The sequence below is a fragment of the Exiguobacterium sp. s59 genome (genome assembly GCF_018617475.1).
GTDB classification, from domain to species: Bacteria; Bacillota; Bacilli; order Exiguobacteriales; family Exiguobacteriaceae; genus Exiguobacterium; species Exiguobacterium aestuarii.
Window position 1 is genome coordinate 1 of record NZ_JACSKG010000010.1, and the last position, 43,844, is coordinate 43,844.

At 47.3% G+C, this 43,844-nt stretch carries 43 protein-coding genes, 2 tRNA genes and 1 rRNA gene; 1 reads left to right on the plus strand and 45 read right to left on the minus strand.

Annotated elements, in window-relative coordinates; genetic code table 11:
* Positions 1 to 357: 357 nt before the first annotated feature.
* From lysS to metG, 35 genes are all read right to left on the minus strand, one after another.
* Positions 358 to 1,848 carry a lysine--tRNA ligase gene (gene lysS / locus KNO91_RS14590; protein WP_214818623.1) on the minus strand — a complete coding sequence of 497 codons (1,491 nt, stop codon included), beginning with the start codon at positions 1,846 to 1,848 and terminating at the stop codon, positions 358 to 360.
* A gap of 148 nt (positions 1,849 to 1,996) precedes the next feature.
* Positions 1,997 to 2,935, minus strand: a complete 939-nt coding sequence (gene dusB, locus KNO91_RS14595; protein WP_243834802.1) for a tRNA dihydrouridine synthase DusB — start codon at positions 2,933 to 2,935, stop codon at positions 1,997 to 1,999.
* A 70-nt stretch (positions 2,936 to 3,005) separates the two neighbouring features.
* Positions 3,006 to 3,503 (minus strand): 2-amino-4-hydroxy-6-hydroxymethyldihydropteridine diphosphokinase, encoded by a 498-nt coding sequence (folK, locus tag KNO91_RS14600; protein ID WP_214796682.1) that lies wholly within the window; start codon positions 3,501 to 3,503, stop codon positions 3,006 to 3,008.
* Positions 3,500 to 3,865: a dihydroneopterin aldolase gene (folB, locus tag KNO91_RS14605; protein ID WP_214818625.1), complete on the minus strand. Its 366-nt coding sequence runs from the start codon at positions 3,863 to 3,865 to the stop codon at positions 3,500 to 3,502. The genes folK and folB overlap by 4 nt, the downstream gene beginning before the upstream one ends.
* Positions 3,858 to 4,643: a dihydropteroate synthase gene (gene folP, locus KNO91_RS14610; RefSeq protein ID WP_214796677.1), complete on the minus strand. Its 786-nt coding sequence runs from the start codon at positions 4,641 to 4,643 to the stop codon at positions 3,858 to 3,860. Before folP ends, folB begins: the two co-directional genes overlap by 8 nt.
* A gap of 11 nt (positions 4,644 to 4,654) precedes the next feature.
* Positions 4,655 to 5,473 (minus strand): aminotransferase class IV, encoded by an 819-nt coding sequence (locus KNO91_RS14615; protein WP_214818627.1) that lies wholly within the window; start codon positions 5,471 to 5,473, stop codon positions 4,655 to 4,657.
* Entirely contained in the window at positions 5,457 to 6,041 is a 585-nt protein-coding gene (pabA, locus tag KNO91_RS14620; protein WP_214818629.1) for an aminodeoxychorismate/anthranilate synthase component II, read from the minus strand. The genes KNO91_RS14615 and pabA overlap by 17 nt, the downstream gene beginning before the upstream one ends.
* Complete coding sequence (locus KNO91_RS14625) at positions 6,038 to 7,417, minus strand: anthranilate synthase component I family protein (RefSeq protein WP_353047467.1); 1,380 nt, start codon at positions 7,415 to 7,417, stop codon at positions 6,038 to 6,040. Before KNO91_RS14625 ends, pabA begins: the two co-directional genes overlap by 4 nt.
* 94 nt (positions 7,418 to 7,511) lie before the next feature.
* Complete coding sequence (gene cysK, locus KNO91_RS14630) at positions 7,512 to 8,465, minus strand: cysteine synthase A (protein ID WP_214818632.1); 954 nt, start codon at positions 8,463 to 8,465, stop codon at positions 7,512 to 7,514.
* 84 nt (positions 8,466 to 8,549) lie between these two features.
* Entirely contained in the window at positions 8,550 to 9,479 is a 930-nt protein-coding gene (hslO, locus tag KNO91_RS14635) for an Hsp33 family molecular chaperone HslO (protein ID WP_285800819.1), read from the minus strand.
* A gap of 19 nt (positions 9,480 to 9,498) precedes the next feature.
* Positions 9,499 to 10,263 carry a type III pantothenate kinase gene (locus tag KNO91_RS14640; RefSeq protein ID WP_214738347.1) on the minus strand — a complete coding sequence of 255 codons (765 nt, stop codon included), beginning with the start codon at positions 10,261 to 10,263 and terminating at the stop codon, positions 9,499 to 9,501.
* Positions 10,264 to 10,356: 93 nt separating this feature from the next.
* Positions 10,357 to 12,381: an ATP-dependent zinc metalloprotease FtsH gene (ftsH, locus tag KNO91_RS14645; RefSeq protein ID WP_214791134.1), complete on the minus strand. Its 2,025-nt coding sequence runs from the start codon at positions 12,379 to 12,381 to the stop codon at positions 10,357 to 10,359.
* Between the two features lie 105 nt (positions 12,382 to 12,486).
* Complete coding sequence (gene hpt / locus KNO91_RS14650; RefSeq protein ID WP_012727721.1) at positions 12,487 to 13,032, minus strand: hypoxanthine phosphoribosyltransferase; 546 nt, start codon at positions 13,030 to 13,032, stop codon at positions 12,487 to 12,489.
* Between the two features lie 35 nt (positions 13,033 to 13,067).
* On the minus strand, positions 13,068 to 14,294 hold the full coding sequence (gene tilS, locus KNO91_RS14655; protein WP_214818633.1) for a tRNA lysidine(34) synthetase TilS: 1,227 nt from the start codon (positions 14,292 to 14,294) through the stop codon (positions 13,068 to 13,070).
* A gap of 68 nt (positions 14,295 to 14,362) precedes the next feature.
* A tRNA-Glu gene (locus KNO91_RS14660) sits at positions 14,363 to 14,434 on the minus strand.
* A gap of 9 nt (positions 14,435 to 14,443) precedes the next feature.
* A tRNA-Met gene (locus KNO91_RS14665) sits at positions 14,444 to 14,520 on the minus strand.
* Positions 14,521 to 14,662: 142 nt separating this feature from the next.
* Complete coding sequence (locus KNO91_RS14670) at positions 14,663 to 17,275, minus strand: YhgE/Pip domain-containing protein (protein ID WP_214818634.1); 2,613 nt, start codon at positions 17,273 to 17,275, stop codon at positions 14,663 to 14,665.
* 203 nt (positions 17,276 to 17,478) lie between these two features.
* Positions 17,479 to 17,994 (minus strand): S1 domain-containing RNA-binding protein, encoded by a 516-nt coding sequence (locus tag KNO91_RS14675; RefSeq protein ID WP_214791141.1) that lies wholly within the window; start codon positions 17,992 to 17,994, stop codon positions 17,479 to 17,481.
* A 74-nt stretch (positions 17,995 to 18,068) separates the two neighbouring features.
* Positions 18,069 to 18,443: an FtsB family cell division protein gene (locus tag KNO91_RS14680; protein WP_214791143.1), complete on the minus strand. Its 375-nt coding sequence runs from the start codon at positions 18,441 to 18,443 to the stop codon at positions 18,069 to 18,071.
* A gap of 42 nt (positions 18,444 to 18,485) precedes the next feature.
* Positions 18,486 to 18,758 (minus strand): RNA-binding S4 domain-containing protein, encoded by a 273-nt coding sequence (locus tag KNO91_RS14685; RefSeq protein WP_214791145.1) that lies wholly within the window; start codon positions 18,756 to 18,758, stop codon positions 18,486 to 18,488.
* Positions 18,755 to 20,170 carry a bifunctional methyltransferase/pyrophosphohydrolase YabN gene (gene yabN, locus KNO91_RS14690; RefSeq protein WP_214818636.1) on the minus strand — a complete coding sequence of 472 codons (1,416 nt, stop codon included), beginning with the start codon at positions 20,168 to 20,170 and terminating at the stop codon, positions 18,755 to 18,757. Before yabN ends, KNO91_RS14685 begins: the two co-directional genes overlap by 4 nt.
* Before the next feature lies 1 nt (position 20,171).
* Positions 20,172 to 21,719: a polysaccharide biosynthesis protein gene (locus KNO91_RS14695; RefSeq protein ID WP_214818638.1), complete on the minus strand. Its 1,548-nt coding sequence runs from the start codon at positions 21,717 to 21,719 to the stop codon at positions 20,172 to 20,174.
* Positions 21,703 to 25,230 (minus strand): transcription-repair coupling factor, encoded by a 3,528-nt coding sequence (gene mfd, locus KNO91_RS14700; RefSeq protein WP_214818639.1) that lies wholly within the window; start codon positions 25,228 to 25,230, stop codon positions 21,703 to 21,705. The genes KNO91_RS14695 and mfd overlap by 17 nt, the downstream gene beginning before the upstream one ends.
* 45 nt (positions 25,231 to 25,275) lie before the next feature.
* Complete coding sequence (gene pth, locus KNO91_RS14705; protein WP_214796662.1) at positions 25,276 to 25,833, minus strand: aminoacyl-tRNA hydrolase; 558 nt, start codon at positions 25,831 to 25,833, stop codon at positions 25,276 to 25,278.
* Between the two features lie 55 nt (positions 25,834 to 25,888).
* Positions 25,889 to 26,845 carry a ribose-phosphate diphosphokinase gene (locus KNO91_RS14710; RefSeq protein WP_012727731.1) on the minus strand — a complete coding sequence of 319 codons (957 nt, stop codon included), beginning with the start codon at positions 26,843 to 26,845 and terminating at the stop codon, positions 25,889 to 25,891.
* Between the two features lie 45 nt (positions 26,846 to 26,890).
* The gene (glmU, locus tag KNO91_RS14715) at positions 26,891 to 28,246 is read right to left on the minus strand and encodes a bifunctional UDP-N-acetylglucosamine diphosphorylase/glucosamine-1-phosphate N-acetyltransferase GlmU (RefSeq protein WP_214791155.1); all 1,356 of its coding nucleotides are present in this window, start codon (positions 28,244 to 28,246) and stop codon (positions 26,891 to 26,893) included.
* A gap of 184 nt (positions 28,247 to 28,430) precedes the next feature.
* A complete protein-coding gene (gene spoVG, locus KNO91_RS14720; RefSeq protein ID WP_214761672.1) occupies positions 28,431 to 28,730 on the minus strand; it encodes a septation regulator SpoVG in 300 nt (99 codons plus the stop codon).
* A gap of 140 nt (positions 28,731 to 28,870) precedes the next feature.
* Complete coding sequence (purR, locus tag KNO91_RS14725) at positions 28,871 to 29,695, minus strand: pur operon repressor (protein ID WP_214791159.1); 825 nt, start codon at positions 29,693 to 29,695, stop codon at positions 28,871 to 28,873.
* A gap of 73 nt (positions 29,696 to 29,768) precedes the next feature.
* On the minus strand, positions 29,769 to 30,632 hold the full coding sequence (ispE, locus tag KNO91_RS14730) for a 4-(cytidine 5'-diphospho)-2-C-methyl-D-erythritol kinase (RefSeq protein WP_214818641.1): 864 nt from the start codon (positions 30,630 to 30,632) through the stop codon (positions 29,769 to 29,771).
* Positions 30,633 to 30,732: 100 nt separating this feature from the next.
* Complete coding sequence (locus KNO91_RS14735) at positions 30,733 to 30,969, minus strand: Veg family protein (protein ID WP_012727736.1); 237 nt, start codon at positions 30,967 to 30,969, stop codon at positions 30,733 to 30,735.
* 82 nt (positions 30,970 to 31,051) lie between these two features.
* Positions 31,052 to 31,930, minus strand: coding sequence for a 16S rRNA (adenine(1518)-N(6)/adenine(1519)-N(6))-dimethyltransferase RsmA (rsmA, locus tag KNO91_RS14740; RefSeq protein ID WP_214791163.1), 879 nt, complete (start codon positions 31,928 to 31,930; stop codon positions 31,052 to 31,054).
* Complete coding sequence (gene rnmV / locus KNO91_RS14745; protein ID WP_214791164.1) at positions 31,927 to 32,487, minus strand: ribonuclease M5; 561 nt, start codon at positions 32,485 to 32,487, stop codon at positions 31,927 to 31,929. Before rnmV ends, rsmA begins: the two co-directional genes overlap by 4 nt.
* Positions 32,480 to 33,766 carry a 3D domain-containing protein gene (locus KNO91_RS14750; protein WP_214796657.1) on the minus strand — a complete coding sequence of 429 codons (1,287 nt, stop codon included), beginning with the start codon at positions 33,764 to 33,766 and terminating at the stop codon, positions 32,480 to 32,482. Before KNO91_RS14750 ends, rnmV begins: the two co-directional genes overlap by 8 nt.
* Positions 33,763 to 34,530, minus strand: coding sequence for a TatD family hydrolase (locus tag KNO91_RS14755; RefSeq protein WP_214818643.1), 768 nt, complete (start codon positions 34,528 to 34,530; stop codon positions 33,763 to 33,765). The genes KNO91_RS14750 and KNO91_RS14755 overlap by 4 nt, the downstream gene beginning before the upstream one ends.
* A 51-nt stretch (positions 34,531 to 34,581) precedes the next feature.
* A complete protein-coding gene (metG, locus tag KNO91_RS14760) occupies positions 34,582 to 36,540 on the minus strand; it encodes a methionine--tRNA ligase (protein WP_214791170.1) in 1,959 nt (652 codons plus the stop codon).
* 330 nt (positions 36,541 to 36,870) lie between these two features.
* Between metG and KNO91_RS14765 the strand changes: the two genes are divergently transcribed.
* Positions 36,871 to 37,164, plus strand: a complete 294-nt coding sequence (locus KNO91_RS14765; RefSeq protein ID WP_012727742.1) for a transition state genes transcriptional regulator AbrB — start codon at positions 36,871 to 36,873, stop codon at positions 37,162 to 37,164.
* A gap of 16 nt (positions 37,165 to 37,180) precedes the next feature.
* On the opposite strand, the gene rsmI is transcribed toward KNO91_RS14765, so the two are convergent.
* The 10 genes from rsmI to rrf all read right to left on the minus strand — a co-directional run.
* Complete coding sequence (gene rsmI / locus KNO91_RS14770; protein WP_214796655.1) at positions 37,181 to 38,050, minus strand: 16S rRNA (cytidine(1402)-2'-O)-methyltransferase; 870 nt, start codon at positions 38,048 to 38,050, stop codon at positions 37,181 to 37,183.
* Positions 38,022 to 38,300, minus strand: a complete 279-nt coding sequence (locus KNO91_RS14775; RefSeq protein WP_214796653.1) for a GIY-YIG nuclease family protein — start codon at positions 38,298 to 38,300, stop codon at positions 38,022 to 38,024. Before KNO91_RS14775 ends, rsmI begins: the two co-directional genes overlap by 29 nt.
* Positions 38,293 to 39,030 carry a tRNA1(Val) (adenine(37)-N6)-methyltransferase gene (locus tag KNO91_RS14780; protein WP_214791176.1) on the minus strand — a complete coding sequence of 246 codons (738 nt, stop codon included), beginning with the start codon at positions 39,028 to 39,030 and terminating at the stop codon, positions 38,293 to 38,295. The genes KNO91_RS14775 and KNO91_RS14780 overlap by 8 nt, the downstream gene beginning before the upstream one ends.
* A 60-nt stretch (positions 39,031 to 39,090) precedes the next feature.
* Positions 39,091 to 39,426, minus strand: a complete 336-nt coding sequence (gene yabA, locus KNO91_RS14785; RefSeq protein WP_012727746.1) for a DNA replication initiation control protein YabA — start codon at positions 39,424 to 39,426, stop codon at positions 39,091 to 39,093.
* Positions 39,427 to 39,449: 23 nt separating this feature from the next.
* Positions 39,450 to 40,280, minus strand: a complete 831-nt coding sequence (locus KNO91_RS14790) for a PSP1 domain-containing protein (protein ID WP_214791178.1) — start codon at positions 40,278 to 40,280, stop codon at positions 39,450 to 39,452.
* 6 nt (positions 40,281 to 40,286) lie between these two features.
* Positions 40,287 to 41,279, minus strand: coding sequence for a DNA polymerase III subunit delta' (locus KNO91_RS14795; protein ID WP_214818644.1), 993 nt, complete (start codon positions 41,277 to 41,279; stop codon positions 40,287 to 40,289).
* A 14-nt stretch (positions 41,280 to 41,293) separates the two neighbouring features.
* Positions 41,294 to 41,623: a cyclic-di-AMP receptor gene (locus KNO91_RS14800; protein ID WP_031421800.1), complete on the minus strand. Its 330-nt coding sequence runs from the start codon at positions 41,621 to 41,623 to the stop codon at positions 41,294 to 41,296.
* Positions 41,623 to 42,261 carry a dTMP kinase gene (tmk, locus tag KNO91_RS14805; protein WP_214791182.1) on the minus strand — a complete coding sequence of 213 codons (639 nt, stop codon included), beginning with the start codon at positions 42,259 to 42,261 and terminating at the stop codon, positions 41,623 to 41,625. Before tmk ends, KNO91_RS14800 begins: the two co-directional genes overlap by 1 nt.
* A gap of 3 nt (positions 42,262 to 42,264) precedes the next feature.
* Positions 42,265 to 43,683, minus strand: a complete 1,419-nt coding sequence (locus KNO91_RS14810; RefSeq protein WP_214818645.1) for an aminotransferase class I/II-fold pyridoxal phosphate-dependent enzyme — start codon at positions 43,681 to 43,683, stop codon at positions 42,265 to 42,267.
* A 72-nt stretch (positions 43,684 to 43,755) separates the two neighbouring features.
* Positions 43,756 to 43,844: ribosomal RNA gene (gene rrf / locus KNO91_RS14815) — 5S ribosomal RNA — on the minus strand; the annotation flags it as partial.

Genomic DNA, 43,844 nt, shown 5'->3' on the forward strand with positions numbered 1-43,844 from the left:
TATAGCTCTTAAATTGACGAAGCTTGCGCTTCATTCAAAAATTGTAAAACTTATTTTTGCCTCATCGTTCAGTTTTCAAAGTTCGTCTGTCGCTCTTGGCGACTCTTAAAATAATACAAGTCATCGACACAGTTGTCAACCACTTTTTTTATTTCTTTCCGCTGCCATCAGCGGCAACGTTTATTACTTTACCGCACACCTTTCATTAACGCAAGGGTTTTTTATAAAGTTTTTTCAAAAAAGTTTTTAAGTGAGAGGGTTCTTCTGTTTTAATGCCTATTCTATAAGGCTTCATATACAAAAAAGAAAAGAGGAGCCAGTTTGCACATACGTACAAACTGGCTCCTCAACCATCATTTATTGTTGGTGACGCATCGTAGGGAAAAGAAGAACGTCGCGAATCGATGGTGCATTCGTCAATAACATGACAAGCCGGTCGATCCCGATTCCAAGTCCACCTGTTGGCGGCATTCCGTACTCAAGCGCCTCAAGGAAGTCGTTATCGAGTTCATGGGCCTCGTCGTTACCTGCTTCTTTTTCAAGCAATTGCGCTTCGAAGCGTTCACGTTGGTCGATTGGATCGTTCAACTCCGTGAATGCATTCGCGTGCTCGCGACGAACGATGAACAATTCAAAACGATCTGTGAAACGCGGATCGGTTTCATTCTTCTTCGCTAACGGCGATACTTCAACCGGGTGTCCCGTCACAAATGTTGGTTGAAGCAATGTTTCTTCAACTTTTTGCTCAAAGAACTCATTGACGATATGACCGAACGTCATATGATCCTGAACTTCTACGCCATGCTCTTTTGCAAGGGAACGTGCTTCTTCGTCGGACATTTGCTGCCAGAAGTCGACACCTGTTTCTTCTTTAACAAGGTCCACCATGTGTGCACGTTTCCATCCGATCCCGAGATGGATTGTATCTTCACCATATTGGACATCCGTCGTACCGAGTACTTGTTGTGCGACATGAGCTACTAATTCTTCCGTCAAATCCATGATGTCGTTGTAATCTGCATACGCTTCATACAATTCAATCATTGTGAATTCAGGGTTGTGACGTGTCGAGATCCCTTCATTACGGAAGACGCGTCCGATTTCGTATACACGTTCAAGTCCACCAACGATCAAACGTTTTAAGTGAAGTTCAATCGCGATTCGCATGTAGAGTTCCATGTCCAACGCATTATGATGCGTCAAGAACGGACGTGCCGCTGCTCCACCCGCAATCGTGTGCAACATCGGCGTTTCCACTTCTAAATATCCTTTTTGGTTCAAGAAGTTACGGATTTCAGAAATGATACGACTACGCAAAATGAACGTCTGACGTGAATCCTGGTTTGTAATCAAATCAAGATAACGTTGGCGATAGCGCTGTTCCACATCTTTCAATCCATGATATTTATCCGGAAGCGGGCGAAGCGCCTTCGTCAAGAGTTCAAACTCTTCCACATGAATCGAGAGTTCACCCACATTTGTTTTAAAGAGTTTCCCTTTGACACCGACGATATCACCGAGGTCTGAAGATTTGAACAAGTCAAACGGCTCATCCCCGACATCATTTTTCCGAACGTAAATTTGAATCTGACCCGTCACATCTTGAATGTGGGCAAAGAATACTTTCCCTTTCCCACGCTTCGTCATGATCCGACCGGCTAACGTGACTTCTACGTCCTGTTCTGCCAAAGCCTCTTTTTCAATTGATTCATACTGTTCATGTAATTCACCTGCGTGCGCAGAACGATCAAAGCGGTGACCGAATGGGTCAAGACCGCGCTCGCGCATATCGGTCATCTTCTCAAAACGAACCTGCATTTGATCATTCATTTCTAACTCGTGGCTCACTATTCCATTCACTCCTCTATCCATATTGGGTTTATCCCTAACAAAAAACTGTCGACCCGATGGCCAACAGCACAGCCGAAGCCGTTCATTCGTTGTGGTGCACTTTTTCGCCAAACAAGCTTACCATAAATTAGTTCTTTTCTCTAGTTCACACTTCTGACAGTTGTCGTTCGAGTTGATCAACAAATCCATACAGGACCGCTGCGAAAGCCTCGCGTGATTCCGTTTCATTGATTTGTTTACGAATCGGACCACTGCCTTTCAGTCCTTTCAAATACCACGCCGCATGTTGACGCATTTCACGAACAGCCGTCAGCTCACCTTTAATTGCGCTCAATCGGTCGAGGTGCAACATGCAAATATCAATTTTTTCACGAGCTGCTGGTTCCGGTGGAAGTTCTCCTGTTTCGAGGTACTGAACCGTCTGATAGAGCATCCACGGGTTCCCAAGTGCAGCGCGCCCAATCATAACGGCATCCACACCGTATTGGTCAATGACACGCTTCGCGTCTTGTGGTGTGGCGATATCACCGTTCCCGATAATCGGTACGGTTGCTACTTTCTTCGCTTCACCAATCCAGTCCCAGTTCGCAGTTCCTTCATATTGTTGAGCTCGCGTACGTCCATGAATGGCAATGGCTGCCGCCCCACCTGTCTGAGCCGCTTTGACATTGTCCAAAATAAAGATGTGATCATCGTCCCAACCAAGGCGCATTTTCACCGTGACCGGTTTTTCGACTACATTCGTGACGGCATTGACCATCTCATACACTTTATCCGGATCAAGTAACCACTTCGCACCTGCATCACATTTCGTTACTTTTGGCACAGGACAACCCATGTTGATATCGATAATGTCCGCATTCGTATTTTGATCGACGTATTGTGCCGCTTTGACGAGTGTGTCTTTAGAGCCACCAAAAATTTGCAAGCTGAGCGGTTTTTCTCGTTCATCGACATAGAGCATGCGCATCGTCCGAGCATTCTCTAGTAAAATCCCTTTATCACTAACCATTTCGGCACACACAAGCCCCGCACCAAATTCTTTTGCAATCAATCGGAATGCCGGATTGGTCACTCCAGCCATCGGTGCCAGGACCGCACGGTTTTTAATATCTATATTTCCAATCTTAAAGCCTGTCAAGACAACACATCCTTCATTTCACCAAATTCGTGAGCAACTGTAACCGAACGACATCTTGGCGGTCTACCATCGGTAAATCTACTAGCCACGATGCGACTGTTCGTCCTCGGACGACGAGTTCTGGCGCAATCTCAGCTAACGGAGCGAGTACAAACGCACGTTCCTGCATCCGTGGATGTGGAACCGTCAAGTGTTCTGATTGTATATCTTCCCCATTATAAAAGAGGATGTCAAGGTCGATGGTGCGAGGTCCGTTTTTAAAGAGACGCTCTCGACCTAGTCGTCGTTCAATTTGTTGAAGCGTATCTAACAAGTCGGTTGCGGACTGATGAGTCTCTACTTCAACCACCATATTGTAAAAAGACGGTTGATCGGTATAACCGACAGGAGCCGTCTCATACACCGAAGATTGCTTCGTGACTGCAACTCCCATTTTTCCCATTTCATCAATCGCGGCAGACAATTGTGAAGCCCGCTCACCAATATTCGCTCCTAGCGCGATATAAATCATGACATTCGTCTCCTTGTCATCTCGATTGCCACCGAGTCGTAATGTCCTGGGATGGGCGGATCCGGTTTGATGACTTTCACCGTCACGCTTTGAATGAGCACGTGATGTGCCAACACAGCCGTCGTGATTCGTTCTCCAAGTGTTTCGAGTAAATTGACCGGTTCCCCCGTCACGATTTCTTCTGTGACTTGATATAACCCCGCGTAGCTGACCCCATCCTGTAAATCATCTGACTTCCCAGCAGGCGCAAGGTCCAATTCACACATTAAATCCACGTGAAACCGTTGACCGAGACGGTTCTCCTCTTCAAATACACCATGGTATCCATAAAATCGCATGCCGTTCACAAAAATCTTATCCATGTCCATTCCCCCTCATCATCGCATCCATCATCTTCGCTGCACGCATATTCTCTTTCACGTCATGGACGCGTACCCACTCGCACCCTTTCATGATGCCTAGACATGTCGTCGCAATCGTCCCTTCAACGCGTTCTTCGGTTGGTAAGTCGAGCGTTTGGCCGATAAACGATTTACGAGACGTGCCCAGTAACACCGGATAGCCAAGACGCGTGATCACATCGAGGTGATTCATGAGTTCTAGATTTTGCGCCACGTCTTTTGCAAATCCGATTCCTGGGTCTAGCCAAATATCCTCGTCTTTCACGCCCGCTGCGTGAGCAATCGCAATCGATTCCTTCAAATCATTAACCACGTCTTCCATAAAATGATGATAGTCCCGATTTTCTCGGTTATGCATCAAAATAATCGGAGCATGATATTCAGATGCGACACGCGCCATCGACCGATCTCCCCATTTTGAGCCCCACACATCATTAATGATTGCCGCGCCTGCTTGTAATGCCGCTCTCGCCACTGCCGGCTTATATGTGTCAATCGAGATAGGCACATCAATTTCTTGTACTAGTCGTTTGATGATTGGGACGACACGCTCAATTTCTTCTTCCGCAGAAACGAGCACCGCGCCGGGTCGCGTCGATTCACCACCGACATCGATCGCATCCGCACCTTCTCTTACGAGTTGTTTTGCATGGCGCACAGCTTCTTCGATTGCCGTATACCGTCCTCCATCTGAAAACGAGTCCGGTGTCACGTTTAAAATACCCATGATTTTCGTCATGCTTCAGCCTCCTATCCAATTGAACGAACAAGTTCCGCCCACACTTCTTTAAATCGTTCCCCATCTTTACCAGGGTATCGGAGATTTCTGTAATGCGTCACCGGTGCGACTTGTTGAATCGAATTGGTCATCCAAATCTCTTTCGCATCGTTTAATTCATCAAATGTCACCGACCGCTCCACTACAGAGAAACAATCGATCAGCCATTGTCGCGTCACCCCAGCGAGGGCCCCGCTCGAAAGGGGTGTCGTATACAACACATTATCAGACCCGATCCAAAAGATATTCGACACGAGCCCTTCCACAATGCAGCCTTGTTCATCCGCAAATAACCCTTCCGCATCCGGGTCTTGTAAAGCCCGCTTCCCGAGGATATTGTTCATGTAGTGATGCGACTTTAAGCGAAATGCTGCTTCAGGACGACTTCTTGGGAAAGGGATTGGTTCGACTCGCTTCTCCTGTGGCACAACTTCTGAGGAGAGCGGTTTGGCAATCAACGTGACGTTCGGGGTTTCATAACGCCCGGCATACAGACCGAGCGGCGCGACTCCTGCCGATACATTCAATCGGATATACAAGTCAGGAGATTCATTTTGACGGCACAAGTGCTGAATCGCCATCTCGATTTCCTTTTTCGTATAGGGGAAATCTATCCACAACTCGTCTAGACTTCTCATCAATCGTTCCCAATGTGCATCGAACAAGAACGGGATGGCATGATACGTTCGAAACGTCTCGAACAAACCCATCCCATATAAGAATCCGTGATCCTCGACCGAAATGTTCACGTTATCCCGTTCCGTCAGCTGCCCGTTATGCCAATACCACATGACGGTACTCCTCGATAAAGTTTCGAATCATCTCTTTTCCATGCGCGGTCAAAATCGCCTCAGGATGATACTGCACCCCTTCAATCGGGAGCGTCTTATGTCGAAGCGCCATGATTTCCTTCGTTTCTGTCTCCGCCGTGACCACCAAACACTCAGGTAATGTAGAACGTTCCACGGACAACGAATGATAACGGGTCACGATTGTCTGTTGAGGAATATCTTTGAAAATCGATTTCCCGTCGTGTTGAATCTTCGATGTTTTTCCATGCATAAGCCGCTCCGCATGGACGACTTCTCCTCCGAACGCTTGTGCAATCGCTTGATGACCGAGGCAAACACCTAAAATCGGAATACGACCTGCGAACGCTTGAATCGCTTCGACGCTAATGCCCGCCTCGTTCGGTGTACAAGGTCCCGGCGAAATGACAAGGTAACTCGGCGACAATCCCTCAATGTCTTGAATCGTCACTTCATCGTTTCGATAAACGACTAGTTCTTCGCCGAGCTCCCCAAAATACTGCACTAAGTTGTATGTGAATGAGTCATAGTTGTCGATGAGTACAATCATGTTGTTTCCTCCGTCATTTGCTTCGCCGCCCATAGCGCCTTCGCTTTGGACAGGGATTCTTCATATTCCGAGACTGGGTCCGAATCGATGACGATACCAGCTCCCGCTTGGACGTATGCAACGCCATCTTTCACGACCATCGTTCGAATGGTGATGTTGAAGACGAGATCATCGTCCCAACTTAACCAGCCATATGACCCTGTGTATAATCCTCGGCGAACCGGTTCAAGTTCTTCGATGATTTCCATCGTTCGAATTTTCGGTGCACCAGTGATTGTACCACCAGGGAACATCGCCGCGAGCGCATCCGCTCCTGACACATCATCACGAATGGTTCCTCGCACATTCGAAACGATATGTTGTACGTGTGAATACTTTTCAATCACCATCAATTCATCCACATGAACACTACCGTACGCCGCGACTTTACCGAGATCGTTGCGTTCCAAGTCGACGAGCATGACGTGTTCTGCTCGCTCCTTTTCATTTTCAAGGAGTGTGTTCGCCAATTGTAAGTCTTCGACATCGTCTTTTCCACGTGGACGCGTACCCGCGATCGGGCGCGTTGAAATGTCAGATCCATGTTTCTCAAGCAATAGTTCCGGTGAAGCGGAGACCATTGTCAATGCATCGTCTACAAAATACCCCATATACGGAGATGGATTCATTTGACGGAGCGTATCGTATACACGACGTGGGTCGGCGCGTAACGGTTCGGATTGGCGAACGCTCAGGTTCACTTGGAACACGTCACCTTCCACGATATAAGACTGAATTCGTTTGACCGCCTCGACAAATTCGTCCTGAGACATCGAGCGCGATCGCTCGACAGAGAATTGTTCCGTCGGTTTGAATGCGTAGTGTGATTCGACATTCCACATGGCTGCCAATCGATCGGCCTTACGTTCGGCATCGCCTTCTGCTGTGACCATCAAGTAAAGAGTCGAACTTTCTTCGTCGAACACAGCCACTTCGTCAAACAAAAGGAAAGAAACGTCCGGCGTCGATAAATCATCTTCTGCCTGTTCAGGGAGCCGCTCAATCGTCCGGGCTACATCATAACTGACATAGCCGATCATGCCACCGAAAAACGGGGGCGCTCCTTCCGGTCGTTCGGCCTCGAACCGTTGCCGCACTTCACTGACCAAATCGAGCGGCTTTCCATACAACGTTTCAGTCGTTTCTCCTACCTGTAGGAGACCGACACCATCTTTTACATGGAAGCGACCGAACGGTTCGATTCCCGCAATCGTATATCGTCCTGCCCTCCCACTTTCTAGCCATGCATGGTACGGCTGGTCTGCTGTCAACGTCATGTATGCCTCATACATCTTTTCTTTTGTCATCCGCTTCGTTCTGAACGCTGTCGATCTCACTTGTCATTCCTCCGTCTATTCATTCATGCCTTTTATTGTACACAAGAAAAGGCAGCAACCGAAAGAGAATGTCTCTCGATTACTGCCTGAAATGTTATACGCGACTCTCGTTTGATTCTTCATCAAATTGATAGAGTGGTGTGCTCAAATAGCGTTCGCCATTTGACGGGATAATCGCTAAAACGTTTTTCCCTTTGCCGAGGCGCTTCGCCGTATCAAGCGCCGCTGCAATCGCAGCCCCTGAAGAAATCCCACCGAGGACACCGTTCGTGCGCGCCGCTTGGCGAGCGTATTCAAACGCCTGATCTGTCGTGATTTGAAGGACACCCTCATAGATTTCAGTATCAAGAATAGATGGGACGAATCCAGCACCGATGCCTTGAATCTTATGAGGTCCTGGTTTCCCGCCAGACAAAACTGGTGAATCAACCGGTTCAACCGCCAAAATTTTCACGTCTGGATATTTCGCCTTCACAACTTTACCGGCACCAGTGATTGTACCACCTGTACCAACGCCTGCGATGAGAGCATCCACTGAAAGTCCTGATTCCTCAAACGCCTCTACAATCTCAGGTCCCGTCGTCATTTCATGCACGTTCGGGTTTGCTACGTTGTTGAATTGTTGTGGAAGGAAGTAACCATTTTGTTCGGCTTCTTCAGTAGCACGACGAATGGCTCCACCCATCCCTTCAGATCCCGGTGTCAAGATCAGCTCGGCACCATATCCACGAAGAAGGTTGCGACGCTCCATGCTCATCGTCTCAGGCATAACGAGAATGGCTTTATACCCTTTCGCGGCACTGACCATAGCTAAACCAATTCCTGTGTTTCCGCTTGTTGGTTCGATGATTGTATCACCAGGTTTTAAGATTCCGTCTTTTTCAGCGGCTTCGATCATCGCGAGGGCGATCCGGTCTTTGACGCTTGACCCTGGGTTCATATATTCAAGCTTTAGATACACATCGGCATCTTCTGGTCCAGTCATTCCGTTCAACTTCACAATCGGGGTCTTTCCAATCAAGTCTGTCACTGAGTTTACGATTCGCATTACATTTCCTCCTTCATAATTCCGACTATTCCGATATTGTTATCATACCCTATCGAATTGAAAATATGCAATTTGGAACGTTGCTTACGATTGTGCCTGTTCTTTCATTGTTTCTAACTGCTCAGCTGAGAAATGATACTTTTCACCACAGAAGTGGCAAACCGCTTCAGCTCCGCCGTCTTCTTCGATCATTTGGCGAATCTCTTCTTTGCCGAGACCGACGATGGCGCTTTCCATTCGTTCACGGCTGCATGTGCAGTTGAACTGAATCGGATTCGTGTCGAGCACATCAAGGCTATCGCCGAGGAGTAATTGAAGCATTTCTTCTGGCGTTTTTTCTTCACCAATTAATACAGATACCGGCGGGAACGTTTGAAGTGCTTTTTCGAGCGCTTGTACCGTTTCTTCAGAAGCGTTCGGCAGCAATTGAACGATGACTCCACCTGCCGCAAGAATCGATTCATCTTCTGGTAAGACGAGAACACCTGCTCCAACGACTGATGGTACTTGTTCAGACGTTGCGAAGTAGTACGTGAAGTCTTCACTGATTTCACCTGTTTGAATCTCTGAAGAACCGCCGACGTAGTCTTTTAACCCTAAGTCTTTAATGACCGAGACCGTTCCTTTACCGACCGCATCGCCGACTTTCAGCTTCGTCAGTCCTTGCTCGTTGACGAACGTCCCGCCATCGACACGAGGATAAGATACGTATCCACGGACATCTCCTGCTGTATCTGCGTCTACGATGATTTTCCCGATTGGACCATCACCTTCAACTTTAAGCGTGACGCGCGCTGCACCTTTTTGCATCGCTCCGATCATCGAACCGATTGTCATCGTCCGTCCAAGAGCTGCTGAGGCAACCGGTGTCGTCTGATGACGAAGTTGTGTTTCGTACACTGTCTTTGTCGTACGTGCTGCAAATGCGCGCACTTCTCCATTAAAGCCGAGGGCTCGAACGAGATAATCGTCTTTCATTTGATCGAGTAATACTTGTTGTTCTGAATGAATCATATGTGTTAACTCCTTTAGTTTACTTTTGATTGCGCTCGTAAATGAGACGGAGACCTTCGAGTGTCAGGAACGAATCTACATGGTCAATCGTTTCTGCATGTTCACTGATCAATCGTGCCAATCCTCCAGTCGCAATGACGGTCGCTTCACCAACTTCACGCTTCATGCGATTCACGATGCCATCCACTTGGGCCACATATCCATAATATGTTCCCGACTGCATCGCTTGAATCGTATTTTTCCCGATAACCGTTGGCGGGGTTGCCAGTTCAATCCGTGGTAATTTCGCAGCACGCTGATAGAGGGCTTCCACTGAAATCATGATACCCGGTGAGATGATGCCGCCGTGGTAGCGACGCTTCTCATCGATGTAACAATACGTCGTTGCCGTTCCAAAATCAACAATTATGAGCGGACCGTCATACTTGGCGATTCCGGCAACCGCGTTGACAATGCGGTCGGCCCCGACTTCACGTGGGTTCTCGACGTGAATGTCTAACCCCGTCTTCACACCTGGACCCACAACGATTGGACGTACATTGAAGTATCGTTGTGACATTTGTTCAAGTGGGAAAATAACAGGAGGCACGACAGAAGACAAGATGACACCTTCGACTTGATCGAATGAGACGTTCGAATGATCAAACAACGACTTCACTAGCATGCCATATTCATCAGTCGTTTTCGTCCGATCCGTAGAGATTCGCCAATGGTGCACGAGGTTGTCACCATCGTACATCCCGAGAACAATATTTGTATTTCCAACATCAATCACTAAAATCATGATATAGTTCCTCACTTTGTTGTCAATTGCAGTTCGCTCGAATTATAACACGAAAAAAGACGAATGCCTCGTCAAGGGCATTCGTCTCATTCATTAACGTGATTCGTTATTCGGACGTTCCGTTGGAGTCGCCTCTGGCTTATCGCCTTCAGGTACGACATCCGGTTGGCTGTCTTGAACAACTTCAGGTTGATCGACGACTTGTCCGTGTTGAACGGCCGCGTCATCTTTCTTCGCTGCGTCATCCGAGTCCGTTGATGCATCCACGTCTTCTTCCGGCTCATGCGGGAGATATTCGCGTGTCTTAATCAAGTGACGAATCTGTTTCGAATCAAGCGTTTCGACATCAAGTAATGTCTTCGCAACGAGCTCGAGGTCTTCGCGACGTTCCGTCAAGATCTGCTTCGCTTTCGCATAGCAGCGGTTGATGATTTCGCGAATCTCTAAATCAATCTCTTGGGCGATCGCATCCGAGTAGTTTTGCTCCGTCTGGAAATCGCGACCAAGGAATACTTGTCCACCATGGTTTGAACCGAGCTGGAGTGGTCCGAGCTTATCGCTCATCCCGTAATCCATGACCATCTTACGTGCAATACCTGTCGCACGCTGGAAGTCGTTGCTCGCTCCTGTCGACACTTCACCAAAGATGACATCTTCGGCGACACGTCCACCAAGAAGGCCGACAATCTTGTCTTCGAGTTCAGGTTTTGTCATGAAGTAACGATCTTCTTTTGGAAGCATGACGACGTATCCTCCTGCGTTACCGCGTGGGACAATCGTCACTTTGTGTACTTCATCCGCATTCTCGAGCTCGAGACCGATAATCGTGTGACCCGCTTCGTGATAAGCGACAATGTTACGTTCTTTTTCAGAAATGATTCGGCTCTTCTTCGAAGGTCCTGCAATGACACGGTCAATTGCTTCTTCGACATCGACAACCGAGACTGCCGTACGGTTTGAACGTGCCGCAACGAGTGCCGCTTCGTTCAAGAGGTTTTCCAAGTCAGCCCCAGAGAAACCTGGTGTACGTTGCGCGATCGACTTCAAGTCTACAGTTGAATCAAGTGGTTTGTTGCGTGCATGAACTTTCAACACTTCTTCGCGTCCTTTTACATCCGGACGGTCGACCGTGATTTGACGGTCAAAACGACCTGGGCGAAGGAGGGCTGGGTCAAGGATATCCGGACGGTTTGTCGCCGCAACCATGATAATCCCTTCGTTATCACTGAATCCATCCATCTCAACAAGCAATTGGTTCAATGTTTGCTCACGTTCATCGTGACCACCGCCGAGACCGGCACCACGTTGGCGTCCGACCGCATCGATTTCATCGATGAAGATGATACATGGAGCATTCTTTTTCGCGTTTTCGAACAAGTCACGGACACGTGACGCCCCGACCCCGACGAACATCTCAACGAAGTCCGAACCTGAGATCGAGAAGAATGGTACTCCGGCTTCCCCGGCTACTGCACGGGCCAAAAGTGTTTTACCTGTCCCTGGAGGACCAACGAGCAAGACCCCTTTTGGAATACGCGCACCGAGTTTCGAGAACTTACGAGGATCTTTCAAGAATTCAACGACTTCGATGAGTTCTTGTTTCTCTTCGTCTGCTCCGGCCACATCTTGGAATGTGACACGACGTTTTTCTTGGTCGTATAGTTTCGCCTTCGATTTCCCGAAGTTCATCACACGACCACCGCCACCGCCACCTTGCGCCTGGTTCAACAAGAAGAAGAACAAGATGAAGATGATAATGAACGGTAGAATCGCGAAGACGATGCTGAACCAGCTACTGTTCGATTCAGCCTCTTCGATTTGAATATCCGTATTCGCTCGAAGCTGCGTCAATACATCCGCATATTCAGCTTCATTCGCTGGAATGTTTGTTTCGTAACGCTGGTCGTCATCTCCTGTAAGATCGCCTGTAATCGAGATAGCCCCCGGGATTTCTTGTACGGTTGCCGTCTCAATCCGATCATCTTCCACATATTCTAGGAATTTCGAATACGAGAGCGTTTCACTCTGACTATTCGGATTCTGCAAATATTGAAGGAACAAGATCAAGGCTAGGAAAATCACACCAAAAACCAATGTGTTTTTCACTGCACGATTCATTCTCTGCCTCCTATTCCGAGAAACGATGTTCTCGCCCATTCAGTATATGCCTATACTTTGGGGATTTCTTTTATCTTACCACGACACATTTTCAAAAGAAAAACGTTAGCCCCCGTAAACGCTCGGTTTGAGCACACCGACGTAAGGAAGGTTACGATATTTCTCTTCATAATCTAAACCGTAGCCGACAACGAATTCGTGTGGAATCACGAAACCACTATAGTCTGCTGATAAACCATTTTTACGTCCTGTCGGTTTGTCGAGAAGCGTGACAATCTTCACAGATTTCGCTTTACGGTATTTGAGAAGATCGACGAGATAGCCAAGCGTCAACCCACTATCAATAATATCTTCTACAATCAAGATGTCGCGTCCTTCTACAGATGTATTTAAATCTTTTTCGATTTTCACTTCACCTGTTGAAGAAGTACCTCCGTGATACGTCGATACGTCCATGAAATCCATTTCGAGATGGATATCCATTTCTTTGACGAGATCAGACATGAACGGCATTGCGCCTTTCAATACACATACGAGAAGCGGAAACTCTTCTTTATAGTCTTCGCTAAGTGTTCCAGCGAGTTCTTTCACCTTTTCTTGAATCTCTTCACGCGAGATTAAAATTTTCTCCATATCGTTCATTAATGACATCTTGAAATCCTCCTCTTTCTGTTTCGACACAATCATCATTTTACCATTAATCGTAGGCAAATCGCATCCGACTTGTCTAGAAATTCTGAAACTCTTACCCCGACAATCGCGAGAATTCGTCCTGACCCGTCTTCAAGTAGGGGCAACGTCGGGCGAACCATCCGCTCAATCTTTTCGTCGATTAAGATGCGGGCTACTTTTTTTGTCCCTACGGCCAATCGCATCCGATCACCTGGTGCGATCGACCGAATCCTGAGGGGATAGGTGATCTCGTGTAACGGAATGCCTTCCCTTCCCTCTTCGATGGATAAAGAGATTGTCCGTCCTCCAAATTGAACCACGGTCGGCAACGAATCAATCTGAACGGGATGAAGTGAGTCTGGCGCAGAACGCTGTACAAGGTTAAGTACCCCATTCCGCTTCGTCATGAACCACTCTCCTTTCAGGTGATAGGTTCCGGTATCCTTCTGACTCTGAAGTAGCTTCTCCATGGCCTCGCTAACGTTCAACTCGTAACGAGAGGATAATAATCGACCGACCGTATATCGTTCAAGACATGATAAGCGCTCAAAATCCTCGAGTTTCACATGAAACGCTTTCATTTCGAATGCAACATATGCTTCAATCCATTGCTCACACGACTCATAACGCGCATCCCAATCAGCACGGACCTGTTTCGCCACTTTGCTGACCTCTTCCACAATCGACGGCCACATCTGCTTCAGGCGCGGCACAATCTCATGACGGATCCGATTCCTTAAGTAGGTACGCTCTTGATTCGTAGCGTCTTCTCGCCAATCCAGACCATTTTGTTGTGCATACTCAATCAGTTGAGCTTTCGACTCTTGTAACAACGGACGGATGAGTGTGCCGTTACCAAATTGTCGAGTCTCGGGAATACCTTTCACTTCGATCATGTTTCGATGTAGTTGAATGAGCACCGTTTCCAACTCGTCATCTGCATGGTGTGCTGTGGCTAACGTATCATATCCGTATTTGTTCATGATATCTTCGAAAAATTGATAGCGAGCTTCCCGATACCGTGCTTGCGACCCGCCCTCTTGAAAATGGAGACGCGTCCCATGAAACGGAACATGGTAGGTTTCCGCGACACGGGTGACAAATGTGTACTCTTCGTCCGACGCTTCACGTAAGCCGTGATGTACATGTGCCACCGCGACATCCCATCCCCGCTTGACGAGACGATCTAGCAAGACGATGGAATCCACCCCACCAGACACTGCGACGAGCACTTTTTTCATGAATTCCCTCCTTGATATAACAAAAGAAGCCATCTCGTTTGAGATGGCTTCTTTTCGCTTAGGCTAAGTGACCCGTACGGGATTCGAACCCGTGTTACCGCCGTGAAAGGGCGGTGTCTTAACCGCTTGACCAACGGGCCTAAATAAAATGGTAGCGGCGGAGGGAGTCGAACCCACGACCTCACGGGTATGAACCGTACGCTCTAGCCAGCTGAGCTACACCGCCATGTTATTGTTGTGTCCTAAGCACATTTTCTATAATAACCAGTCACCATTCGAGTGTCAATTCTTTTTTGAAATTTTTTTAATAAAAAAATCGTGCATAGTGTCGTCTTCATCACTATACACGATTTCATTACGTTTTTACATCATGCTTCTGATGCAACTTGGCGATATTTTTTCTTCCATGCGATTCGGAAGTACGCCCACAGTAACGCGAAGCATCCAGCAGCCACAAACGCTAAATACATTGTCGCCGTCTGCAAGTATTGCGCACCGTCTGCCGACAAGATTTCTTTATATCCAGCAACTGTATACGTCATTGGAAGAAGCGCATTGAACGGTTGTAACGCGCGTGGAATCAATTCGAGCGGGAACGTTCCAGCAGAAGTCGTCAATTGCAAAATCAACAAGACGATTGCGACGAAACGTCCCGGGTTTCCGAGTGTCGTCACGAGTAACTGTACGATAAAGAGGAAAGTGATACTCGTCAACCAACTGAATCCGAAGAATTTCAATGGTTCGTTCACTTCGAGCCCTAATAGTTGTACCATTGCCACATCCAAAATTAACGCTTGAAGGAATCCGACAACCATGAGCACACCAGACTTCGATAATACCCATGATAGACTACGTTTCGGACGGCCCGCCGGATCGTACAATGGATAGACAATTGATAAGAGGAGCGCCCCTACGAAAAGTCCGAGTGACATGAAGTATGGAGCGAATCCAGTACCGTAGTTCGGCACCTCATGAATCGAGTTGTCGACGAGCGACACCGGACCAGCCATCATCTCGACATTGTCATCTGTCAATCCGATGTCTGCATCTTTCGCACCTTTTACTAAAGCGTCACGAAGTTCATCGCTACCTGATGCGAGATCTTTCATTCCGTCCGCAAGCTCTCCACTACCATCTGAAAGCTCTTGTCCACCGTCCGCGAGCTGATTTGCACCATCCGTCAACTTGCTTGTTCCGGCTCCGGCACTCTTCGCACCATCGGCAAGTTCACGACTCCCGGTTTGAAGTTTCTGTCCACCGTCCGCTAATTGAGTAGCACCACTCGCCAACTCACTTGTTCCAGAGCTCGCACTCTTCGCACCATCAGCAAGTTTCACACTTCCTTCAGAAAGCTGTCCGGTAGCAGCTACAAGTTTGTCACTCCCTGTTGCAAGTTCGGTTGTCCCCGCTTGAAGCTGTGTCGCACCTTGATTGAGTTGCGAACTAGCTGAGACGAGTTCCTGTGAGCGGTCGGCTGCCGTTTGCGTCCCTTGCTCGATTTGACTAGAGCCACTCGCTAACGCTCGAGCCCCTTCCGCCAACTTCGTCTGCCCCGTATTCAATTCAGAAAGTCCTGACGAAAGCTTTCCTGCACCTGCTTCTGCTTGCGAAAGACCTGCAGCTAAAGAAGTTTGTCCATCTTTCACTTGTGTCGCACCAGCAGCTAATTGATCAAATCCAGCCGCTGTCGCTTGTTTACCTTCGCTTAATTGCGCAACGATGGCCTGAAGCATCTCAGGTGACGCGGATTGACCAGATTCGGCGAGCGCCGTCAATTGTCCAATCAACTCATCTTGTTTCGTCGTCAACTCGGATTTCATTTGTCCGATTCCGTTGATCACTTCGGTTTGACCTGCGACAAGTGCCGCATTCCCGTCTTTTGCTTTCGTCAAGGCACCCGCCAGTTGGTTTGCACCGTCAGTTAAGGCAGACGCCCCTTCACTTGAGCGCTCGATGCCTGCAGCGAGGTCTTGAACACCTTGATTCAATGTTTTCGCACCTGTGTGCAATTCATCCAATTTGGACGCGAACGTTCCTGTCCCTTCGACAAGTTGGCTCGTTCCGTCTTGTAAGGCAGATGCGCCGTCATTCACGCGATGCACCCCATCCGACAACTCGGATGACCCATTATATACTTGCTGACTTCCATCCGCAAGTGCCGATGAACCTTCTGCCAACTGAGTCACACCGTCATTCAACTGAACTGCCCCGTTCGCGAGTTCACGCTGTTTCGAGGCGAGGAGTTTTGTTCCGTCCGCAAGCTCAGATGAGCCATCCGCCAACTGGGTTATCCCCTCATTTAACTGGACTGCCCCATCTGCGAGTTCGCGTTGCTTCGAGGCGAGTAGTTCTGTTCCATCTGCCAATTTGACGGCACCGTCTTTCGCTGAAGTTGAGCCGTCTGCAAGTTTCGTCGCACCGTCTGCAGCCTCACCGAGTCCATCTGCCACGTCGTTCAGCCCATCTTTTAACGCGCTGACATACTGTTTCGACACCTCGGTCGACAGTTCGGCTTTCACTTGTTCCATTGCGGAACCACCGATTTGTGCGGCTAAGAAGTTATACGATTCATTTGCGATATACTTCAATTCAAGCTGCTCTGGATTTTCATCTAGCGCAGTCGTCGCCTTCTCTGAGAAGTCTTTCGGAATCTCAATTGCCATGTAGTAGTCATGATCTTTCAATCCGGACTCCGCTTCTTTCTTTGTCGTCTCGACAAATTCAAATGCCTCTGAATCTAGTAACTTGTCAATCAAATCTTCCCCGATTGCAAGTGACTCCCCTTCAAAGGTTGCCCCTTTGTCTTCATTGACGATGGCGACCGGTAAGTCTTTCATCTGTCCGTACGGATCCCAGAAAGCCCACAAGAACATACCGGCATACATTAACGGTACGAGTGCGACTGCGAGAATCGGAACCAACACACGTGGGTTCTTAAAGATACTCCGCCACTCCGCCGTCCATAGTTTCCATCCATTCATTTTTTCTCTCCACCTTCACTTATAAAACATAACTATTTTTTCATGTTCCCTATTTTGCTCTCTTCCTTTAAAAAAATCAACTATATTTAGTTATTTTTTATAAATTTTTTAAAACAAAAAAAAGCCGTGAACAAAAATGTTCACGACTTGTCTTGTTACAAGACCTATATGGTTACGAGTAGAAGCTAATTGGTATCGAAGGATTACCCGCGTTTGGCTCCACGTCCACCGCGTTTCGAATCTGTTTGACGTTTCAACGTCGAAAGACGCTCATCACTATCTTTCAAAAATTTGCTCATCAACGTATCGAATGTTTCTGGTTCACGACGTTGTTCACCACGACGAGCGCCGCCACGTGGGCCGCCACCGCGTGGACCGCCACCACCGCGCGGACCGCCTTGACCTGGGCCACCTGGACGTGGGCCACGAGAGAAACGCTCACCGGCTGGACGCTCTGGACGTTCAGGGCGTTCACTTACAGGACGATCGACTGCTTTCTTGATGGATAACCCGATTTTCCCATCATTTTCGACGTTCAACACTTTTACCGTGACTTCTTGACCGACTGTCAACACTTCGTTAATGTCTTTGACGTAAGAGTCTGCCACTTCACTGATGTGTACTAATCCTGTCTTGCCGTTTGGGAGCTCGACGAACGCTCCGAAATGCGTAATCCCTGTAACCTTACCTTGTACCTTGCTTCCTACTTCAATTGACATAAAATAATGTACTCCTTTTTTGATTGATTCTTTTCAATTATACGAGTCGTTTCCTCAACGGTCAACGAACCGACTTATTCCTCAGGGGAGAAGTAGAAAATAATCTCGCCATCTTTGGAGAAGAGGAGCTCGTTTCGCGCTAAGTTCGCGATATAATCCTCATCCTGCAAACGTTCCACTTGTTCCTTCAACTCATCTTGCTCAGCTTTCTGTTCGCTTAACTCCACTTTCGCTTGCGCATAAGCTTGTTGTTGGTCCGATACATAGCCTACCTTTGAAAAGTAACTTTGTCCAATCAATACCATGACAAATAAAAATAGGAGTGAGGCTGCCGCCAAACGACGTCGAAGATGAACTCTTCGGCGATGTGTGTCTTTTTCCAGCTGTTCTCTACGCTCATCTAGCGCTCGAATGCGCCGTTGTCGATCCATCGGGTTACGTCCGTTCATCGCCTCATCCCCCTCCTCTTAATACATTAAGTATACTTTTTTTTACGAGTCGATACTACCGTCCATCTTCTCTTCTTTAAGTAAACGATACATTTCTTTCGCATCTTCTTTGCGTGCATGTTCCGCAATGGAATCAATAACGATTGTGACTAGTTTGTTTCCGAATCGAATTTGCAACTCATCTCCGACTTTGACATCGGTGCTCGCCTTCGCAACTTGTCCATTGAGCTGAATCCGCCCTTGATCCGCTACTTCCTTTGCCAGTGTACGTCGCTTGATCAAGCGAGATACTTTCAAAAATTTATCTAATCTCATAAACCTTTCTCCTTTGCCTCGTTCCAAAGAGCATCCATCTGTTCGAGTGTCATCTGCTGAAGCTCACCATTCGCTTCTATATACTCGAATCGACGTTTGAACTTTCGGTTCGTCTGTTCTAACGCCTGTTCGGCATTTAGCCCAACATATCGCGCGATATTGACGATGGAGAACAATACATCGCCAAGTTCTGATTCGTCACCAAGTTCCTCATGCCATTCGTTCAGCTCTTCTTCCAATTTTTCGAAGGCGCCCGATACGTCATCCCATTCGAATCCGATTTGGGCAGCTTTCTTTTGAAATTGTTCAGCCCGCATTAATGAGGGTTGGTCGACGAGCACACCATCGAGATGCGATTGTTTCTTTTCCCCTTTTTCGGCTTGTTTAATCGTATTCCAATTTTTCACCACGTCGGAGGCATCTTCGACCGTGACATCTCCGAAGACGTGAGGGTGACGGCGTACCATCTTCTCACTGATTGCCCCGATCACATCACGAATATCAAAATAACCTTCGTCCGCACCGATTTGGGCATGTAACATGACCTGAAGTAACACGTCACCAAGTTCTTCGATGATTGCATCATCATCTTCTGCATTGATCGCTTCGATGAGTTCATACGCTTCTTCTAGTAAGTACTTGCGAAGCGACTCATGCGTTTGCTTGCGGTCCCACGGGCAACCTTCTGGTCCACGTAGTGTAGCGATGATTTGTTTGAGCGTTGCAAAATCTTTTGCCAAATAGGCTTCATCCGTGAGTGGCGGAACATAGAGCGTCGTCAAGTTGTTCACTTCTGCCATACGGTCCATCTCGAACAACGGGATGTGTTCGATTCGCTCTTGAGTTGTCCCTGCAGCTGTCACGAGGGTAACGGGATGCTCATCCGGATAACGTTCCATCAGTTGCACTTTTACATCTCCCGCTACAAATCCATCGTACACTTGTCCAATCAAGACATGCTGTGTCACTTGAAGACGTTCGAGGTCAAGCGCAGTCGCATCCAACAACTGAAATCCATTGATTGGATCGATTTGAAGTGCCTGAAACATCGCGTCTAGAAAACTTTGCCCGCCCAGCACATGAAGATCCGCCCCGCGTTCCACCAAAAGTTCGACAGTCCGTTCGGCGACGAACGGATGACCTGGTACGGCGTACGTGATAGCCATCTCTTCACTTTTGTTCATCAACGTCTCGACAATTCGATCGTACACGTCTTCAAACGTATCACTCGATTCATAAATCGAATCAAATGACTCGAATGCGAGCCCTTCTGACTCCAATTCACTTACGACTGGATGTTCTTTCGTTCGCAACCAAACGAGCGGCTGCTGTTTCAAATGGCGGTACACACCGAGCGGCAATTGATTCAGCTCACCAGACCCAAGACCAACCACTGTGATTGTATAACCCATACTAGTTCTCCTTTTTTTCGAGCACATCGAGTAGGCGTCCTCCGAACGGGATCAATTCCCATTCCGTGAGGGACAGCATTCGAGTGCTCCATAATCTCCATATATAAAGGACGGCTCCGCTACACACCATTCCGATTAACCATCCGAAGGCTGCGATTCGTGAATCGACCCACATCTGTCCCATCCAGTTTAACACGGCAATGAGGAAGAACATGGGGACCAGCGCTTTCGAAAGCGATTTGTAATGCTTCGACCGAAACGAGCCGAGCGGAATCGAACGGTCGAGCGCTCGAAAGTTATAAAACGCCATCGCCAAAAAGCCGAGTGAGGTACCGATGGCCGCCCCTTCAATCCCATAGATGGGAACAAGCCCTACGTTTACGACACCTTTTGCTAAAATCGCGACAATCATACTGCGAGCCGCAATCCATTCTCGGTCGATTGCTTGAAGGCAGGTCATGCTTGCAATCGCTAACGATGCCGCAAATGTACTCGTCGCCAAGAGCACGAGTGCCCGCGTGCCTGATCCATCTTCAAATAAGGCCACATTTAAGAAAAACATGACTCCCATCAACCCGACGGTCGCCGCACCCGCAATGGCAGTTGTGACCCGAATCATCGAACGGAGCCCTTGCGTCGTCTTCTGTAGATGTCCTGCCCGATAATGACGGACGAGTGTCGGCACGTTAGCCATGCCGATGGTCGTTGTAAATAAGATGGCAAATTGGACAAGTGGGTACCCTCGATCGAATACACCTTTGCTCACCTTCGCCTCGTACGTCCCCCCCATTAAATTAACAATGGTAAAGGAATCCACTAGCTGCATCCATAAAATCCCGAGCGAGGCAAACCCGACCGCAAATCCCGTCGTCAACAATAGGCGCAACCCATTTTGAAAAGTGGTGCGCCGTACCTTTACAGTTCGTAAGCCACGCGCCTGATAGATTAAAAAGGCAATCGCCACAACTCCACCGACGAGCGTCGCGCCATATGCGTATTGACTGAGGACGTAGGCATCTTTCCCAAGACGTACCCCGACCCATAATAGCGATAGCATGACCGTCACGCGTACGAAATTTTCTAACACTTGCGACCATGCGCTTGGCCTTAAATCATCTCTCGATTGAAAAGCACCGCGTAACACAGCAGACGCCGGCATGAGTAAATAACTCAAGCTAATCACACGAAGCGCCGGGGCCAACTGTTCATCCCCAAGCCACTTAGCGATTGTCGGTGCAAACAGCCACACGGTTATAACAAGTGTTATCGATAGAAGAAGCAACGCATAAAAACTGCCCCATAACACTTCTAATTTCTGGTTCGACCCCTTCGCGCCCACACCGATTTTCGCAATGACGACCGGCATCGCATAAATTCCGAGTGATGCTACGATCGCAGCGAACGGATAGACGGTTTGATACGCATAGAGTCCGAAGTCACCCGCCAAGTTTTGATACGGGACACGATAAGCGAAACTGATCAGCTTCGATACGTAACCGGCAAGAGCGAACAGGACGACACCTTGCGCAAACTTACTTGGCGACCGCATCGCCCACCAACCGCTTCATCAATTCTTCTAATACAGTATCGGCATCATTCAAGAGCTCTGTTAATGGCATTCGACCGCTGAGTGACAATTTCAGGGCACCGTCTTCTTGACCGATTCCTAGTTTACGACCGAGCGGCATCGTCCATTCCATGAAGGACGGTACATCAAGGGCAGTCGTCGAGTCTTTCGATAAGACAATTTCAATGCGCCCAGATGTTTGCTTGATTCGACTCACTTTCGCCAGTTCTCCATAAATCCGTAGACGCGTCAGTTGAATGAGAAGCGCGACCGGCTCTGGGAATTCGCCGAACCGCTCAATCAATTCGTCTTGTAAGGCGAACAGCGCATTTGGTGTATCTACATATTTGAAACGCTTGTACATCTCAATCTTCAATTCGCTATCCGACAAATAGTCATCCGGGATATAGGCATCCGCTTGGAAGGAGATTTCTGGCTTGAAGACAACTTGTTTCGCTTGTCCACGCATCCGATCTTTCCGTTCTTCAATCGCTTCGGAGAGCATTTGTGAGTAGAGATCGAAACCGACCGAATCGATGAATCCAGATTGTTGCGCACCTAGCAAGTTACCAGCACCTCGAATTGACAAGTCGCGCATCGCAATCTTGAAGCCGCTCCCGAGTTCCGTGAACTCTTTAATGGCTTGAAGACGACTTTCTGCCACTTCGGTCAAGCGCTTATCTTTCCGATATGTGAAGTAAGCATAAGCGATGCGATTCGAACGTCCGACGCGACCCCGGAGTTGATACAGTTGGGATAGCCCCATCTTGTCAGCATCATGAACGATGAGCGTGTTGACGTTTGGAATATCAATCCCTGTCTCGATAATCGTGGTCGACACTAAAATATCTGCCTCCCCTTCTAGGAAGCTGATCAACTGGCTCTCGAGTTCACTCTCGGTCATACGTCCGTGTGCTGTCGCGATACGTGCTTCCGGTAACAAGGCTCGAATCTCCTCCGCTTTCCGTTCGATACCTTCGACACGGTTGTAAAGGAAGAAAGCCTGTCCTCCACGAGCGAGTTCACGCTCTAACGCTTCACGTAGGACAATGCCGTCATATTCCATGACATACGTCTGGACCGGGTATCGGTTCTCTGGCGGGGTTTCCAACACAGACAAATCGCGGATTCCAATCATCGACATATGAAGTGTTCGCGGAATCGGTGTGGCCGTCAACGTGAGCACGTCGATATTCGTCTTCAGCTGTTTCAGACGTTCTTTATGTTTGACGCCAAATCGCTGCTCTTCATCGATGATGACGAGGCCGAGATTTGCGAATGCCACGTCTTTTGACAACACTCGGTGTGTTCCGACAACAATATCAATCGTGCCTTCCTTCAAACCTTTCTTCGTCGCCGCCATTTCACTCTTCGAGCGGAAGCGACTCATGACAGACACGTTGATTGGAAATTCACTGAACCGCTCGAGCATCGTTTCATAATGCTGTTGAGCGAGGACGGTCGTCGGGACGAGAAACGCGACTTGTTTCCCAGCGAGCACTGCTTTGAATGCCGCCCGGATCGCCACTTCTGTTTTTCCATACCCGACATCTCCACATAAAAGACGATCCATCGGACGCGAGCGTTCCATGTCTGCTTTAATCTCAGCAATCGAGCGGACCTGGTCTTCTGTCTCAGCATAAGGGAATGAGGATTCAAACTGACCCATCTCCTCATCATCCGGCGGAAACGCAAAACCGACTGAAGCTTCTCGTGCCGCGTACAATTTAATGAGTTCATCGGCAATGTCTTCAACCGACTTGGCGACTTTCGATTTAACTTTCTTCCACTCAGTGCCCCCAAGTTTATAAATCTTCGGTTCTTTGCCTTCAGCACCGACGTATTTTTGGACAAGGTCGATTTGATCGACCGGTACGTAGAGTGCATCATCCCCGGCATAAACAAGGTGAAGATAGTCCTGGTGAATACCTCCGACCTCGATCGTCTTAATGCCTAAGTACTTCCCGATTCCATGATGTACATGGACGACATAGTCGTTCGGCTTCAACTCTTGATAGCTCTTAATTCGTTCTGCGTTCGTTAAATTCTTCGTCTGACGCTTCCGTTTCGTCACACGTTTGAACAACTCTTCTTCCGATACGACGACGAGACGACTCGTCGACAATTCGAACCCACCCTCGATTTGACCGATGATGACCGATACACGTCTCGGCTCTAATTCACCGTCTACATTCGTGAACGTTGAATGAATGCCGTAGTCTGAAAGGAGCGCCTCAATCTTGTCAGCACGCGACTTGTCTCCCGCAAGCACGACAATCCGTTGGTCCCCTTGTTGCCATCGCTCTACTTCCTGCTTTAACAGGTGCATCTGTCCATGAAACGCCGGTAGTGGACGACAGCTCAAATGGACCGTCGCGGTTTCTGGAATCCCAGAGCGACGAGATGGAAGTAGCGAGAACGCCACTTGTTTCAAGTCACGAAACACTTTGTGCATCGGGACAGCAAGCGTGTAATTGCTGACGGCCTCCCCTTTTTCGATGAGTGAAGAGAACCATTCTGCCTCTTCCCGGTCTTGCACGTCCGCAGCATCATCGATTCGTGCCACTTCGTCTAGAATGAGTACGGCGTCTTTGCCTACGTAGTCTAAGAGAGTGGATGTATAAAGTAATGGTGAATACTTTCCAACCTTGTTCGGGAAATCGCCACGTTCTAAGCGCTCGATGTCGGTTACGACGCCCTCCTCAAGTGCTTGACGAATCACTTCGTTCTCAATCAACTCCACAGTTCGGTCATATTGTTTCCGGAGTGAACGTCCGGCTTGTTTCAACTGATCTTCGGTGGCGATGAACTCGGTAGCAGGCGTAATACACACTTCCCCTACCACACCGAGCGAACGTTGCGTTTCGGCATCGAATGTAAAAATCGAATCGATTTCGGTATCAAATAAATCAATCCGATACGGACGCGCTTCCGTGAGCGGGTAGACGTCTAAAATACTGCCTCGTACCGAAAATTCGCCAGGTGTCGTCACGGTCGCGGTTCGCTCATATCCCATGTCCGTCAATTGCTTCGCAAAGTCTGCCAATTCAAGGTCACTTCCCGGCTTCAACATGACGCGACTATGTTGCCATGCTTCCGGACTCGGCATATAGCGTCGTAATCCACCGAGCGGCACGACAACGACGCCTCCTGTTTGGTCAAGGAGACGAGTACGGGCATCGATTCGAGCGGCCAACAGCTCAGGACTAGATGTCAGCGACAGTTCACCGGCCAGCGTTTCATCAATCGGATAAAGTAATGTTTTTTCCGGTCCGATGAGTGATTCGAGTTGATCGAACATTTTTTGTGCTTGATACATATTATGCGTCACGACGACGAGACGTCTCGATGACGATTTAACAAGTCCTGCGAGGACGAGAGCTTTCGCACTTGTCGTCAGTCCTGTTACTAGTTGACGGTCTACTTTTTGTAGCCGCTCACGAATCACGTTCGTCTCCGGGAGCGCCACCATAAATCTCTCTAAAGCATTCATTTGTTTTCCTCCAACTCATACGACAAAAAAGGGTGCTATGACCCTTTAGTTGTATCGATTCATCAGCGCTAGCCAATCTGTGTCTACAAAATCAGTGGCTGCGGTTACGGCTTTGTCGAGTGTTTCGTTCAATTCCAACAAGTCCTCTTTCCGATAGTTCATCAACACCCAGTCGACGACTTTAATCGGATGAGGAGGACGACCAATTCCAAGCTTCAAGCGCTTGAATTCGGCGGTCCCTAAGTGCTGAATGAGCGATTTGATTCCGTTGTGACCACCCGCACTCCCTTTTGGACGGAAGCGGAGTTTTCCTGGCACCATATCCAAATCGTCATAAATCACAAGTAAATCGTCAATCTCAATTTTATAATAATCTAAAATTGGACGAACGGCTTCACCCGACAAATTCATATACGTAAGGGGTTTAACAAGTACAACGCGTTCACCATTGATTCTTCCCGTTCCCATAAGGGCATTAAACTTCGCTTCATTCAACGAGATCCCATGTTTTTCAGCAAGACGATCAATCGCCAAAAAACCAACATTATGTCGGGTCATCTCAAACTTTTTCCCAGGGTTTCCAAGACCGACGATGCATTTCATATTCTTTCCTCCTGAACAAAAAAGCCCAAAGGCGAATGCCTCCGGGCCTCGTTTTTTAATCGAATAGGGTACTGACCGATTTGTGCTCGTGGACACGCATGATCGCTTCCCCAAGCAAATGGGCAACCGACATCTGCTTGATCTTGCTCGAGCAAGGACGACCCGTCAAATCGATTGTATTTAAGACAACCAACTCTTTGATCGATGAGTTGTCGATACGCTCCATCGCTGGACCAGAAAGGACTGGATGCGTACAAGACGCATACACTTCTTTCGCGCCCGCTTCGACGATTGCATCCGCTGCAAGTGTGATCGTTCCAGCTGTATCGATGATATCATCAATCAAAATTGCTGTTTTCCCTTCAACGCTTCCGACGATGTTCATTACTTCAGCGACGTTCGCTTTCGGACGACGCTTATCGATGATGGCGATCGGAGCTTTCAAACGTTCTGCCAATTTACGTGCACGTGTCACGCCACCGTGATCCGGAGAGACAACCACGATATCTTTCGCTTGAAACTCTTCAGTTTCAAAGTAAGTCGAGATGAGCGGTACACCGAGTAATTGGTCCACCGGAATATTGAAGAATCCTTGGATTTGCGCTGCATGCAAGTCCATTGTGATGACGCGTGTCGCACCTGCTACCGTCAAAAGGTCAGCGACAAGCTTCGCTGTGATCGGCTCACGTGAGCGCGCTTTACGGTCTTGACGTGCATACCCGTAATAAGGCATCACGATATTGATTGTCCGGACAGAAGCACGTTTGAGTGCATCGATCATGACGAGCAATTCCATGAGCGTTTCGTTTACAGGTGAGCTTGTTGATTGGATGACATACACATCATCTCCACGAACACTTTCCTCGATGTTGATATAGAGTTCACCGTCGCTGAAACGTTTGACTTGGCAATCACTGAGCGGGACACCGATTTCTTTCGCGATTTCTTCAGCAAGCGGGCGGTTCGAGTTTAAGCTAAATAGACGAATTTCTCGTTCGTATACAGTAGACATGTTTAGGATTCTCCTCCATCGTTTTCCATAATGATTGGCAGCTAGTTATCGTTTTGTGTAACCTTCTTTATTCGTTTGGCGTTCACGTGCAATCGCGAGCGCCTCTTCCGGTACGTCATTCGTAATCGTCGAACCAGCTGCGACAATCGCACCTTTTCCGACTTTTACCGGGGCAATCAAGTTTACGTTGCAGCCGACGAACGCATCGTCCTCTACAACTGTCTCGAACTTGTTCTTGCCGTCATAGTTTACCGTGATTGATCCACAACCTAAGTTGACACGTTCACCGATTGACGCATCCCCAATGTAGCTCAAGTGCGAAGCTTTCGCACCGTCACCGAACGACGATTTTTTAATCTCAACGAAGTTTCCGACGCGTGTATTCGCACCAAGTACAGCTTGTTGACGCAAGTGAGCGAACGGTCCGACCTGAGCCGCTTCACCGATTTTGCTATCTGTCACAACAGACTGGCGCACGACAGCATGATCTTCAATCACACTATTGCGGATGTCTGAGTTCGGTCCGATGACACATTCTGAACCAATCGTAGTTTTCCCGAGGATGACCGTACCCGGATAAATGACCGTATCCGAACCAATCACCACATCTGGAGAAATGTACGTTGATGCAGGATCCATGAACGTGACTCCTTCACGCATGAGACGTTCGTTCGTGCGTTTACGCATGATTGCTTCTGCCTGTGACAAGGCAACGCGATCATTGACTCCGATTGTCTCATCGAACGTAGGTGCCGTATGTGCCGCGACGACTTCGCCAGCTTCTTTTGCAATCGAGATGACGTCAGGCAAATAGTATTCGCCTTGTGCGTTATTGTTTCCGACTTGTTTGAGCGCGTCGAACAATAACTCGTTATCGAACACGTACGTTCCAGTATTGATTTCGTTGATGGCAAGTTCGGTCTCGGAAGCATCTTTATGCTCAACGACTTTCGTCACGTTCCCATCTTCGCCACGAATGACACGACCGTATCCTGTCGCATCGTCTGCAATCGCAGTCAGTACAGTAACTTTCGCTTGTTGCGCTTCATGATGAGCGAGAAGGGCTTCTAACGTCTCTGCCGTCAGTAACGGTGTATCTCCACAGACGACAAGTGTCGCTCCTGATTTACCCGCAAGCTCTGCTTCTGCCATTTGAACAGCATGCCCTGTGCCAAGTTGTTGTTCTTGGACTGCATACTCTACCCGTGTGCCGAGCGTATCTTGTACCGCTTCCGCCCCATGGCCAACGATTACGATTTGACGACTGACACCGATTTGGTCTAATTGATCGACAACATGCTCGACCATTGGTTTTCCTAGAACCGGATGAAGTACTTTATAAAGCTTCGACTTCATTCGCGTTCCTTTTCCTGCTGCCAAAATGACTGCAAAACGCTCCATTCTTGATTCGCTCCTATCTCACAACAGCTGTGATTGGTCTGTATAGTTCGGCTTTTCTGCAACTAAATCCTATTTACACCGTTTCTACTATATCGAAACCATGCCTTCGTTTCAATAGTTGTACCATTCCTTAACCATTGAAACGCAAAAAAACAGCGGTAGGCAACCTAACCGCTGTTTGCTGTCATTCATTCGTGCCGTAAGACACGTGCTGGGGATCCAGCACATCCACTTCCATATTGGAATAGGTTTCCAATACAGCCGCTTCAACTTTCTGTCGCATCTCCCCATTGATTGGATGCGCAATATCCCGAAAGATCCCTTCTGGTGTCCGTTTGCTCGGCATGGCGACAAATAGACCGCTACTTCCTTCGATGATTCGAAGGTCATGTACAACGAATTCATGGTCAAGTGTGATTGAGGCCAACGCTTTCATTCTGCCTTCTGTCGCGACTTTGCGAATTTTTACGTCTGTGATCTGCATGTTTCGCATCCCCTTTTTCATCGTTGTCTATGCCATGGTGTGGTCTTCTGTAAGGTTCAGTTGGTTTCGAACGAACGTCATGACTCGATATTGATAACTCTATACCCTCTAATCATAAAACGAAATCAAAATTTTGCCAATCATTTTAGGAACTGTTCCACATTCCCCCGTGAAATGGTGACGAGACCTTCATCCGGGTCAACGTTCGTCAATTTCATTAAGCTAACATATTCGCTGACCATCTTTTTCTCGGCACCTTCTGCTTCCATCAAGACACCGACACCTGCAAGATTCGCCTCGAATTCGTTCAAGAGACTCATCATCCCCCGAATCGTTCCCCCCGCTTTCATGAAGTCATCGATTAAGAGCACATTCGCCCCACGTGGCAGACTACGACGTGCGAGCGCCATTGTGCGAATCGCTTTCGAAGAACCTGACACATAATTGATACTGACGGTTGACCCTTCTGTTACACGACTATCTGAACGGACGATGACAAATGGAACGCCTAATTGTTCTGCGACAGCATAGGCAATAGGAATCCCTTTCGTCGCAATCGTCATGACCACATCCACTTTACGGTCAGCGAACACGGACGCAAAGACTTGGCCCATCGGTTTTACCTGACTCGGATTGCCGAGTACATCCGTTAGGTAGAGGTACCCTCCTGGTAAGAGACGTTCAGGCTTTGATAGTTGCTCACAGAGCGTATCAATCATCTCAAGCGACTTTTCTTTACTCCATCCTGGAATAAACATCACACCACCCGCTGCACCAGGGACGGTAACAAGCTTTCCAATCCCATCATGGGACAGCATCTCACTCACAATGACTAAGTCCTCACTAATGGACGACTTGGCAGCTTTATAGCGACTTGAAAACATCGACAACGAGACAAGCTGATGCGGATGGTCAAGCAAATAACGGGTCATATCAACGAGACGACCACTTCTACGAATTTTCATACGGATTCTCCTTCACATCTTCAATAATAAACGAATGTTCTAATGAGAATATATCACTTTCATTCGTTTTTGTTCAATGTCTTTTGCCGAGAATCCGAACGACGAATACTTCTGGGCAAAATCCTTTTAGACCGTTATAGATTCGATGCGCCTTTTGCTCATGTTCAATGAGTGCAAAGACAGTCGGTCCACTACCGCTCATCAGTACACCTTCTGCCCCACAATGTTGCATCGTTTCTTTGATTTGGTTCACTTCTGGGTGAAGCTTGAGCGTCACACTCTCGAGTGAGTTTCCAAGATTTTCGCAAATTCCATGAAAGTCTTTTTGACGGATTGCCTCGACCATCGCACTTGTGTTCGGATGATGAACTTCATCCATACGCACGGCGCGATACACATCGGCGGTCGATACCCCTAGTTTCGGTTTTCCAAGTACGACATAGCATGGAGGCGGTGCCGGAATCATCTCTAACTGCTCACCGCGCCCTCTAGCAATGGCTGTTCCGCCGATGACGCAGAATGAAACGTCCGATCCGATTTCCGCACCGAGCTCTGCTAGCTCCTCTAGCGACAAGTTTAACGAGAATAATTCGTTCATCCCGCGAAGCGTTGCAGCCGCATCACTCGAGCCACCAGCAAGCCCAGCTGCTACCGGAATTTGTTTATCGAGTACAATCTCGACACCTTGTTGAATATTAAACCGTTCACGCAACAACTCTGCTGCCCGATACGCCAAGTTCCGATGATCATTTGGCACATAGGCGTGCTCCGATTGAATCCGAATTTCATCCGAATCTAAAACCGTCAACTCTAATCGGTCTGCTAAATCGACTGTCGTCATTACCATTTCTACTTCATGATAGCCGTCCGGACGCTTCCCGAGGACATCGAGCGTCAAATTAATTTTTGCCGGCGCTTTCACACTAATCGTGCGCATCACGTTCACCCTTCCCATTTGTCTCCTGTTCGACATTGTACCGTAAACAGGCGCACAAAAAAAGAAGCAGCTGCCAATGCATCCGCCCCTCATTTATAAATCAATTGCCGAATTCAATTTTAACTGTATCCGTTAGGACATCAGCGTAGCTATACGAGACACGTTCCACATTGTGCAGGTCTTCATCCAATTTCACAACGAACACCGCAGGATATGTCTCAACGAGCGTTCCAAACCGAGTAACGACTTTCTTACGACCGCCGTTTGCTTTCAACGTCAATCGTTCACCAACATGCGATTCGAGTTTCTGTCTGATTTCTTGTAACGTCTTTGGCATACGCTTCACCTCACTGTTACAAGTATAGCATAATTGAATATGAAAATAAAGTTTAATATTATAACGACTCGTTTTAAGGTCGTCAACTATTTTTAAGTGGTAAAATTGTGTCAGACAATCGTGCGAATTCTTCTAGGCTTAGCGTCTCTCCTCGACGTTTCGGGTCAATTCCTGCCTCGTGAAGCGCACGCTCAAGCTCGACTTTGTGTTCTTTTCCAATATAATTTGTTAAGTTGTTTAGGATGGTTTTACGGCGTTGCGCGAAGCTTGCTCGTGCAACATCAAAGAAAAAGCCCTCATCTTTCACTTGTACGGCAGGTTCTTTGCGCATCCGAAGTGTAATGACTGCCGAATCGACGTTCGGAGCTGGAATAAACACATTTTTAGGTACGACAAAGCTGACTTGCGCCTCGGCATAATACTGAATCGCAATCGATAGCGAACCGTATGCTTTCGTTCCCGGTTTTGCCCCGATGCGCTCTGCCACTTCTTTTTGAATCATCATGACGAGCGAACGGAATTTCACACCACTCTCAAGCAATCGCATGATAATCGGTGTTGTGACATAGTATGGTAAGTTGGCGACAACCGAGATGTCTTCAATGCCTTCTTTTAAAAATTCTTGTTCGACAATCTCGCGTAAATTCATTTCTAAAGCGTCACCGTGGATGACTTTAACATGAGGATATGGGGACATCGTATCTTCAAGAATCGGTAAAAGACGCTGATCAATCTCAAGTGCTACGACTTTCTTGGCGCGCTTGGCTGATTGCTCAGTCAACGACCCGATTCCTGGTCCGATTTCGAGGACACCACTCGATTCACTAAGTTCTGCCGCTCCGACAATCTTACTTAAAATATTTAAATCGATTAAAAAGTTTTGACCGAGCGATTTTTTGAATGAAAAACCATGTCGCTCTAAAATCGCTTTTGTTCGTTGAATTGTTGCAATATCTTTCAACCCTGTTCCTCCTCTAATTGAGCAAGTGCTTGCTCCCACTCTTCGACCGTGACACCGAGCGCCTCGACTCGTTTCACAAATTGTTTCGCATTCGGCTCGCCGATGCGAAGCAATACACCGAGTCGTTTCCGACGTATCGCCGCTGCGGCCCCACCGATTAAATCCGCATCTAATACCATTTTTCGCGTGACGATCGGTTGATTCGTTTCAACACGTGGTTCAAATACGGCGCGCAAGACGCGACGAAGCGATTCCGGGCTCGCATGTTCTACCCCAATCTTCCCACGTTTGCCTTTTGCCTCGGCCCGTGGCAGGTGAGCATGTTTACACCCTTTGACCCGCTCTTCGACGATTGATCGAATACGATCTCCCGGATAATCCGGATCGGTTAAAATGATAACTCCACGCTTCTCTTGCGCACGGCGAATCCGTTCGATTGTCTGATCAGATACGGCAGAGCCGTTCGTCTCAATCGTATCGACCTCAAACACTTCCTGAAGTCGTGCCGTATCGTCACGTCCTTCTACGACAATAATTTCTTGTATTTTCTCACGCATTGTCTGTTCCTTCTTTCTCTTCTTCCTGCTTCGGAATGACCCAGATGGTAAGTGGTTTGCGACCAAACGTCACAGCCTCCTCCAACTCATCCATCATGATGTCGATTTTTTGACCTTTGATTGCGCTACCCGTATCTAGAGCAATCGCCATGCCAATTCCTTCAACATACACGCGAGTACCGAGAGGAATGATGGCCGGGTCGACGGCGATGATGCGCATGCCTTCAAAGAGAATCGTGTCCGTTACATCATAACCGCTTCTTGTCAGCACGCGTCCGTCATACGTCACCGTATCTTCTGGATTGTTCGTATAAGCCGTCGCTTCCACGAGTAACTGCTTCGCGGATGAGAAATCTAATACGTCGTCCGTTTTCGGCGGTTCCACAATCTCGACTTCAGCTTCTGGAATGAACGGGCTCGATTCGTCCGCTGTCGTAGGTTCTGTAACGGGCTCTGTGACTTTCTTCGTACCTACTTTGATCACCTGTGGTATCGCTTTACGTAACGTCTCGACATCCGTTTTCGTACGATTCGTAATTGTACCATTTTCCACCGTAAGTGCATACCTTGTTCGTTCGAGTCCAGGAACTCCGACCTGCACGGTTTGCTTCACACCTTCTTCAAGCGTGTCATCCTCTTCCTCGACCATATCGTATGGAATCAACTGACTTTCATATTGGACGACATCACGATTCGTATTGACTGTAACCGTCATGCCTTCTCGTATCGGGGTCGATGCGTCTGGTAATACGGTATCACGCTCTGTCACATCAATTTTCTCTTCTCTTAGTAATTGCTCCACATTCGTTGCCATCGTATAGATGGTCGACGCATCTTCCCCGACAATGAGATTGACTGCAACAACGGGTTGATAGCGAATCGTCATTCCATTCGTCACGGGTGTGCGTACAGACGGATAGATCGTGTCTCCATCCCGTACGGTCACCCCATACCGTAATAACACGTCTTCCACGGTCCGTTCTCTCGTTTGAATCGATTCGGTTTGTCCGTACCCGATTTGGAGTGAGACCTCATGTGAACGTTCGATTCGAATGAGACGATCTTCCGGAACGTCCTCACTCAGTGCCGGTGTGACGTAATCCGTTTCATCCAATGTGATATTCAATTCCTCGAGTACCTCGAGAACGGAATCGGCTCGTGTCTCATGCTCAATCATCACACCATCATCGATGACCTGAATCGTTTCAGGTTGCAACATCACGTATGCGACAGACGCAGTTACAATCACGCCTATACTGGCGAATACGCGCTTGATCATGGGAGACGGAACAGCTTCTTCGCATTGGCCGTCGTTGCTTCTTCTAGTTCCTCGTATGGCATATCTCGAAGTGACGCAATTTCTTCCGCGACGTATTTCGCATATGCCGGTTCGTTGCGTTTTCCGCGGAACGGAGTCGGCGTCAAGTAAGGGCAGTCCGTTTCGACAAGAAGACGATCTAACGGTACTTCTTGTGCGACTTGTTTTGGAACTTTTGCATTTTTGAACGTGACCGGTCCTCCTAAGGAAATATAGAAGTTCAAGTCTAGGCAGCGAGGGAGAAGTTCTACAGACATGCTGTAACTATGGAACACCCCACCGACTTCCTCCGCATGTTCCTCTTCTAAAATATCGAGCACATCTGCCGTCGCTTCGCGGTTATGGATAACGATTGGCATGTTTGTCCGCTTCGCGATGGCAATTTGTTGACGGAATAAACGCTGTTGCACGTCTTTCGGTGACTTGTCCCAGTGATAGTCAAGACCAATTTCACCGAGTGCCATCACTTTCGGATGACTCATGAGCGTCTCGATCCGCTCTAAATCAGCATCCGTACAATCGATCGCATCGACAGGGTGCCATCCTACGATGGCATAGATGTCTTCATGTGCCTCGGCTAGCTCGATGGCTCGGTCAATCGTCGGCGTATCAAATCCGACGACAAGTAGCGGAGAAACGCCTGCTTCTCTCGCCCGCTCAATCGTCTCTTCCACATCTTCATTGAACTGTTCCGCGTTAATATGCGTGTGTGTATCAATCAACATCTTGTTTCCTCCTTAGAAAAAGAGAGGGAGACCGTGGTCTCCCCCATTTCATTATTTGACGATGGCACCGTTCGGCATCTGATCAGAGACTGTCGCGAGTTCTAGCTTCCCATCACGGTCCGCAGCTAAAATCATCCCTTGTGACAATTCTCCACGAAGCTTGACTGGTTTCAAGTTTGCGACAACGATGACTTTTTTGCCAACTAAATCTTCAGGCGCATACCATTCAGCGATGCCCGACACAATTTGACGTGTCTCTTTTCCGAGATCGACTTGAAGTTTCAACAGTTTCTTCGCTTTTTTGATCTTATCGGCTTCTACGATTTGACCGACACGGAATTCGACTTGGTCAAAAACGTCGATTGTGATTTCAGGACGAACATCTTCATCGACTTCCTCAGTCGTTGTTTCTGTTTCTTCGATACGTGCTTTCGACGCTTGACGCATCATTTCTTGAATCGCATCCACTTCTTCCTTCACATCGCGACGTGGGAAGATTGGTGTACCATCCGTTACGACAGCGTCATTGAAGTCGGCGAACGTATCTAGTGCCTCCCACGACATGTCTTCCCCTTCGAGTCCGAGTTGACGGAACATCTCTTTCGGGGCACGTGTCATGAACGGTTGAATCATAATCGCAACATGACGAAGTACGCCCGCAAGGTGTGTCATGACAGATGCTAACTCTTCCCGTTTCGATTCATCTTTCACGAGAACCCATGGTTGTGTCTCATCGATATATTTATTCGCGCGACTGACGAGTTGCCAGATGTTTGTGAGGGCGACCGAAAACTCCATGTGCTCCATGGCTTCTTCTGTTTTGCGAGTCGTTTCCTTCACCATGCTTAACAAGGCATCGTCAAACGCTGTGACATTTCCGTTATAAGCCGGAATATTCCCGTCGAAATACTTTTTAATCATTGCGATCGTACGATTCAATAAGTTTCCAAGATCGTTCGCTAAATCAAAGTTCAAGCGATCGACGAACGCTTCTGGTGTGAATGTACCGTCTGCTCCGAACGGCACTTCACGAAGAAGGTAGTAACGAACAGAATCGAGTCCGTAGCGGTCAATCAATGGAATTGGATCTACTACGTTTCCTTTTGATTTGGACATCTTCCCGTCCTTCATGAGCAACCAACCGTGCGCAAATACTTGTTTTGGTAACGGAAGGTCAAGCGCCATTAAGAGCGCTGGCCAAATAATCGTGTGGAAACGAACGATCTCCTTCCCGACTAAATGGACATCAGCTGGCCAGTAGCGATTGAAGAGCTCGTCGTTGTCTGTCCCGTACCCGAGTGACGAGATGTAGTTCGTGAGGGCGTCGACCCACACATAAACAACGTGCTTCGGATTCGACGGGACTTGTACGCCCCAATCAAACGTCGTACGCGACACCGCCAAATCTTGGAGACCTGGCTTCAAGAAGTTGTTAATCATCTCGGTCTTACGAGATTCCGGCAAGATGAATTCAGGATGTGACTCGAAATATTCAATCAAGCGATCCGCGTATTTGCTGAGGCGGAAGAAATAACACTCTTCACGCACGAGCTCGACCGGATGTCCGCTGTCAGGACTTTTTCCATCAACGAGTTGTGATTCCGTATAGTACGTCTCATCAGGTACGGAATACCATCCTTCGTATTCACCAAGATAGATATCTCCATTTTTAAGTAACGTCTCAAAGACGTGTTCGACAACCTTCTTATGACGATCTTCTGTCGTACGGATGTAGTCATCGTATGAGATTTCAAGGCGGTCCCATAAAACTTTGATTTCTTCCACGACTTCATCGACGAAGGCTTGTGGCGTCACGCCTGCTTCTTTTGCCTTTTCTTGAATCTTTTGACCATGCTCATCCGTCCCTGTTAAATAACGGACATCAAATCCTTTTAAACGTTTGTAGCGAGCAACCGCATCACCTGCTACCGTGGTATATGCGTGACCGATGTGCAATTTCGCACTCGGATAATAAATTGGGGTTGTAATATAAAAAGTCGGCTTCGCCATGATTTATTCTCCATCCTTTCGACATATGCAATTCTCATTATACACGGTTCGACAAAAGAATTTCCAAAACTAATTGTTTGGAATTTTTTTGCGTTTTATACGTCATAAATGTTCCAAAAATACCCTTTCTTTGTTTCAAGTTCAAACTATCGGGGAAATTTAGGTATATATCGCTCTTGATTCGACAAATTTCGAAAAATTGCTTTTCCAGATAGTAAGCAGTTGACTGCAATTGGAAAGTTTAGTATGCTTTTTGCTGTAGTCACATTGTCGAATTTTGACGATTCATGTCACCATGAGATTTCGACACCATTGGAGGAGGAAACACAAATGAAATCTACAGGTATTGTTCGTAAGGTTGATGAGCTTGGTCGTGTCGTTATTCCAATCGAATTGCGCCGTACACTTGGGATCGCAGAGAAAGATGCTCTCGAGATTTACGTCGACAACGATCAAATCGTTTTGAAAAAATATAAGCCAAACATGACTTGCCAAGTTACAGGTGAAGTATCAGACGATAACTTCAAATTGGCTGACGGCAAACTCATCTTGTCACCAGAAGGTGCACAACGTGTTCTCGTTGAGTTGAAGAACATGCTCGAAAACTACTACAGCGAAGAGTAAGCAAGGATTTCCTTGCTTACTCTTTTTTGTGGAGTTGATGGTACGCATCATACACATCGTTTCGAGACTCACCACGGTCTTTCGCCGTCTGTTTGATAGCCGCATTCGGCTTCAATCCTTCTTCTATATAGTGAACGACGTGTTCATAGACAGAGAGTGCCTCCCACCACGTCGTCGTAGGAGCCGCTTCTGTCGCACCGCTCACCAGGACGACAAACTCCCCACGTACTTCACCTTCGCACCAATGTAACGCTTCATCAACGGTCCCTCTCAAAAACTCTTCGAACGTTTTTGTTAACTCTCGGCCCAAAACAATTTGCCGATTCCCGAACACTTGTCGAATCGCCGTTAACATCTCTTTCAATCGATGAGGAGCTTCATAAAAAACAATCGTGCCCGGCTCATATTGAATGGATTCGAGAACATCGACACGATCTTTCTTTTTACGTGGCAAAAAACCGTAATAGAGAAAACGCTCTGTCGGAAGACCTGAGGCAACCAACGCCGTAAGGGCGGCATTGGCACCAGGTAAAACGACCACCGGAATATTCGCCTTGATGGCTAACCGAACGAGATCACTCCCGGGGTCTGAAATACCAGGCATTCCAGCATCTGAAACGATGGCAATCGACTTTCCGGCAAGAAGATCTTCAATCAGTCTCGGTCCACTCACTTCTTTATTATGTTCATGATAGCTAATCAGCTTGGTCGGAATCTCAAAGTGACGACAAAGCTTCATCGTTTGGCGAGTATCTTCCGCTGCAATTAAATCCACTTCTTGAAGCGTTCGCACCGCTCGATATGTCATGTCTTCCAAGTTTCCGATTGGCGTCGGTACGACATACAACGTCGGTTGTTCAGTTTGATAACTCTTCTGTGAATTCATTAGTCGTCCCCTCCATCAACTTCTCTTTTTGCCCACGGGTCAATTGTTTGATTGACCATTCATACTGCATGGCCTCACGCTTCGTATCAAACGATTGCACATACCGAAGTCGTACGGGCAGTCGCGCTTTCGTATACTTCGCCCCTTTTCCGGCATTATGTGCAAGAACCCGTTTTTCCACGTCCGTTGTATAGCCTGTATAATACGTCCCGTCCTTACATTCTACGATATACGTATAATGTTTAGGCATCGAGAATGACTCGCATCTCTTCCGTATACGTATCGTCTTCTTCATATACAACAAATGGTGGTAAAATTTTAAGACCTGCTTTTCCATCTTTCGATCCCTCGATTAATAACGTATTCGCTTCGCGTCCAGCTTTCGGATATACGAGCTGCATTCGCTTCGGTTCAATTCGGTAGGCACGCATCAATGTCAGGATATCGAGTAAACGTTCTGGCCGATGCACGAACGCCACTTTCCCTCCCGGTTTGACGAGTTGACTTGCCGTTTTAATACAATCTTCTAGCGTGCACAATACCTCATGGCGGGCAATCGTATGATGTTCGTTTTGATTCCGCAGTGATGTTTCATTCGCTAGAAAATATGGCGGATTGCATGTGACCACATCATAACGTGCATGTCCGAGTTGGGTTGCTGCCGTTTTGACGTCCCCTTCTACAACTTGAATTCGCTCCTCGAGACGATTGACCGCCATGCTTCGATTCGCCATATCGACGAGTTTCGATTGAATCTCTACACCCGTAATCGTTCCTTTTGTACGATATGACAAGAAAAGCGGAATTGCTCCCGTACCGGCGCACAAGTCGACCAACTGACCTTTTTGAATCGGTACCCATACAAACTCTGCAAGTAGCACCGCATCTAATGAAAATGAGAACACATCGTCACTTTGAATAATCTTGCCTGGGCGTCCTAGCAAATCATCGAGGCGTTCTCCATCCTTTACCGTTACCATTGTTTCCTCCTTGTATAAAAGAAAGGCGACGGATAGGGAGTCCCTATCTATCGCCCCGTATTAATGTTTATTGAGCATCGACAAACAGAAGAGACAATCCCCATCTTTTCGTACCTGTCCGTAATGGAGGTTACAAATATGGAATCCTTCTTGATACAGCGCAGCTAAATTATTCTGCCCTTTTCCAGACAATGCGATTTGTGAATCACCGTTTGTCGTATCAACTTCTGCCAATTGTTCGACTTTTTCACGCAAGTGATGATTCTCTAGATACATATGCTGGTTCTCTTCAAGCAAATAGGCAAGCTGCTCTTTTAGCACGCCCAAATGCTCCGTTAAAAGTTGCATCTGTTGCTCGATTGCATCTACACGCATCATCACTTCTTTTTTGTCCATTCTTTCCACTGCTCAGCACCCCATCACTGTTTTGACGGTTTTCGTTTAATCGCACCCACTTCAACAAGTTCATCAATCGTATATGTGACGACACGCGTCCGATCGTGGAGCTCAACTTGAATAAGTTGGTCCAAAATGTTGAGACCGATTACACGACCATCACCTTCTGGAATTTTGATTCGCTTGCCGACGTCTGGTAAATCGCGTTTTAGTTCTTCGTACGTGTCATTCTCATATTTCAAACAGCACATCAGACGGCCACAAACGCCAGAAATCTTATTCGGATTTAACGAAAGGTTCTGGTCTTTTGCCATTTTGATGGAGACTGGTTCAAACTCCCCAAGAAATGACGAACAACAAAGAACTCGACCACATGGTCCAATCCCACTTAGTAGCTTTGCTTCGTCACGAACACCGATTTGTCGGAGTTCAATTCGCGTCCGAAACACACTAGCTAAGTCCTTTACCAATTCTCGAAAGTCGACGCGACCCTCGGCAGTAAAATAAAAGATCACTTTATTGCGATCAAATGTATACTCAACATCGACTAACTTCATGTCTAATTGATGTTCTCGAATTTTTTCTTCACAGACGGCGTGAGCATCAACGGCTGCCAGTCGATTATCGCGTACGATATCCGCATCCTTTTGGTCCGCGACGCGAAGGATCGTCTTCAACGGCATGACGACTTCATCTTCGCCGAGTTGTTTATCGACTTGGACGACTTCACCATACTCAATGCCACGTACTGTTTCAACGATGACATGATCCCCACGTTTAAGTGTTGCATCGCCTGGTGAAAAGTAATAGATTTTTCCCGCTTCTTTAAAGCGGACTCCAACTACTTCAAGCACGCGCTTCTATCCTTTCTGCAAATCGAACGAAAGTCGTTCGAAAGTTAATTGAGGATTGACGTTTGCCTCGAGTCGTCGAATCGCCGCATGGACACTTTCAATTGCGTGTGTGAGCTTAGAAACAGATCGGTTTTGGATAAATGCGTGATATAAAGCAGCCTCATTCTTAAACAGTTTCGGAGTATACGTATCGCGCACTTTTAAATGAAGTGCCTCCTCTAACCAATGTTCGAATAATTCAAGGCCAACTCGCAATTCATTCCGTCCTTTGAAATGCCCTAACCATTTTTCTTGCGCGAACAAGAGCAACTCTTGAGGTCGTTTCGTCAATACTTCAATTAATTGTACCACTAGCCCGTACGCCTGTACAAACCACTCCTGCTCAAGCGCTTCTTTCGCATCATCCCATTTCGGATAAACGGTCAAGGCGAGGTACGCCAAATCATACGTACATGATCGTTCTTCTGACATCGTCTGTGCCAACTTCGCACGGTCAATCGGTCGGAACGCAAGTTGTTGAGCACGTGAACGAATCGTCGGAAGAAGCAACTGTGGCTGTGTTGTCACTAAAATAGCGAGCTTCCCAACACCTGGTTCTTCAAAGAACTTCAATAAACTATTTGCCGCTTGAGTCGTCATCTTATGGGCTTGATGAATGACATATACTTGACGGTCTCCTTCAGCTCCTCGCAATGATAGGTCACTGAGTAATTGTTGAATCTGTTCTTTTTTAATACTAGCTCCATCCGGTTCCACTTCGATGTAGTCGACGAGATTTTTTGAATCTATGCGTCGACAGTTTCGACACACTCCACAGGGCTCTGCCCCTTGTGGTGATTCACAAAATAAGGCTTTCGCAAACAATGTGGCTGTTTCAATCAAGTATGGCTCATAATCTCCTGAGAAAATGTACGCATGTCCTACTTTATTCGAAACGATTGAATTTTGGATGATTCGAGCGACCACTGTTTGAGACTCATTTAACTCCTGAAAACGCATATGCCCAACTCCCATTAAAACTGATGGAATCCTTCAATCGGCAAGACAAATACAGTCGCGCCTCCGACTTGTACTTCGACCGGATAAGGAATGTAAGAGTCAGCATGTCCTCCCATTGGTGAGATTGGCGTAATCATTTGATCGCGACTCGAACAGTTTGATTGAATCACATCCATTAAATCATCGAGACGCTCTTGTGGAATACCCATCATAAACGTCGTATTCCCCTCTTTTAAAAAGCCACCTGTTGTAGCTAATTTCGTCGCACGAAAATCTTGTTCGACTAATGCGTCAGACAAACGTGCGCTATCCTTATCGTGTACGATTGCAATCACCATTTTCATCATCGTTGTACGCCTCCTTGTTGTAATCGTTCTATCGTATAATCGAGTACCTCGTCTTGAATGCATTCAATTGGTTGATCGGCATCAATCCGGATGATTCGTTCTGGGTACTGTTTGAGTAATGTTTGGAATCCTTCGTAGACCCGCTCATGAAATGCTTGGTCACGACTTTCGATCCGATCGAGTTGTCCTCGATCTTTCATGCGCGCACTCGCTCTTTCGGGACTCAAATCAAATAAAAAGGTTAAATCGGGTGTCAAACCGTTCGTTGCCCATTCATTTAGCGACTGAATTTGATCAAGGTCATATTGTAGACCGTAGCCCTGATAGGCGATGGATGCATCAATGAATCGATCACAAAGGACAATTGCTCCTCGCTCTAATGCCGGACGAATCACTTGTTCCACATTCTGTGCTCGTGAAGCAGCGTAGAGCATCATTTCCACTCGCGGTGTCATCTCATGATGATCTGGGGACAATAAGACTTCGCGGATTTGATTGCCCACAGTTGTTCCTCCAGGTTCGCGTGTTACCACGATGTCATATCCTTTTTGCGTTAGACTTTCAACTAATAGCTGAAGTTGCGTGGACTTACCTGATCCATCCGGTCCTTCAACCGTAATAAACATTCCGCTCACTTTTTAAAACTCCTCTACAATAACATCAATTTGCTCTATCATAACATGCTTACTTGCTTGAAGCTTCCTCCCTAAAGAAATCCACTCTAGGAGCACACGTATTTTTTCCTCAGTGATCCGCTCTCCTTTTAGAATCCACGGAATGCCTGGCGGATACGGAATCACGGTTTCTGCTGAGACAGATCCTATTGCCTGCTTGAAGGATACACGTTGTACTTGCTCATCACCTATCAACGTATATAGTTCAGATACGCGTTGTGTTTGAGGGAACGGAAAAATTGTTTCGTCCTCATCAATAATTGGAACGTGCGTAGCGGCTTTTTTGATTAATTTGATCCAGTGCTCAATTTCCTGTTTCTTTATTTCCCTTAATGGTAAACAGAATAACACATGATCCACAGCCGCTAATTCAATATCGATTCCGATTGATGCAAGATGTTCACTAAAAACCAACCCATTTTTCGGATAAGTCATGACCGTTACTTTCGTAAAGTCATCCCCAACTTTGACAGTAAAACCGGCACGTTTCAGCTCTAGAACAAAGTGGGCATGACTTTTTTGAATAGAAGACCATGCTTCATCCGTTAAGCTTTCTAAATAGGATCGTGCATAGTCTAATGAAGCCATAATAAGATAAGAAGGACTCGATGTCTGAAAGGAAGACAATGCGTGTTTTAACCGAACTTCATCGATATCTTCTTTATAATGAATCCAAGCTCCCATCGTCAATGCAGGTAGTGTTTTATGTGCAGACTGTACGACTGCACTTGCTCCCTCAAAAATTGCAGAACGCTGAAGTAATTTAGGATGAATCAAATGCGCACCATGTGCTTCATCGACGAGTAAGGGGATTTTCAAAGACAACAAAAAATTTGATATCGAACGAATATCCGCCATATCTCCATAGTACGTAGGAGATGTTAACATAACGGCTCGTCCTCCCGGAAATTTTTGAACAGCCTGCTCAATTGTTTCTAATGTCACCACTGTCGGAATTCCTGTACCTCGTTCAATTGTAGGTGTTAATAAGATAGGTTTTAATCCTAGCCATTCAATTGCATTCCATACAGATTTATGTGAATTGCGTTGAACATATACTCGTTCCCCACGTTTTACTGTGGCTGCGAGCATACTCCAGTTTCCAACAGTTGAACCGTTGACAAGCCACTTACTTTTACTCGCATACAGATTCCCTAATGCTTTTTCAGCTTGATCAATAATTCCAGAAGCATCATGCAAATCATCTAAATGTGCTAGTTCTGTAAGATCATATGGCATTACTTTAGCAAATGCATTCGGTAACGTATTATCAATCACGGTGCCATTATGATGTCCTGGGACGTGAAAAGATACGCGATGTTCACTCACATGCTGTTCTAGAGTCTCTAGAAATGTAAAAGGATTTTTCCGAGAAGGAGCCATCTGTTATCCCTCCTAAACTATTGACTATTAAAAAAAGACGATCAAGCATATGCTTGATCGTCTTCTGCGTTGGCCTGGCAACGTCCTATCCTCACAGGGGGAGATCCCCCAACTACTTTCGGCGCTGAGACGCTTAACTTCCGTGTTCGGCATGGGAACGG

Coding starts and splice junctions, on each gene's coding strand:
- KNO91_RS14795 (WP_214818644.1), bottom strand. CDS start 41,279: ATGCGTTTTCAGGAGTTAAATGAGTCTCAAACAGTGGTCGCTCGAATC.
- mfd (WP_214818639.1), bottom strand. CDS start 25,230: ATGAATGCTTTAGAGAGATTTATGGTGGCGCTCCCGGAGACGAACGTG.
- KNO91_RS14750 (WP_214796657.1), bottom strand. CDS start 33,766: ATGATCAAGCGCGTATTCGCCAGTATAGGCGTGATTGTAACTGCGTCT.
- folB (WP_214818625.1), bottom strand. CDS start 3,865: ATGGATAAGATTTTTGTGAACGGCATGCGATTTTATGGATACCATGGT.
- yabA (WP_012727746.1), bottom strand. CDS start 39,426: ATGGACAAAAAAGAAGTGATGATGCGTGTAGATGCAATCGAGCAACAG.
- glmU (WP_214791155.1), bottom strand. CDS start 28,246: ATGGAGCGTTTTGCAGTCATTTTGGCAGCAGGAAAAGGAACGCGAATG.
- KNO91_RS14780 (WP_214791176.1), bottom strand. CDS start 39,030: ATGGTAACGGTAAAGGATGGAGAACGCCTCGATGATTTGCTAGGACGC.
- tilS (WP_214818633.1), bottom strand. CDS start 14,294: ATGAAAAAAGTGCTCGTCGCAGTGTCTGGTGGGGTGGATTCCATCGTC.
- KNO91_RS14695 (WP_214818638.1), bottom strand. CDS start 21,719: ATGCGGTCGCCAAGTAAGTTTGCGCAAGGTGTCGTCCTGTTCGCTCTT.
- metG (WP_214791170.1), bottom strand. CDS start 36,540: ATGGCGAAGCCGACTTTTTATATTACAACCCCAATTTATTATCCGAGT.
- KNO91_RS14810 (WP_214818645.1), bottom strand. CDS start 43,683: ATGGCTCCTTCTCGGAAAAATCCTTTTACATTTCTAGAGACTCTAGAA.
- purR (WP_214791159.1), bottom strand. CDS start 29,695: ATGAAAATTCGTAGAAGTGGTCGTCTCGTTGATATGACCCGTTATTTG.
- KNO91_RS14800 (WP_031421800.1), bottom strand. CDS start 41,623: ATGAAAATGGTGATTGCAATCGTACACGATAAGGATAGCGCACGTTTG.
- pth (WP_214796662.1), bottom strand. CDS start 25,833: ATGAAATGCATCGTCGGTCTTGGAAACCCTGGGAAAAAGTTTGAGATG.
- KNO91_RS14735 (WP_012727736.1), bottom strand. CDS start 30,969: ATGCCAAAGACGTTACAAGAAATCAGACAGAAACTCGAATCGCATGTT.
- ftsH (WP_214791134.1), bottom strand. CDS start 12,381: ATGAATCGTGCAGTGAAAAACACATTGGTTTTTGGTGTGATTTTCCTA.
- KNO91_RS14680 (WP_214791143.1), bottom strand. CDS start 18,443: ATGAACGGACGTAACCCGATGGATCGACAACGGCGCATTCGAGCGCTA.
- yabN (WP_214818636.1), bottom strand. CDS start 20,170: ATGGGTTATACAATCACAGTGGTTGGTCTTGGGTCTGGTGAGCTGAAT.
- KNO91_RS14640 (WP_214738347.1), bottom strand. CDS start 10,263: ATGATTTTAGTGATTGATGTTGGAAATACAAATATTGTTCTCGGGATG.
- KNO91_RS14670 (WP_214818634.1), bottom strand. CDS start 17,275: ATGAATGGATGGAAACTATGGACGGCGGAGTGGCGGAGTATCTTTAAG.
- KNO91_RS14710 (WP_012727731.1), bottom strand. CDS start 26,845: ATGTCTACTGTATACGAACGAGAAATTCGTCTATTTAGCTTAAACTCG.
- rsmI (WP_214796655.1), bottom strand. CDS start 38,050: ATGAATTCACAGAAGAGTTATCAAACTGAACAACCGACGTTGTATGTC.
- hslO (WP_285800819.1), bottom strand. CDS start 9,479: ATGATTCATTCAGAACAACAAGTATTACTCGATCAAATGAAAGACGAT.
- KNO91_RS14755 (WP_214818643.1), bottom strand. CDS start 34,530: ATGTTGATTGATACACACACGCATATTAACGCGGAACAGTTCAATGAA.
- KNO91_RS14765 (WP_012727742.1), top strand. CDS start 36,871: ATGAAATCTACAGGTATTGTTCGTAAGGTTGATGAGCTTGGTCGTGTC.
- KNO91_RS14775 (WP_214796653.1), bottom strand. CDS start 38,300: ATGCCTAAACATTATACGTATATCGTAGAATGTAAGGACGGGACGTAT.
- KNO91_RS14675 (WP_214791141.1), bottom strand. CDS start 17,994: ATGTCAATTGAAGTAGGAAGCAAGGTACAAGGTAAGGTTACAGGGATT.
- cysK (WP_214818632.1), bottom strand. CDS start 8,465: ATGCGAATCGTAAACTCAGTGACAGACTTGATTGGAAAGACCCCGATT.
- rnmV (WP_214791164.1), bottom strand. CDS start 32,487: ATGCGTGAGAAAATACAAGAAATTATTGTCGTAGAAGGACGTGACGAT.
- spoVG (WP_214761672.1), bottom strand. CDS start 28,730: ATGCAGATCACAGACGTAAAAATTCGCAAAGTCGCGACAGAAGGCAGA.
- folP (WP_214796677.1), bottom strand. CDS start 4,643: ATGACGAAAATCATGGGTATTTTAAACGTGACACCGGACTCGTTTTCA.
- dusB (WP_243834802.1), bottom strand. CDS start 2,935: ATGGCTGGAGTGACCAATCCGGCATTCCGATTGATTGCAAAAGAATTT.
- pabA (WP_214818629.1), bottom strand. CDS start 6,041: ATGATTGTACTCATCGACAACTATGACTCATTCACATACAACTTAGTG.
- hpt (WP_012727721.1), bottom strand. CDS start 13,032: ATGTCATTAATGAACGATATGGAGAAAATTTTAATCTCGCGTGAAGAG.
- KNO91_RS14615 (WP_214818627.1), bottom strand. CDS start 5,473: ATGTGGTATTGGCATAACGGGCAGCTGACGGAACGGGATAACGTGAAC.
- KNO91_RS14685 (WP_214791145.1), bottom strand. CDS start 18,758: ATGAGATTAGATAAATTTTTGAAAGTATCTCGCTTGATCAAGCGACGT.
- ispE (WP_214818641.1), bottom strand. CDS start 30,632: ATGCGCACGATTAGTGTGAAAGCGCCGGCAAAAATTAATTTGACGCTC.
- folK (WP_214796682.1), bottom strand. CDS start 3,503: ATGATTTATATCGCGCTAGGAGCGAATATTGGTGAGCGGGCTTCACAA.